Below are 57,671 nucleotides of genomic sequence, written 5' to 3'. Positions count from 1 at the left end.
TGGTTTTCTTAACCGTATCGCGTATCCGGTGGTGCCACCGCATGTTGAATACAGCCTCACGCCGCTGGGCGAGCAGGTGAGCGAAAAGGTTGCTGCACTGGCGGACTGGATTGAGTTGAATTTGCCCGAGGTGTTGGCGGTGCGGGATGAACGTGCGGCATAACTGCCGGATGCGCGGCCTACGGTGTATGACTTGTAGGGCGGATAAGATGCGCCAGCATCGCATCCGCCAATAAATGCCGGATGCGATTGATGATTTATAGGCCGAAAAAGAAGTGTTTTACTTACTCAAATCCACCTGATAAATCGCAAACCCGATATCATCGGTCGCGACTTTATTCATCGGATACTGCCCTTTCTCTTTAATAAACGCTGCGGCTTTATCTGACGGGGAAGTTTCGAAACGGATATCCAGTTTCTTATCGGCAGCTATCGGTGCTAAACGCCAGTTGTTATCTGCCGCCGGGTGAATTTCCCCCGCACGTTTCGACTCATCAGCAATCCACGCTGCCAGCACCGAGCGGTTCTCATCCGGTGAAGCAAAAGCGATATGGCTGTCGCCCGTACCGGCAAATTTGCCGCCGTAAGCGCGATAGTTATTGGTGGCAACGAGGAACATGGCGTTCGGATCAATCGGCTTGCCATTAAAGGTCAGGTTCTTAATCCTTTCCGCATTGGCATTAATCATCTGGCACTCGCCGTCATAACGGGCGGGCTGGGTAACATCAATCTGATAATTCACACCATCAATAACATCAAAGTTATAGGTGCGGAAACCGTCCCAGTTGATGAGTGACTGTGGTTTCGTGCTGTTGGGATCAATCTGGTTAAACTGTCCGGCGGAGCACTCCAGCCACTCTTTCACCTCTTTACCGCTGGCTTTCACCACAATCAGCGTATTGGGATAGAGATAAAGATCGGCGGCATTACGGAAGGTCAACTGGCCTTTTTCCACCTCCACATAGCTTGCCGGGTCATTTTTGCGACCACCAACTTTAAACGGTGCGGCAGCTGAAAGCACCGGCAGTTTTGCCAGATCCGGATCGCCCTGAATGTAATGTTCGACATACGCTTTTTGCGCGTTGTTCACTACTTGCACGGTCGGATCGTCCTGCACCAGCGCCAGATAGCTATACATGTTGTCGGCAGATTTACCGATTGGCTTGCTGACGAACTGGCGTGTGGCATCGTGATCGGCTTTGAGTGTTTCTACCAGCTTGCTGTCTTCCGCCGCGAGGGATTTTTTATTGGCGATGTCGTAAATCGGCCGTGCTTCCGCTTTCGCCTGCGTCACCTGCCATTTACCGCTGTCATTACTGAGTTGTAAGTCGACCACCCCAAGATGATCGCCCCACATGCCCGGCATTACCGCCGGAACACCATTCAGCGTGCCTTTGGTGATATCAGCCCCTTCGATATCAGCAAAATCTTTACCCGGGAAAACGGCGTGAGCATGGCCAAACATAATGGCGTTAACGCCCGGAATTTCACTGAGGTAATAAACTGAGTTTTCCGCCATCACTTTATACGGATCGGCAGACAGCCCGGAATGTGCCAGAACGACAACAACATCGGCACCTTTCTCGCGCATTTCAGGCACGTATTTGCGCACGGTTTCGGTAATATCATTCACCGTCACTTTCCCGGATAAATTAGCTTTATCCCAGCCCATGATTTGTGGCGGCACGACGCCAATATAGCCAATCTTCAGCGTCTGTTTTTTTCCGTCTTTATCGACCACTTCGGTGTCTTTAATTAAATACGGTGTAAACATTGGCTGTTTGGTTCTGGCGTCAATGACGTTGGCATTTACATAAGGGAATTTCGCTCCTGCCAGCGCATTTTTCAGGTAATCCAGACCGTAGTTAAACTCGTGGTTGCCAAGCGTTCCGACGGTATAGTCCAGCGTATTTAATGCCTTATAGACCGGGTGAATATCACCTGCTTTTAATCCTTTCGCCGACATGTAATCGGCCAGCGGACTCCCCTGAATCAAATCGCCGTTATCGACCAGTACGCTGTTTTTAACTTCATTGCGGGCATCGTTAATCAGGCTTGCCGTACGTACCAGTCCGAATTTTTCCGTGGCGGTGTCTTTGTAATAATCGAAATCCATCATGTTGCTATGCAGATCAGTGGTTTCCATGATACGCAGATCGACCGTCGCTGCATTCACACTGGCGGCAATCAGCGTGGCCAGGAGCGTTGCGCTAAACTTAATCATCAGGGACATCCTTTTATCATCGGGAATACGAAAGAAAAGGGAGAATAAACGTCTTACTTATAGAACAGTGAAGAATGCCACAATTTTACGCTTTGAAAATGATGACACTATCACAGTTGGCGCATTCATTAACGATAGGGTATAAGTAAAACAATAAGTTAACACCGCTCACAGAGACGAGGTGGAGAAATGTTAGATCAAGTATGCCAGCTTGCACGGAATGCAGGCGATGCCATTATGCAGGTCTACGACGGGACGAAACCGATGGACGTCGTCAGCAAAGCGGACAATTCTCCGGTAACGGCAGCGGATATTGCCGCACACACCGTTATCATGGACGGTTTACGTACGCTGACACCGGATATTCCGGTCCTTTCTGAAGAAGATCCTCCCGGTTGGGAAGCCCGTCAGCACTGGCAGCGTTACTGGCTGGTAGACCCGCTGGATGGTACGAAAGAGTTTATTAAACGTAATGGCGAATTCACCGTTAACATTGCACTCATTGACCATGGCAAACCGATTTTAGGTGTGGTGTATGCGCCGGTAATGAACGTAATGTACAGCGCGGCAGAAGGCAAAGCGTGGAAAGAAGAGTGCGGCGTGCGCAAGCAGATTCAGGTCCGCGATGCGCGCCCGCCGCTGGTGGTGATCAGCCGTTCCCATGCGGATGCGGAGCTGAAAGAGTATCTGCAACAGCTTGGCGAACATCAGACCACGTCCATCGGCTCTTCGCTGAAATTCTGCCTGGTGGCGGAAGGACAGGCGCAGCTGTACCCGCGTTTCGGGCCAACGAATATTTGGGATACCGCCGCTGGTCATGCTGTGGCTGCGGCTGCCGGAGCGCACGTTCACGACTGGCAGGGTAAACCGCTGGATTACACTCCGCGCGAGTCGTTCCTGAATCCTGGGTTCAGAGTGTCTATTTATTAATTAATTTATGCAGCAGGTCCATCACTTGCTGCACCTCTTCCTGAGTAAGCGCCCCGTCTTTGGCCCATTGCACGCGACCGTCTTTATCCAGCACCACTACAGCGGAACTTTTTTCATCCAGCTGCCAGGCACCGCGTGCGACGCCATTGCTATCAACAATAAACTGCGACCAGGGATAAAGCTTTTTATTACTCTCCAGACTGCTGCGCACAAACATGCCGGAACCCGGAATTGCGTCGTCGGTGTTAACAATGGTGGTGGTCTGGTAACGATCGTGCGGTAACTTCGCTGATTTAATCGCTTCAATCAGCGTCGCGTTTTTCTCTTTTGCAGAGGTGCGACCAGCAATATGTTGCAGTACTCGCACTTTTCCCACTAACTGCGCGCTGTTCCAGGTTTTGTAGCTAAACTGATCTTTATCAAGCACCAACTCGCCACGATCGGTGATGCCAATCGGCGGCACTCGCTGACCGGTTTCGAACTGATGTGCGGAAGCCATCATCGGCAACAGCAGGCAGGTGAGTGCCAGAATCTTGCGTAGGGTCATGGTGTTTCCTTCTTATGATATGCAGGTGATCCGACCACTTGGGTCTGAGTTTTAATCATATGTGCTATTTATCGAATTTCCCGCAAGTGTGATGCCAGTTTGCGGTCAAGCGCACAAATCATATGAAAAATGAATGCTTATACTGAAGACCGCGCTTCGGTAAAAAGATAATTCTGAATAATTGTAACCTTTAGGTAAAAAAAGTTATACGCGGTGGAAACATTGCCCGGATAGTCTATAGTCACTAGGCATTAAAATTTGCGCCTCATAATAGTTGGGCCGATTGTGGCACCGCACAGGCGTAATACTCAGCAGGAGATAACAATGAAAATTTTCCAACGGTACAACCCACTTCAGGTGGCGAAGTACGTAAAGATCCTGTTCCGTGGACGGTTATACATCAAGGACGTTGGCGCTTTTGAATTTGATAAGGGTAAGATTCTTATCCCAAAAGTGAAGGATAAGCTGCATTTGTCAGTGATGTCCGAAGTTAACCGTCAGGTTATGCGTCTGCAAACAGAGATGGCTTAACCAAAGTGCTATGCAGTAATAAGACGGCTCCTGATTCAGGAGCCGTTGATGTTTCTGGGGGTTACGCGACGCTTTCTTCTTTATCTTTAGCGTCAGGCAGTTTTGGCGAAAGGGCGGTGGCCTTGCTGTCGATCCGGGTCACCAGCAGCTGGTCGATGCGGTAGTTATCGATATCCACCACTTCAAATTTGTAGCCGGCGAATTTCACCGAATCGGTGCGTTTCGGGATCTTACGCAGCATAAACATCATAAAGCCTCCGATGGTTTCGTAGTTGCCCGACTGCGGGAACTCGTCAATATCCAGCACGCGCATGACGTCGTCAATTGGGGTGCCGCCGTCAATCAGCCATGAGTTCTCATCACGGGCGACAATCTGCTCTTCCAGCCCCTGACCGACCAGATCGCCCATCAGCGTGGTCATCACGTCGTTGAGGGTGATGATCCCCACCACCAGCGCGTACTCGTTCATGATCACCGCGAAGTCTTCACCTGCGGTTTTAAAACTTTCCAACGCCTCTGAAAGGGTTAACGTATCCGGCACAATCAGCGTGTTGCGAATTTGTACGCCGCTGTTCAGTACCAGGCTTTGGTTAGCCAGCACGCGGTTCAGCAGGTCTTTAGAATCGACATAACCGATGATGTGGTCAATATCTTCATTACAGACGAGGAACTTAGAGTGCGGATGTTCCGCCACCTTATTCTTCAGACTTTGCTCATCTTCGTGGAGATCAAACCAAATCACGTTTTCACGCGGTGTCATTGAAGACGGAACGGTACGGGATTCCAGCTCAAAGACGTTTTCAATCAGCTCGTGTTCCTGTTTACGTAACACGCCCGCCAGCGCACCGGCTTCCACTACCGCGTAGATGTCATCAGAAGTGATGTCATCTTTACGTACCATTGGCAGTTTGAAAATACGGAAGATCATGTTCGCCAGGCCGTTGAAGAACCACACCAGCGGGGTGCAAACGTACAGGCAGAAGCGCATCGGGTTGATGATACGCAAAGCGACAGCTTCTGGCGCAATCATACCGATGCGTTTCGGGGTTAAATCCGCAAACAGGATAAACATGCCAGTCACTAACGAGAAAGAGAGAATAAAGCTCAGTTGCTCAGAGAGCTCTGCCGACATATAGCGGGAGAACAGGCTGTGAAAAGCTGGAGAAAATGCCGCATCACCGACGATACCGCCGAGAATCGCCACTGCGTTCAGACCGATTTGGACCACGGTAAAGAACATGCCGGGATTTTCCTGCATATTCAGAACGCGTTGGGCATTTATATTGCCTTCATCAGCCAGCAGTTTAAGTTTGATTTTGCGTGAGGCGGCAAGTGAGATCTCGGACATCGAGAAGAACGCACTTACAGCGATCAAGCAGAGTATGACTAAAATACTGTTTAACATATCTTATCCGACCTTTCAGGCCAGATCCTCGGAAGGGGAAGTTGATTAATTTGTGTGAAATACACATTGAAAGCCGATTCGAAGAAAGTGAACCGGCATTTTCAGTGGCTAGTATAGCGTAAGGTACTGTAAAGCCGCCAGAGGGTTAAAATTCAGGCTGCTGATAAATGCAAAACTGCCTGATGCGCTATGCCGATCAGGCCTACGCAGTCCATGCAATATATTGAATTTGGACGATTTTGTAGGCCTGGTAAGGCGTTTACGCCGCATCCGGCATAGACAAATAGCACTTTATCGACAATCTACATTTGTACCCGTAACGCTATGCTTCCGGCGGCAGACAGACGCCAATTCCGCCAATTCCACAGTAACCATACGGGTTTTTATGCAGATATTGCTGGTGGTCATCTTCGGCATAATAAAACGGTGTGGCGTTAGCGATTTCCGTGGTGATGCGACGATCGTCATCGGCGGCAAGCATCGCCGCCTGAAAACGTTCCAGACTGGCGCGAGCTGCGGCATCCTGTTCTGGGGTCAGCGGATAAATCGCTGAACGATACTGCGTGCCGTGGTCATTGCCCTGACGCATTCCCTGGGCGGGATCGTGATTCTCCCAAAATACCTGTAGCAACTGCTCATAGCTGATGACGGAAGGATCGTAAACAATGCGTACCGCTTCGGCATGACCCGTATCACCGGAGCACACTTCCCGATAAGTCGGATTTGGCGTATAGCCGCCGGTATAGCCTGCGGCGGTGCTGTAAACGCCGGGTAACTGCCAGAACAGACGCTCCACACCCCAGAAACAACCCATCGCAAAAATGGCAATCTCCATTCCGTCAGGTACATTGGTCATTGAGTGACCGTTGACCGCATGCAGCGTGGCTACGGGCATCGGGGTGTTACGTCCAGGCAGGGCATCGGCGGGGGAAACCAGATGCTTTTTATCAAATAAACTCATGGTGTCGCTCTCCCGAAAATCGGTCATTGGGGTTAAGGTTGTAACAAGAGGCGTATTTGCACACAATAACCACCGTGAATAGGTCTAAAGTAAAACATAAGAAATATTTGGGGTTTAGTCTGCTTTTTAATCCATATTACTGGATTTTTGTTAAGCCGTTTAACGGCGTTCCAGGGGCAGGAAAAAAGGATATTCAGGAGAAAATGTGCGCTATATCCGACAGTTATGCTGTGTAAGCTTACTCTGCTTAAGCGGATCTGCCGTCGCCGCGAACGTCCGTCTACAGGTCGAGGGGTTATCGGGACAGCTGGAAAAGAACGTTCGTGCGCAGCTTTCTACGATTGAAAGTGATGAAGTGACGCCAGACCGTCGCTTTCGCGCACGCGTCGATGATGCCATCCGCGAAGGTCTGAAAGCGCTGGGTTATTACCAGCCGACCATTGAATTTGATCTCCGTCCACCGCCAAAGAAAGGGCGGCAGGTATTGATCGCCAAAGTCACGCCAGGCGTGCCGGTGTTAATTGGCGGCACCGATGTGGTATTGCGCGGCGGCGCGCGGACCGATAAAGACTATTTGAAATTGCTCGATACTCGCCCGGCTATTGGCACGGTACTGAACCAGGGCGATTATGAAAATTTCAAAAAGTCCTTAACCAGCATTGCGTTGCGTAAAGGTTATTTCGATAGCGAATTTACCAAAGCGCAGCTGGGCATTGCGCTCGGCCTGCATAAAGCCTTCTGGGATATTGATTATAACAGTGGCGAACGTTACCGCTTTGGGCATGTGACCTTTGAAGGATCACAAATCCGCGATGAATACCTGCAAAATCTGGTGCCGTTTAAAGAGGGCGATGAGTACGAATCGAAAGATCTGGCGGAACTGAACCGTCGACTTTCTGCTACCGGCTGGTTTAACTCGGTCGTAGTGGCTCCACAATTTGATAAAGCGCGCGAAACGAAAGTATTACCATTGACGGGCGTGGTTTCGCCGCGAACTGAAAATACCATCGAAACCGGGGTCGGTTACTCTACGGACGTGGGACCGCGCGTGAAAGCGACGTGGAAAAAGCCGTGGATGAACTCTTATGGTCACAGTCTGACCACCAGTACCAGTATTTCCGCGCCGGAACAGACCCTCGACTTCAGCTATAAAATGCCGCTGCTGAAGAATCCACTGGAACAATATTATTTGGTGCAGGGCGGTTTTAAGCGCACTGACCTGAACGATACCGAGTCTGACTCCACTACGCTGGTGGCTTCTCGCTACTGGGATCTCTCCAGCGGCTGGCAGCGTGCCATTAACCTGCGCTGGAGTCTCGACCACTTTACTCAGGGTGAAATTACCAACACCACGATGCTGTTTTATCCAGGGGTGATGATTAGCCGCACGCGTTCTCGTGGTGGCTTGATGCCAACCTGGGGCGACTCGCAACGCTACTCTATCGACTACTCCAACACGGCCTGGGGCTCAGATGTCGATTTCTCCGTTTTCCAGGCACAAAACGTCTGGATCCGCACACTGTACGATCGCCATCGTTTTGTTACACGCGGCACGCTGGGCTGGATTGAAACCGGTGATTTCGACAAAGTACCGCCGGATCTGCGTTTCTTCGCCGGGGGCGATCGCAGTATTCGCGGCTACAAATACAAATCTATCGCCCCGAAATACGCCAACGGTGACCTGAAAGGGGCCTCGAAGTTGATAACCGGATCGCTGGAGTACCAGTACAACGTGACCGGAAAATGGTGGGGCGCGGTGTTTGTCGATAGTGGCGAAGCGGTAAGCGATATTCGCCGCAGCGACTTTAAGACCGGTACCGGGGTCGGCGTGCGCTGGGAATCGCCGGTCGGGCCAATCAAACTCGATTTTGCCGTACCGGTCGCGGATAAAGACGAACACGGGTTACAGTTTTACATCGGTCTGGGGCCAGAATTATGAGTTTATGGAAAAAAATCAGCCTCGGCGTGGTTATCGTTATCTTACTGTTGCTGGGATCGGTGGCGTTTCTGGTGGGCACCACCAGTGGCCTGCATCTGGTATTTAAAGCGGCGGATCGCTGGGTACCAGGACTGGATATTGGCAAGGTCACCGGCGGCTGGCGCGATCTCACCTTGTCTGACGTTCGTTATGAGCAGCCAGGCGTGGCGGTAAAAGCGGGCAATCTGCATCTGGCGGTCGGGCTTGAGTGCCTGTGGAACAGTAGCGTTTGTATTAATGACCTGGCGCTGAAAGACATTCAGGTCAACATCGACAGTAAAAAAATGCCTCCTTCTGAACAGGTTGAAGAAGAGGAAGATAGCGGTCCGCTGGATCTCTCCACGCCGTATCCCATCACCCTGACACGGGTGGCGCTGGATAACGTCAACATCAAGATTGATGACACCACGGTATCGGTGATGGACTTCACCTCCGGCCTGAACTGGCAGGAGAAAACCCTGACCCTGAAACCGACGTCGCTGAAAGGCCTGCTGATTGCTCTGCCGAAAGTGGCGGAAGTGGCGCAGGAAGAGGTCGTCGAACCGAAGATTGAAAATCCGCAGCCGGATGAAAAGCCGCTCGGCGAAACGCTGAAAGATCTCTTTTCTCGCCCGGTATTGCCGGAAATGACCGACGTGCATTTGCCGCTTAACCTGAACATTGAAGAGTTTAAAGGCGAGCAGTTACGCGTGACGGGCGACACGGACATCACCGTGCGCACCATGCTGCTGAAAGTGAGCAGCATTGACGGCAATACTAAACTGGACGCCCTGGATATCGATTCCAACCAGGGGATCGTCAACGCCAGCGGCACGGCGCAGCTGTCAGACAACTGGCCGGTGGATATCACCCTCAACAGCACACTGAACGTGGAGCCGTTGAAAGGTGAAAAAGTGAAGCTAAAAGTGGGCGGCGCGCTGCGCGAACAGCTGGAGATTGGCGTTAATCTTTCCGGTCCGGTGGATATGGATTTACGCGCCCAGACGCGACTGGCGGAAGCCGGATTGCCGCTCAACGTGGAAGTGAACAGCAAACAGATTTACTGGCCGTTCACTGGTGAGAAGCAGTATCAGGCGGATGATCTGAAACTGAAACTTACCGGCAAAATGACCGATTACACGCTCTCTATGCGTACGGCAGTGAAGGGACTGGAGATCCCGCCAGCCACCATTACCCTTGATGCCAAAGGTAATGAACAGCAGGTCAATCTCGACAAACTCACCGTCGCGGCGCTGGAAGGGAAAACTGAACTCAAGGCGTTGCTCGACTGGCAGCAGGCCATTAGTTGGCGCGGTGAGCTAACGCTTAACGGCATTAACACCGCCAAAGAGATCCCAGAGTGGCCGTCGAAACTCAATGGCTTGATTAAAACCCGCGGTAGCCTGTACGGCGGCACCTGGCAGATGGAGGTGCCAGAACTGAAGCTGACCGGTAACGTCAAACAGAACAAAGTGAATGTTGACGGCACGCTGAAAGGCAACAGTTATATGCAGTGGATGATCCCAGGGCTGCATCTGGAACTGGGGCCAAACAGTGCCGAAGTGAAAGGCGAGCTGGGGGTAAAAGATCTCAATCTTGATGCCACCATCAACGCGCCGGGGCTGGATAACGCGCTGCCGGGGCTTGGCGGTACAGCGAAAGGGCTGGTGAAAGTACGCGGCACGGTGGAAGCGCCACAACTACTGGCAGATATCACCGCGCGCGGCCTGCGCTGGCAGGAACTTTCCGTGGCGCAGGTTCGCGTGGAAGGCGATATCAAATCCACCGATCAGATTGCGGGTAAACTCGACGTACGCGTTGAGCAAATTTCGCAGCCGGATGTCAATATCAACCTCGTCACCCTGAATGCCAAAGGCAGCGAAAAGCAGCACGAGCTACAGTTGCGGATTCAGGGCGAGCCTGTCTCCGGGCAGCTTAATCTGGCAGGAAGTTTTGATCGCAAAGAAGAACGCTGGAAGGGAACTCTTAGCAATACCCGCTTCCAGACGCCGGTCGGCCCGTGGTCGCTGACCCGCGATATTGCGCTGGATTACCGCAATAAGGAGCAAAAAATCAGCATCGGGCCACACTGCTGGCTTAACCCGAATGCGGAACTGTGCGTGCCGCAAACTATCGATGCGGGGGCCGAAGGGCGTGCGGTGGTGAATCTCAACCGCTTCGACCTCGCCATGCTGAAACCGTTTATGCCAGAAACCACTCAGGCCAGCGGTATCTTCACGGGTAAAGCGGATGTTGCCTGGGACACCACGAAAGAGGGGCTGCCGCAGGGCAGTATCACCCTTTCGGGGCGTAACGTGCAGGTAACGCAAACCGTCAACGATGCGGCGCTGCCGGTGGCGTTTCAGACACTGAATCTGACGGCGGAATTGCGTAACAACCGTGCCGAATTGGGCTGGACCATCCGCCTGACCAATAACGGCCAGTTTGATGGACAGGTGCAGGTGACCGATCCGCAAGGCCGCCGTAATCTTGGTGGCAACGTCAATATCCGTAACTTCAACCTTGCGATGATAAACCCCATCTTTACCCGTGGGGAAAAAGCAGCGGGGATGGTGAGTGCCAACTTGCGTCTGGGTGGTGATGTGCAAAGCCCGCAGTTGTTTGGTCAGCTTCAGGTTACGGGTGTGGATATCGACGGCAACTTTATGCCGTTTGATATGCAGCCGAGCCAGCTTGCGGTCAACTTTAACGGTATGCGCTCGACGCTTGCCGGTACAGTACGGACCCAGCAGGGTGAAATCTACCTGAACGGTGATGCCGACTGGAGCCAAATTGAAAACTGGCGGGCACGAGTAACGGCGAAAGGCAGTAAAGTGCGGATCACCGTGCCGCCGATGGTACGAATGGATGTATCGCCAGATGTTGTATTCGAGGCTACACCAAACCTGTTTACCCTCGATGGTCGCGTGGATGTCCCGTGGGCGCGCATCGTGGTGCACGATCTGCCGGAAAGCGCAGTAGGCGTCTCCAGCGATGTGGTGATGCTTAACGATAACCTGCAACCGGAAGAGCCGAAAACGGCGTCGATTCCGATTAACAGTAACCTGATTGTCCACGTTGGCAACAATGTGCGCATTGACGCCTTTGGCCTGAAAGCGCGGCTGACGGGCGATCTTAACGTCGTACAGGACAAACAAGGGCTGGGCCTGAACGGGCAGATCAACATCCCTGAAGGGCGCTTCCATGCCTATGGTCAGGATCTGATTGTGCGTAAGGGTGAGTTACTGTTCTCTGGTCCGCCGGATCAACCGTATCTTAATATTGAAGCTATTCGTAACCCGGATGCTACAGAAGACGACGTAATCGCCGGAGTTCGCGTCACTGGTCTGGCGGACGAACCGAAAGCGGAGATCTTCTCTGACCCGGCGATGTCGCAACAAGCTGCATTGTCTTATTTGCTACGTGGACAAGGGCTGGAGAGCGATCAGAGCGACAGTGCGGCAATGACCTCGATGCTGATTGGTCTGGGGGTTGCGCAAAGTGGCCAGATTGTGGGTAAAATCGGCGAGACGTTTGGCGTAAGCAATTTAGCGCTCGACACCCAGGGAGTAGGCGACTCCTCCCAGGTAGTGGTCAGCGGCTATGTATTGCCAGGTCTGCAAGTGAAATATGGCGTGGGTATATTTGACTCTATAGCAACACTCACGTTACGTTATCGCCTGATGCCTAAGCTATATCTGGAAGCCGTGTCTGGTGTAGACCAGGCACTGGATTTGCTCTATCAGTTCGAGTTTTAGCAATGCGAATATTTGTCTACGGCAGTTTACGCCACAAACAAGGCAACAGTCACTGGATGACCAATGCCCAGTTACTGGGCGATTTCAGTATCGATAACTACCAGTTGTATAGCCTGGGCCACTATCCAGGCGCAGTTCCGGGGAACGGAACAGTACACGGTGAAGTTTATCGTATTGACAACGCCACGCTGGCCGAACTTGATGCCTTGCGCACCAGGGGCGGTGAATACGCGCGCCAGTTGATTCAGACGCCGTACGGGAGTGCATGGATGTACGTTTATCAACGACCCGTCGATGGATTAAAGCTAATTGAAAGCGGCGACTGGTTAGACAGGGATAAGTAATAATAAAAGCACGCCACCTTCGGGTGGCGTTGTTTTATGCGATGTATCTCGCGATTTTTTTTTGTAACTTTTCCATCTTTTGCTTTTCTCTCCGAGCCGCTTTCCATATCTGCAATCGCATAAAAAACTCTGCTGGCGTTCACAAATGTGCAGGGGTAAAACGTTTCCTGTAGCACCGTGAGTTATACTTTGTATAACTTAAGGAGGTGCAGATGCGTATTACCATAAAAAGATGGGGGAACAGTGCAGGTATGGTCATTCCCAATATCGTAATGAAAGAACTTAACTTACAGCCGGGGCAGAGCGTGGAAGCGCAGGTGAGCAACAACCAACTGATTCTGACACCCATCTCCAGGCGCTACTCGCTTGATGAACTGCTGGCACAGTGTGACATGAACGCCGCGGAACTTAGCGAGCAGGATGTCTGGGGTAAATCCACCCCTGCGGGTGACGAAATATGGTAAAGAAAAGTGAATTTGAACGGGGAGACATTGTGCTGGTTGGCTTTGATCCAGCAAGCGGCCATGAACAGCAAGGTGCTGGTCGACCTGCGCTTGTGCTCTCCGTTCAAGCCTTTAATCAACTGGGAATGACGCTGGTGGCCCCCATTACGCAGGGCGGAAATTTTGCCCGTTATGCCGGATTTAGCGTTCCTTTACATTGCGAAGAAGGCGATGTGCACGGCGTGGTGCTGGTGAATCAGGTGCGGATGATGGATCTACGCGCCCGGCTGGCAAAGCGTATTGGTCTGGCTGCGGATGAGGTGGTGGAAGAGGCGTTATTACGCTTGCAGGCGGTGGTGGAATAAGGTGTGTTTATTTATCGCGGGCATAAAAAAACCCTTACTAACCGAAGCCCGGTGTTCAGGGTTATTGCGCTATAAGAACTTATTTATTCTTTGCGCGCTCGAAGGAGGCAACGATTTCAGCTTTAGCGGCTTCTGCGTTTTCCCAACCTTCAACTTTCACCCACTTGCCTTTTTCGAGGTCTTTGTAGTGCTCGAAGAAGTGAGCGATCTGCGCTTTCAGCAGCTCTGGCAGATCGTTAACGTCTTTAATGTGATCGTATTCTTTGCTCAGCTTGGTGTGCGGAACAGCAATCAGTTTCGCATCTTCACCGGCTTCGTCGGTCATTTTCAGAACGCCAACCGGACGGCAACGGATCACAGAACCCGGCTGCAGCGGGTACGGAGTCGGGACCAGTACGTCAACCGGGTCACCGTCCAGAGACAGAGTGTGGTTGATATAGCCGTAGTTGCACGGATAGAACATCGCGGTGGACATGAAGCGGTCAACGAACAGTGCGCCGCTCTCTTTGTCGATTTCGTATTTGATCGGATCTGCGTTAGCCGGGATCTCAATAACAACGTAGATGTCTTCCGGCAGATCTTTACCCGCAGGGACGTTGAGTAAGCTCATGTCTGTTTCCTTTAAAAATATGTGGCAAACAAGTGCCGAGTATTATAGCCAACTCGCGCCGAATGTCTTCGCTTGTTTTCGTCTTCATTTTCCTTTTTCGCCAGTTTTAAGACGGTATACAGAGCAGGAAAATCCATAACCGTAGCCGCATTTTTCATAGTGAGATGAAAGCGATTACAAACTTGTGATTAACGTTTTATTTACTTTTATGAAGTGTGATGTAACGCAATCCGTTACATAACGAATTGTCTATAGTTTTTCCGCGAACATCTTTTCACCAATAATAATTACCCCGACGAGGACAACCCTATGTGGAAACGCTTACTTGTAGTCTCTGCAGTCTCGGCAGCCATGTCGTCTATGGCGTTGGCCGCTCCATTAACCGTAGGATTTTCGCAGGTCGGATCGGAATCCGGCTGGCGCGCTGCAGAAACCAATGTGGCGAAAAGTGAGGCCGAAAAACGCGGAATTACGCTGAAAATTGCCGATGGTCAGCAAAAGCAGGAAAACCAGATTAAAGCGGTACGTTCCTTCGTCGCGCAAGGGGTGGATGCGATCTTTATCGCTCCGGTGGTCGCGACAGGTTGGGAACCGGTATTAAAAGAGGCGAAAGATGCCGAAATCCCGGTCTTCTTGCTCGACCGTTCCATCGATGTGAAAGACAAATCTCTCTATATGACCACCGTTACTGCCGACAACATCCTCGAAGGTAAGTTGATCGGTGACTGGCTGGTAAAAGAAGTGAATGGCAAACCATGCAACGTGGTGGAGCTGCAGGGCACCGTTGGGGCCAGCGTCGCCATTGACCGCAAGAAAGGCTTTGCCGAAGCCATTAAGAATGCGCCAAATATCAAAATTATCCGCTCGCAGTCAGGTGACTTTACCCGCAGTAAAGGCAAAGAAGTCATGGAAAGCTTTATCAAAGCGGAAAACAACGGCAAAAACATCTGCATGGTTTACGCCCATAACGATGACATGGTGATTGGCGCAATTCAGGCAATTAAAGAAGCGGGCCTGAAACCGGGCAAAGATATCCTCACGGGTTCCATTGACGGTGTACCGGACATCTACAAAGCGATGATTGATGGCGAAGCGAACGCCAGTGTTGAACTGACGCCGAATATGGCGGGACCCGCTTTTGACGCGCTGGAGAAATACAAAAAAGACGGCACCATGCCTGAAAAGCTGACGTTAACCAAATCCACCCTTTACCTGCCTGATACCGCAAAAGAAGAGTTAGAGAAGAAGAAAAATATGGGGTATTGAGGGTTGCTATGCCTGATGCCGATTCGTAGGCCGGATAAGGCGCTCGCGCCGCATCCGGCGGTGGTGCGCTGAAGCCTGATGCGACGCTTACCGCGTCTTATCATGCCTACGAGTTCGGTGCTCTGTGTAGGCCGGATAAGGCGTTCACGCCGCATCCGGCAGTGGTGCAACACCGGACTTAACACCGTGCACAATCTGTCCCCTCGCCCCTTCGGGGAGAGGGTTAGGGTGAGGGGGACAAACGGCGCAGCTCTTAACATCAGGCACGATCTATTCCCAGACTTTTAGAGCGTGGCTAAGGGGGAAACCATGACGACCGACCAACACCAGGAAATCCTCCGCACCGAAGGATTAAGTAAATTTTTCCCCGGCGTCAAAGCGTTAGACAACGTTGATTTCAGCCTGCGCCGTGGCGAAATCATGGCGCTGCTCGGTGAAAACGGGGCGGGAAAATCGACGCTAATCAAAGCATTAACCGGTGTATACCACGCCGATCGCGGCACCATCTGGCTGGAAGGCCAGGCTATCTCACCGAAAAATACCGCCCATGCACAACAACTCGGCATCGGAACCGTTTATCAGGAAGTCAACCTGCTACCCAATATGTCGGTCGCTGATAATCTATTCATAGGTCGCGAACCCAAACGTTTCGGCTTTCTACGCCGCAAAGAGATGGAAAAGCGTGCCACCGAACTGATGACATCTTACGGTTTCTCCCTCGACGTGCGTGAACCGCTTAACCGCTTTTCAGTCGCGATGCAGCAAATCGTCGCCATTTGCCGGGCTATCGATCTCTCTGCCAAAGTGCTGATCCTCGATGAACCCACCGCCAGTCTCGACACTCAGGAAGTAGAATTACTGTTTGGCCTGATGCGTCAGTTGCGCGATCGCGGCGTCAGCCTGATCTTTGTCACTCACTTTCTCGATCAGGTCTATCAGGTCAGCGATCGGATCACCGTCTTACGCAACGGCAGTTTCGTAGGCTGTCGGGAAACGCGCGAGCTACCGCAGATCGAACTGGTAAAAATGATGCTGGGGCGCGAGCTGGATACCCACGCGCTACAGCGTGCCGGGCGAACATTGTTGAGCGACAAACCCGTTGCCGCGTTCAAAAATTACGGCAAAAAAGGAACGATCGCACCGTTTGATCTCGAAGTGCGCCCCGGCGAGATCGTCGGCCTGGCAGGCTTGCTGGGATCAGGACGTACCGAAACCGCCGAAGTGATCTTCGGTATCAAACCTGCTGACAGCGGCACGGCGTTGATCAAAGGCAAACCGCAAACCCTGCGATCGCCACATCAGGCTTCGGTACTGGGCATCGGCTTCTGCCCGGAAGACAGGAAAACCGATGGCATCATCGCTGCCGCCTCGGTGCGGGAAAATATCATCCTCGCTCTCCAGGCCCAGCGCGGCTGGCTACGACCCATTTCCCGTAAAGAACAGCAAGAAATTGCCGAACGCTTTATCCGCCAGCTTGGCATTCGCACACCTTCAACTGAACAACCGATTGAATTTCTCTCCGGCGGCAATCAGCAAAAAGTATTGCTTTCACGTTGGCTACTGACTCGTCCGCAATTTCTGATCCTCGATGAGCCAACCCGTGGCATTGATGTTGGTGCCCACGCCGAGATCATCCGCCTGATTGAAACGCTATGCGCCGATGGTCTGGCGCTGCTGGTGATCTCCTCCGAACTGGAAGAACTGGTGGGCTATGCCGACCGGGTGATCATCATGCGCGATCGCAAACAGGTGGCGGAGATCCCGCTGGCAGAGCTTTCCGTTCCGGCGATCATGAACGCCATTGCGGCGTAAGGAGAACAGTGTGATGCCTCAATCTCTCCCGGACACTACGCCGCCGAAAAGGCGCTTTCGCTGGCCAACGGGAATGTCGCAGCTGGTAGCACTATTGCTGGTGCTGCTGGTCGACAGCCTGGTAGCCCCGCATTTCTGGCAGGTAGTGCTTCAGGATGGGCGTTTGTTCGGTAGCCCCATAGACATTCTTAACCGTGCAGCACCCGTTGCGTTACTGGCGATTGGTATGACGCTGGTGATCGCCACCGGTGGGATTGATCTCTCCGTAGGGGCGGTGATGGCTATCGCCGGAGCCACAACGGCTGCGATGACGGTCGCGGGATTCAGCCTGCCGATTGTTTTGTTAAGCGCCCTGGGCACCGGCATCCTGGCGGGATTGTGGAACGGCATACTGGTAGCGATCCTCAAAATTCAGCCGTTTGTCGCCACCCTGATCCTGATGGTCGCCGGGCGCGGCGTGGCGCAACTGATCACCGCCGGGCAGATCGTCACGTTTAACTCGCCGGATCTCTCATGGTTTGGCAGCGGATCGCTGTTGTTCCTGCCAACGCCGGTCATTATCGCGGTGCTGACGCTTCTCCTGTTCTGGCTGTTGACCCGCAAAACGGCGCTGGGGATGTTTATCGAAGCCGTTGGTATCAACATTCGGGCGGCAAAAAATGCCGGGGTAAACACGCGGATCATCGTCATGCTCACCTACGTGTTGAGCGGGCTGTGTGCGGCGATTGCGGGCATTATCGTGGCGGCGGATATTCGCGGTGCCGATGCCAATAACGCCGGGTTATGGCTGGAGCTGGACGCCATTCTTGCGGTGGTGATTGGCGGCGGATCGCTGATGGGCGGGCGCTTTAACCTGCTGCTCTCAGTCGTGGGGGCGCTGATTATTCAGGGGATGAACACCGGAATTTTACTTTCTGGCTTTCCGCCGGAGATGAACCAGGTCGTAAAAGCGGTGGTGGTGCTTTGTGTGCTGATTGTTCAGTCGCAACGCTTTATCAGTCTGATTAAAGGAGTACGTAGCCATGATAAAACGTAATTTGCCACTGATGATCACCATCGGCGTCTTTGTGCTGGGCTATTTCTACTGCCTGACGCAGTTTCCCGGTTTTGCTTCCACAAGAGTGATCTGCAATATCCTGACCGATAACGCCTTTCTTGGGATAATCGCCGTTGGCATGACCTTTGTGATCCTCTCTGGCGGTATCGATCTCTCCGTCGGTTCGGTGATCGCCTTTACTGGCGTGTTTCTGGCAAAAGTGGTTGGCGATTTCGGCCTCTCGCCGCTGCTGGCGTTTCCGCTAGTGCTGGTGATGGGCTGTGCCTTCGGCGCATTTATGGGGCTTCTGATCGACGCCCTGAAGATCCCGGCATTTATCATTACGCTTGCGGGGATGTTCTTTTTGCGCGGCGTCAGCTATCTCGTTTCGGAAGAGTCGATTCCGATAAACCATCCCATTTATGACACGCTCTCAAGCCTTGCGTGGAAAATCCCCGGCGGCGGTCGCCTTAGTGCGATGGGGCTGTTGATGCTGGCGGTGGTGGTTATCGGTATTTTCCTTGCGCATCGTACCCGTTTTGGCAATCAGGTATACGCCATTGGCGGCAACGCAACGTCGGCAAACCTGATGGGGATTTCTACCCGCAGCACCACTATTCGCATTTATATGCTCTCCACCGGACTGGCAACGCTGGCGGGGATTGTCTTCTCGATTTATACCCAGGCCGGATATGCGCTGGCGGGCGTAGGTGTGGAACTGGATGCTATCGCCTCAGTGGTAATTGGCGGTACGCTTTTGAGCGGTGGCGTTGGAACGGTATTAGGGACGCTTTTTGGCGTGGCGATTCAGGGGCTAATTCAGACTTATATCAACTTTGACGGTACGCTGAGTTCCTGGTGGACGAAAATCGCCATCGGCATTTTGCTGTTCATTTTTATTGCCTTACAGCGTGGATTAACGGTGCTGTGGGAGAATCGTCAGAGTTCGCCAGTGACAAGAGTCAATATTGCGCAGCGATAAAAACGCCTCTCCGTGTGGAGAGGCGCAGGAGATTACGCGTCCGGGAATTCACGGATAAAGCGTTCGACATCTTCAACCATATGGTCGTTGCCGACAAAGAACGAACGGCGCTGGTGCAGAGTTTCCGGGATGATATCCAGAATACGCTCTTTGCCATCGCTCGCTTTACCGCCCGCTTGTTCCGCCAGGAATGCCATCGGGTTGCACTCATACAGCAAACGCAGTTTGCCGTCCGGGTGGCTGGCGGTGCTTGGGTAGAGATAAATACCGCCTTTCAGCAGGTTACGGTGGAAATCCGCGACCAGTGAACCGATATAACGTGAGGTATACGGGCGGTTGGTGGATTTATCTTCTTCCTGGCAGAATTTAATGTACTTCTTCACCCCGTTCGGAAACTTAATGTAGTTTCCTTCGTTGATGGAGTAGGTTTTGCCTTTCTCCGGGAAGCGCATCCGTTCCTGGCACAGGCAGAAAACGCCCAGCGAAGGATCGTAAGTAAAGGCGTGAACACCGCATCCGGTGGTGTAAACCAGCATGGTAGAGGAGCCGTATACCACGTAACCTGCCGCAACCTGTTTGTTACCAGGCTGGAGGAAATCTTCTTCCGTTACCGGCGTGCCAACAGGCGTAACGCGGCGGTAGATGGAGAAAATGGTACCGACAGAGACGTTAACATCGATGTTGGACGAGCCATCCAGGGGGTCCATCAGCACCACGTATTTTGCGTGTTCACAGCCTTCAAAGACGACAATCTCATCTTCTTCTTCAGAGGCAATGCCCGCAACGATATCGCGTGCTTTCAGTGCGGCTTTCAGTTTTTCATTAGCGAACAAGTCGAGTTTCTGCTGAACCTCGCCCTGCACGTTCTCAGCACCGCTGGCACCCAGGATATCAACCAGTCCTGCTTTGTTGATATCGCGATGGATAATCTTGGCGCCCAGTTTTATTGCCGACAGCAAAGCAGTGAGCTCACCGGTAGCATGAGAAAACTCGTGCTGCTTTTCGACAATAAATTCACCTAACGTTTTCATAAAACTTTCCCTGCAATGTTTATGGAGTAAAGCGACCGCAACAATCTTAACAAATAATCTCAATGTTGCGCTCAGGTGAATCGCGCCAGCAAATTGCGGATTATCCTGAAATGCGTTTCTCACTTGCCCGACATATGCGTAAAATGAGCGGCAGATTAAAAAAGGATAGTGACGTATGCGCATTCATATTTTAGGAATTTGTGGCACATTTATGGGCGGTCTGGCGATGCTGGCGCGCCAGTTAGGCCATGAAGTAACGGGTTCGGACGCCAATGTGTATCCGCCGATGAGCACCTTACTTGAGAAGCAAGGCATTGAGCTGATTCAGGGTTACGATGCCAGCCAGCTCGATCCGCAGCCGGATCTGGTGATTATTGGCAACGCCATGACCCGTGGAAATCCGTGTGTGGAAGCGGTACTGGAAAAAAACATCCCTTATATGTCAGGTCCACAGTGGCTGCACGATTTTGTGCTGCGCGACCGCTGGGTGCTGGCCGTTGCCGGTACACACGGCAAAACTACCACCGCGGGAATGGCGACCTGGATTCTGGAACAGTGCGGTTACAAACCGGGATTTGTGATCGGCGGTGTGCCGGGGAACTTTGAGGTTTCGGCGCGTCTGGGCGAAAGCGACTTCTTTGTTATCGAAGCGGATGAGTATGACTGCGCCTTCTTCGACAAACGCTCTAAATTTGTCCATTACTGCCCGCGTACGCTGATCCTCAACAACCTTGAGTTCGATCACGCCGATATCTTTGACGACCTGAAAGCGATCCAGAAACAGTTCCACCATCTGGTGCGTATCGTTCCGGGGCAGGGCCGTATTATCTGGCCGGAAAATGACATCAACCTGAAACAGACCATGGCGATGGGCTGCTGGAGCGAGCAGGAGCTGGTGGGTGAGCAGGGTCACTGGCAGGCGAAAAAGCTGACCACTGACGCTTCTGAATGGGAAGTCTTGCTGGATGGCGAAAAAGTGGGCGAAGTGAAATGGTCGCTGGTGGGCGAACATAATATGCACAATGGCCTGATGGCGATTGCGGCGGCTCGCCATGTTGGTGTAGCGCCTGCAGATGCCGCTAACGCGCTGGGTTCGTTTATTAACGCTCGTCGCCGTCTGGAGTTGCGTGGTGAAGCGAATGGTGTGACGGTATATGACGATTTTGCTCATCACCCGACGGCGATTCTGGCAACGCTTGCGGCGCTGCGCGGCAAAGTTGGCGGTACGGCGCGCATTATTGCTGTGCTGGAGCCGCGCTCGAATACCATGAAAATGGGGATCTGCAAAGACGATCTGGCACCTTCATTAGGTCGTGCCGATGAAGTCTTCCTGCTGCAACCGGCGCATATTCCGTGGCAGGTGGCAGAAGTGGCAGAAGCCTGCGTTCAGCCTGCACACTGGAGTGGCGATGTGGATACACTGGCAGATATGGTGGTGAAAACCGCTCAGCCTGGCGACCATATTCTGGTGATGAGCAACGGCGGTTTTGGTGGGATCCATCAGAAACTGCTGGATGGTCTGGCGAAGAAAGCGGAAGCCGCGCAGTAATTCGGCCTTAGCCTGAGATAGCATTGCCGGATAAGGCGTTTACGCCGCATCCGGCAAACCATACTCACATCAACAACGAAAATTACCCTTCATTCTCCGCCAGTTCGCGCAGATACTGGAAAATCTGGCGTGCGGATTTCGGCGGCTTATTCCCTTCTTTCTCTTTCTTCGCGTTACGGATCAGAGTACGCAGCTGCTGACGATCGGCATCGGGCCACAGATTCAATACTTCAGCGATGGCGTCATCACCTTGATCGATCAGACGATCGCGCAGGTTTTCCAGTTTATGGAACAGTACCACCTGCTGGTTGTGACGGTTTTTCAGCTTATCCAGCGCCTGACGAATAGGCTCTACGTCGCGCTGGCGCAGCATCTTACCGATGAGCTGCAACTGGCGGCGGCGACCTTCCATCTTAATACGCTGGGCGAGCTCAATAGCCGCGCGCAGATCCGCATCTAACGGGATCTTATCCAGCGCGTTTTTCCCCAGATCAACAATTTCCGCGCCAAGGCGTTTTAGCTCCTCGGCATCACGTTTAATTTCACTTTTACTGACCCAGATAATTTCATCGTCTTCGTCTTCGATGTCATCACCGGGAACGTCGTCGAGCCAGTCTTCGGGCTGCTTAGTCATCTCAGGCTCCTTAAAAAAAGAGGCTAATGTTACCAGTTAAGATGCGCACTGAAAAACGGTTCTCTGTTAGACTTCAGAGAAACTCTCTACATTATGGCACTTGCAATGAAAGTAATCTCTCAAGTTGAAGCGCAGCGCAAGATTCTGGAAGAAGCAGTTTCCACTGCGCTGGAGTTGGCCTCAGGCAAATCGGACGGTGCGGAAGTTGCCGTCAGCAAGACCACCGGCATTAGCGTAAGCACGCGTTATGGTGAAGTGGAGAATGTTGAATTCAATAGCGATGGCGCGCTGGGGATCACTGTTTATCACCAGAACCGCAAAGGTAGCGCATCATCCACCGATTTAAGCCCGCAGGCCATTGCCCGTACTGTACAGGCGGCGCTGGATATTGCCCGTTATACCTCGCCAGATCCCTGTGCCGGCGTGGCAGACAAAGAGCTGCTGGCCTTTGACGCACCAGATCTCGACTTGTTCCACCCTGCGGAAGTTTCCCCGGATGAAGCCATTGAACTGGCGGCCCGCGCAGAACAGGCAGCATTACAGGCGGATAAACGTATCACCAATACCGAAGGTGGCAGCTTTAACAGCCACTACGGTGTCAAAGTTTTTGGCAACAGCCACGGCATGTTGCAGGGTTACTGCTCAACGCGTCATTCGCTCTCCAGCTGTGTAATTGCCGAAGAAAATGGCGATATGGAGCGTGATTACGCCTACACCATTGGCCGCGCGATGAGCGATCTGCAAACGCCAGAGTGGGTCGGGGCCGACTGTGCTCGCCGTACTTTATCGCGCCTGTCACCGCGTAAACTCTCCACCATGAAAGCGCCAGTCATTTTTGCCAATGAAGTGGCAACCGGGCTTTTTGGCCATCTGGTGGGGGCGATAGCGGGTGGCTCGGTTTACCGTAAATCTACCTTTCTGCTGGATTCGCTGGGTAAACAAATTCTGCCGGACTGGCTGACCATTGAAGAGCATCCGCATCTGCTGAAAGGGCTGGCGTCGACGCCATTCGACAGCGAAGGTGTGCGCACCGAGCGTCGCGATATTATTAAAGATGGCATCCTGACTCAGTGGCTGCTGACCAGCTACTCGGCGCGGAAACTGGGGCTGAAAAGCACCGGACATGCGGGCGGTATTCACAACTGGCGGATTGCCGGACAAGGGCTAAGCTTCGAACAAATGCTCAAAGAGATGGGCACCGGGCTGGTGGTGACGGAGCTGATGGGCCAGGGCGTGAGTGCCATTACCGGTGATTATTCCCGTGGTGCAGCGGGCTTCTGGGTAGAGAATGGCGAAATTCAGTATCCCGTTAGTGAAATCACCATCGCAGGTAATTTAAAAGATATGTGGCGCAATATTGTCACCGTCGGTAACGATATTGAAACACGCAGTAATATACAGTGTGGTTCTGTGCTGTTGCCGGAGATGAAAATCGCCGGGCAGTAAAAAACTGGCGCGACCTGCCGCGCTATAAACTAAAAAATTACACAAAATCATTCGCACTGCATCGAGACGGAAAGTGAATGAGGGCCGGGGAGCGTACTCGCAGTACGTGACCCGGGCGAATGAGCGTAGCCGTCGATGAGGCAGTGTGAAGGATGAAGTGTAAATAAAAAAGGAAGTGAGCAATGCGTAAAAGCCTGTTAGCTATTCTTGCAGTCTCCTCGTTGGTATTCAGTTCTGCGTCGTTTGCCGCTGATCTTGAAGACAATATGGAAACCCTCAACGACAATTTAAAAGTGATCGAAAAAGCGGATAACGCGGCGCAAGTCAAAGACGCGTTAACGATGATGCGCGCCGCAGCGCTGGATGCGCAAAAAGCAACGCCGCCGAAGCTCGAAGATAAATCACCGGACAGCCCGGAAATGAAAGATTTCCGCCACGGTTTCGACATTCTGGTCGGTCAGATTGACGACGCGCTGAAGCTGGCAAATGAAGGTAAAGTAAAAGAAGCGCAGACTGCTGCAGAGCAACTGAAAACGACCCGCAACGCCTATCACCAGAAGTATCGTTAATTCCTCATTTCCCTGTTGCCTGCACTCAGGTAACAGGGAACTTATCATCGCAAATGATGCACCACCTGATTGCTGCTGCCGCGCCAGATCAGGGAAGGGTCTTTTAAATCCTGCACAAATTTGCCGTCGACCAGCACGTTAATCAAATCAACAACCTGCATTTGCGCAGCGTTGAGTTCGTCGAGTTTATAGCCTGTCCACACCCAGATGTCTTTACCCGGACACTCGGCGCGGATGCGTTTTACCAGTTTCAGAATATCCGGCACGTTTTGCGGATGCAGCGGATCGCCGCCGGAGAGGGAAATCCCCTGGCGTTTGATACGAGTGTCATTCAGATCTTTAATGATCTTGTCTTCCATTGCTTTGGTAAATGGCTGACCAGAATTTACCCGCCATGTGCTTTTGTTATAGCAACCGGGGCATTCATGAACACACCCGGAGACAAACAGGGTGCAGCGAGTGCCGGGGCCGTTGACGATGTCGACAGGATAGTACTGATGATAATTCATTATTTCGCCTGGCTTATCAGTCCGCGTGTAGGCTGCATCCGGTAATCAATGCCTGATGCGACGCTGTCGCGTCTTATCAGGCCTACAGCCGTTGCCAAATGTAGGCCGGATAAGGCGTTTACGCCGCATCCAGCATTTGCTTAGCGCAGAGTGAAGATTAACCTATCTGCCCATTCCCCAAATGTTTAACGCGGCGCTTAACTTCTTCCTGCTTACCAGCGTTAAACGGACGTGCATCCGGGCTACCTAAATATCCGCACACGCGGCGAGTTACCGACACACGGGAGGCGTCATGGTTACCACATTTCGGGCAAGTGAAGCCTTTGCTGGTGCACTCGAACTCACCGGTAAAGCCACACTCGTAGCACTCATCAATCGGTGTATTGGTGCCGTAATACGGTACATGCTGATAGCTGTAATCCCAGACATCTTCCAGCGCCTTCAGGTTGTGCTGAATGTTTGGATACTCGCCGTAGCAAATGAAACCACCGTTCGCCAGCGGCGGGTAAGGCGCTTCAAAGTCGATCTTGTCGTACGGGTTCACCTTCTTCTCCACATCGAGGTGGAAACTGTTGGTGTAGTAACCTTTATCGGTCACGCCCGGCACCACGCCAAACTCAGCAGTATCGAGACGGCAGAAGCGGTCGCACAGGTTTTCACTCGGCGTGCTGTAGAGACTGAAACCATAACCCGTTTCTTCTTTCCACTGATCCACTGCCTGACGCAGACGTTCAACAATGGCGATACCTTTCGCGCGAAGCTGCTCGTTGTCGTAAACATGCTCGCCGCCGAACAGCGCGTTAATGGTTTCGTGGATGCCGATGTAACCCAGCGAAATAGACGCACGACCGTTTTTGAAGATTTCAGAAACATCATCGTCAGCATTCAGACGTACGCCACAAGCACCTTCCATATAGAGGATCGGGGCGACGCGCGCTTTCACGCCTTCGAGACGAGCGATACGGGTCATCAGTGCCTTACGTGCCAGCACCAGACGTTCATCCAGCAGCTTCCAGAAGGTGGCTTCATCGCCTTTTGCTTCCAGAGCAATACGCGGCAGGTTCAGGCTGATCACGCCGAGGTTGTTACGACCATCGTGGATCTGCTCGCCGTTTTCATTTTCCCACACGCCGAGGAAGCTGCGGCAGCCCATCGGGGTTTTAAACGAACCGGTGACTTTCACTACCTGATCGTAGTTCAGGATATCCGGATACATGCGCTTGCTTGCGCACTCCAGCGCCAGCTGTTTGATGTCGTAGTTCGGATCGCCTTTTTTATGGTTCAGACCATCGCGAATCGCAAACACCAGTTTCGGGAACACCGCAGTTTTACGGTTTTTACCGAGGCCTGCGATACGGTTACGCAGGATCGATTCCTGAATCAGGCGCGATTCCCAGCTGGTGCCCAGACCAAAACCAAAGGTTACAAACGGCGTCTGACCGTTGGCGGTGTGCAGGGTGTTTACTTCGTACTCCAGCGACTGGAAGGCATCGTAGCACTCTTTGATGGTACGAGAGTTTGCGTAGCCTTCGGCGTCCGGGATGTTCCACTCTTCTGCGGTCTTGCGATGTTTGTTGTAGCTGGCGGTAACAAACGGCGCCAGCACTTCATCGATACGGTTAATGGTGGTGCCGCCATAAATATGGCTGGCGACCTGAGCAATAATCTGCGCAGTTACCGCGGTTGCCGTAGAGATCGACTTCGGCGGTTCAATCTCGGCGTTCCCCATTTTAAAGCCCTGGGTCAGCATGCCTTTCAGGTCGATCAACATGCAGTTGAACATCGGGAAGAACGGCGAGTAATCGAGATCGTGATAGTGAATATCGCCACGCTCATGTGCCTGCACCACGTCACGCGGCAGCAGGTGCTGGCGTGCATAGTGTTTAGCCACGATCCCGGCCAGCAGGTCGCGCTGGGTTGGAATCACCTTGCTGTCTTTGTTGGCGTTTTCGTTGAGTAACGAGGCGTTGGTCTGCTCGACCAGACCACGGATCTCCTGGTTCAGGCGACCGCGTTTTTCACGTTCAATGTCGCGATCGTGACGGTACTCGATGTAAGCACGAGCCAGTTGTTTGTATGGACCCGACATCAGCTGGTTTTCAACTGCGGTCTGGATCTCGTTGATATCCACCTGGTTGCGGCCCTGCATCTGCTCGCTGACAACCGCGGCAACAGTGGCGCAATAATCGGCATCATCGACTTCCGCTGCTTTAGCTGCACGCAGAATCGCTTCTTTGATGCGCTCTGATTTAAACGGCACTTTGCAGCCGTCTCGTTTCATCACATGCGGTGTCATGATCGCTCCATATTTTTAAGAACAGGTTATCCACAGAAATTGGGAAAGGCGTTTTCCGGTTTTTTCGTTTCGTTTTCCGGTGCTTTCCGCAATCGCCATCCGCTTATCCACAACGCCGCACCTTTTTCGTGGGGAGCTGTAGTAGCAATTATAGTCGATTAATACAACATATTGGGTTGGGACGCATTTTAAAGTCTATATATAGTGCTTTGCATCAAGGATGTTTGAACTTTTTTTGATGTAGCTCAAAGTAAAAAGCAGAGCGTACGGATGACGGGCGCTACAGCGTTATGTAAATTTTTTAATGAATTTGCTGGTTGAAAAATCAACAAAAACAACATGCTGACAGACAAAACCCCGGAATGACAGGCATTCCCGGGGCTTAGCGGATACTTACTTCTGTAACCACCAGACAGCCTCAAAAGGCCGTAAAGTCATGGCACAGGGTTGTGGTGAGGCTTCTTCGTAGTTATGCATCACAAGCTGCCAGTTGCCGCGCATTTGCCCTGGCTGCCAGGGTTGGATCTCACGGCTAAGGTTGGCAATGACCAGCAAGGTTTGCCCCTTCCATTCACGGCGATAGCACCACAATACAGGGCTGTTTGGCAGCAGATCCTGGTAATTGCCCCATGTCAGGATGGCTTCTTGCTTACGCAGTGCGATTAACTTTTGGTAGGTGTAAAACACCGAGGAGTCATCGGCCAGCGCGGCTTCTACGTTGATTTGTTGATAGTTATCGCCCAGGCCAATCCACGGTTCGCCAGCCGTAAACCCGGCATTATCGCCGTTGCTCCATTGCATGGGCGTGCGGCTGTTGTCACGGGATTTACTGGCGAGGATTGCCAATAACTCGTCGGCATCACGACCATCGTTGCGCAGCTCGGCAAACATATTGAGGCTCTCCACGTCGCGATAGTCAGTAATGCGCGTGAAATGCGGGTTGGTCATGCCAATCTCTTCGCCCTGGTAGATATACGGCGTTCCCTGCATGCCATGCAGCACCATCGCCAGCATTTTTGCCGCAGGCACGCGGTATTCACCTTCATCACCAAAGCGAGAAATAATGCGCGGCTGATCGTGGTTACACCAGAACAAGGCATTCCATGCCACGTTGTGCATTCCTTGTTGCCAGTGGCGGAACAATGTTTTCAACGCCACAAAGTCAGGTTTAGCCAGCGTCCATTTTTCACCACCGGGATAATCGACCTTCAGGTGATGAAAATTAAAGGTCATCGACAATTCACTGCCTGTCAGTGCCGCGTATCGCTGGCAATGCTCAAGGCTGGTGGAGGACATTTCACCTACGGTCATTAACCCGCGTGGCGTAAACACATCGCGGTTCATCTCGTGCAAAAACTCGTGTGCTCGTGGCCCGTCGGTGTAAAAGCGACGCCCGTCGCCATCCAGGTCTTCAGGGAAACGCGGGTCTTTGGAGATCAGATTCACCACATCCAGGCGCAACCCGTCGACCCCACGATCGGCCCAGAATTCACAGACTTTTTTCAGCTCTGCGCGTACCGCTGGATTCTCCCAGTTGAGATCCGCCTGTTCTGGTGCAAAGAGATGCAAATAGTACTGTTCGCTTTCCGCATGCCAGCGCCACGCACTACCGCCAAATTTTGAACGCCAGTTGTTCGGTGGCGTTTCTGGTTCGCCATCGCGCCAGATATAAAACTGGCGGTAAGGGCTTTCTTTGTTCAGCGCCTCGCGAAACCAGGCATGTTGGGTAGAGGTATGGTTAAACACCATATCGAGAATGATACGAATCCCGCGCGATTTTGCCTGCGTCACCAGTTCGTCAAAATCGTCCAGCGTGCCGTAGGTGGGATCAATCGCCGTATAGTTCGCTACGTCGTAACCGTTATCGACCTGGGGAGAGATATAAAAGGGGGTTAGCCAGATGGCATCAACGCCCAGTTTATGCAGATAGTCCAGGCGTTGGATAACGCCACGTAAATCGCCGGTGCCGCTACCCGTGGTGTCCTGAAAACTCTTTGGATAAATCTGGTAGATAACGCCGTTTTGCCACCAGTGGGGAAGATTAGTCATTACGTTATTCCTGCAAATGCGAGGGGGCGCAATTGCGCCCCGAAGAAAATTAAACAATATCCAGCGTGCCCAGGCGGTATTTCCGCTGATAGATAAACGAGGTGAGTACAATCGGGATGATGATGGCGATAACCATTGCCAGCGCAAATACCTGCCAGTAGCTCGGTTGAATCGAGAGAATTCCCGGCAGGCCGCCTACGCCGATACCATTCGCCATAACGCCGTTCAGGCCGCATAGTAATCCTGCCAGACCAGAACCAATCATCGCGCACAGCATCGGGAAGCGATATTTCAGGTTGATGCCGTACATTGCAGGCTCAGTGACCCCAAGCCAGGCGGAGATAGCGGCAGGCACGGAGATCTCGCGTTCATTGTGCTTGCGGCTGGAAATGATAATGCCTATCACGGCGGAGCCCTGAGCGATATTCGACAGCGCAATCAGCGGCCACACTGGCGTGCCACCCATGCTTTGAATCATCTGCAAATCAATAGCAAGGGTGGTCTGGTGTACGCCGGTGATCACCAGCGGCGCGTACAGGAAGCCAAACAATGCCGCACCAATCGGAGCAAAGCTGCCGGTCATCAGGTGACGTACCGCAAAGGCAACGCCATCGCCAATCATGCGACCAAACGGACCAATCAGCGCATGGGCGAGGAACACCGCGAGGATCAGCGAACAGACGGGCACCACCACCAGATAGAGGTAATCCGGTACGATGCGTTTAAGGCGAGTTTCAATAACGCCCAGCGCCAGCCCGGCTAACAGTGCCGGGATCACCTGAGCCTGATAGCCCACTTTGGCGATGCTGAACATGCCAAAGTCCCACACTTCCGGCAGCTGCTGCCCGAGCAGATAAGCGTTCATCAGCTGGGGGGAAACCAGTGTCACGCCAAGCACGATACCAAGGATCGGCGTGCCGCCCATTTTTTTCACCGCTGACCAGCAAATCCCGACCGGCAGGTAGAAGAAGATCGCTTCACCGATCAACCACAGAAAATCGTAGATCGTTTGCAGGGAAGGGTACATTTGCGCCAGCGTTTGACCGTTGCTCATGGGCAAATCGCCGATCACATTACGAAAACCGAGGATCAAACCGCCGCTAATCAACGCGGGCAGCAACGGGAAGAAGATCTCCGCGAAATGAGAGATCAACTGCTCATGCCATTTCATATTCTGCCGGGCGGCTTTTTTTACCTGCTCTTTATCAACCTGCGCCTGTCCGGTTGACGCTATTAGTGCTTGATAGTAATCACCCACGTTGGTGCCAATCACCACCTGAAATTGCCCGGCATTGGTGAAACAGCCTTTCACCATGGGGAGTTGCTCAATTTCTTTCGGTCTGGCATTGGCCGGTTGGTTGAGGACAAAGCGCAGGCGAGTAATACAGTGGCTCACCGTCGCAATATTGCCGCGCCCGCCGACCAGTTCAATCAACCGATCGATATCCGTTTGGTTTATTTTGCTCATCATAAAGCCCCATGGCAGATGACATTTTTGGTTGGCTGCAGAATATATTGCGCGGAAAAATTTAAAAACGGGAACGTTCCCGAAACGCAGCGAAGATCACAATTTATCGTTCAGGAAACGATCAGGACAGGGTGGCGGGGATGATGATTTGTTGCGGTTCGCTGCGCCCGGTTACCTGTGCGATCAATTGGCAGGCCGCCTGGCGTCCAGCTTCGGCGTAACCAGGATCTACGGTGACGATCTCCGGATGAAGGAATTTCATTAATGGCGTATTACCGACGCTCGCCAGTTGCAAGGTGTCGATGCGTTGCTCTTGCAGGTATTTACTTGCGCCAAGTGCCAGCGTGTCGGTTGCGCACAGTAAGGCGGTAGTTTCAGGCGTAATCACTTTTGCTACGTTCTCATAGCCTTGCTTCATAGCAAGGCCTGGCAGAGCGGCAACGGGATTCAGTTTATGCGCTTTGCAGAACGCCAGGTAGGCTTCGTGACGTCGCTTCCCGGTCGTCACGTCACTATGCGGCACGCCGAGATAACTGATATTACGATGCCCCTGGTCATACAGCCGTTGCATCAGGATCTTGATTGCCCCTTCGTCGTCATAACAGACCGAAGCAAAACCTTTTGCGTCACGCGCCAGCAGAACCAGCGATGACTGCCAGTGGGCTAACATTTCTTCTGTTATGCCAGTAAAACCGAACAGCACTACGCCGTCGATATTACGCCGTTTCAGCACCCCCAAATGTTCGGCAACTAATTGCGGGGAAAACTGACTTTCCATCATGATTGGGTCGTAACCTTGTTCATAGAACGCTGGCAGCATGGTTTGAACGGCGAGATTTTCTGACAACGAATCCAGGCGGGTAACAATGATGGCGACCACTTTATCGCTTTGCCCACGCATAGCGCGCGCAGAGCGGGAAGGGGAAAATCCATGCTGATTCATCACTGCTTCAACACGCTCGCGGGTGCGCTGGCTCACGCCGCTTTCGTTATTCAGCACCCGGGAAACTGTAGATTTCCCCACGCCGCTTAAGCGTGCGATGTCTTTGATGGTCAGCCGATTTTGCATCCTGTTGTCCTGTAACGTGTTGTTTAATTATTTGAGCCTAACTTTACCCGTGCATTCAGCAATGGGTAAAGTCTGGTTTATCGTTGGTTTAGTTGCCAGCAGGTATTATATCGCCATAGATGCTACGAATATTATTGGATTCTCCTTATTATTTGCGGCGCTTTTTTCACTTACCGGAGGTTATATGGAACCTGATCCCACGCCTCTCCCTCGACGGAGATTAAAACTTTTCCGGTAAGCCCGTCTTTTCACGGCGTTACCGGATGCGTAAGGCCGTGACGTTTTAACGTCCCTGCTCAGCTTTATTACCTTCAGGTAAGGCTTCGCCACGCCTGAAGACATTTCTGTACTGTTTCAGACAGTGCGGAGGGACTCCTTATGTTTAAAGAAATTTTTACCCGGCTCATTCGCCATTTACCTTCCCGTCTGGTTCATCGCGATCCATTGCCTGGCGCGCAGCAGACAGTGAATACGGCGGTCCCGCCGTCCTTAAGTGCGCATTGCCTGAAAATGGCGGTGATGCCCGAAGAAGAATTATGGAAAACGTTCGACACCCATCCGGAAGGGTTAAATCAGGCGGAAGTGGAATCTGCCCGCGAACAACATGGTGAAAATAAATTACCCGCACAACAACCGTCGCCGTGGTGGGTACATTTATGGGTCTGCTATCGCAACCCCTTTAATATTTTACTCACCATTCTCGGCGCTATTTCTTACGCCACGGAAGATTTATTTGCCGCGGGCGTTATCGCGCTAATGGTCGCTATTTCTACGTTGCTGAACTTTATTCAGGAAGCACGTTCCACTAAAGCGGCAGATGCCCTGAAAGCGATGGTCAGCAATACAGCGACGGTTCTGCGCGTAATTAACGACAAAGGCGAAAATGGCTGGCTGGAGATCCCGATCGACCAGCTGGTGCCCGGCGATATAATAAAACTGGCGGCGGGGGATATGATCCCGGCAGATTTACGTATCTTGCAGGCGCGGGATCTGTTCGTCGCTCAGGCGTCGTTAACCGGTGAGTCTCTGCCCGTAGAAAAAGCCGCTACCACTCGCCAGCCGGAGCACAGCAATCCGCTGGAGTGTGACACCCTGTGTTTTATGGGCACCACCGTGGTGAGCGGCACGGCACAAGCAATGGTGATTGCTACAGGTGCCAATACCTGGTTTGGTCAACTGGCGGGGCGTGTTAGTGAGCAGGAAAGCGAGCCGAATGCCTTTCAGCAAGGGATCAGCCGCGTCAGTATGCTGCTGATTCGCTTTATGCTGGTGATGGCTCCGGTGGTGCTGTTAATCAATGGTTACACCAAAGGCGACTGGTGGGAAGCGGCACTGTTTGCGCTTTCGGTCGCGGTAGGCTTAACGCCGGAAATGTTGCCGATGATTGTTACCTCGACGCTGGCGCGCGGCGCAGTAAAGCTGTCGAAACAGAAAGTGATCGTCAAACATCTGGATGCTATTCAGAACTTTGGCGCAATGGATATTCTGTGCACTGATAAAACTGGCACCCTGACACAGGACAAAATTGTGCTGGAGAATCATACCGATATCTCCGGTAAAACCAGCGAACGCGTGCTGCATAGCGCGTGGTTGAACAGTCATTATCAGACCGGACTTAAAAACCTGCTCGATACAGCGGTGCTCGAAGGTACGGATGAAGAGTCAGCGCGCTCGCTGGCCAGTCGTTGGCAAAAAATTGATGAGATTCCGTTTGATTTCGAGCGTCGCCGGATGTCGGTGGTAGTGGCAGAAAATACCGAGCACCATCAGCTGGTTTGCAAAGGTGCATTGCAGGAAATCCTCAATGTGTGTTCGCAGGTGCGTCACAATGGCGAGATTGTGCCGCTCGATGACATCATGCTGCGTAAGATTAAGCGGGTTACTGATACGCTTAATCGTCAGGGGCTGCGCGTGGTTGCGGTGGCGACGAAATACCTGCCAGCGCGTGAAGGAGATTACCAGCGGGCGGATGAATCCGACCTGATCCTCGAAGGATATATTGCTTTCCTTGATCCGCCAAAAGAGACAACCGCTCCGGCACTGAAGGCATTAAAAGCGAGTGGAATCACCGTAAAAATCCTTACTGGCGACAGTGAGTTAGTTGCAGCGAAAGTGTGCCATGAAGTGGGGCTGGACGCGGGAGAGGTGGTCATTGGTAGTGATATTGAAACGCTATCTGACGACGAACTGGCAAATCTCGCACAGCGCACCACGCTGTTTGCCCGCCTGACGCCGATGCATAAAGAACGCATTGTGACCTTACTGAAGCGCGAAGGGCATGTGGTTGGCTTTATGGGCGATGGTATTAATGATGCGCCCGCCTTACGCGCTGCGGATATCGGCATTTCTGTGGACGGCGCGGTAGATATTGCCCGTGAAGCGGCTGATATCATCCTGCTGGAAAAAAGCCTGATGGTGCTGGAAGAGGGGGTTATTGAAGGACGTCGCACTTTCGCCAACATGCTGAAATACATCAAAATGACGGCGAGCTCCAACTTCGGTAATGTGTTCAGCGTGCTGGTGGCGAGTGCTTTCTTGCCCTTCCTGCCGATGTTGCCGTTACACTTGCTTATTCAGAACCTGCTGTATGATGTGTCACAGGTGGCGATCCCGTTTGATAACGTCGACGACGAGCAAATTCAAAAGCCGCAGCGTTGGAATCCGGCGGATCTGGGGCGCTTTATGATCTTCTTCGGACCGATCAGCTCGATCTTCGATATTCTGACGTTTTGCCTGATGTGGTGGGTATTCCATGCCAACACGCCGGAAACGCAAACGCTGTTCCAGTCGGGATGGTTTGTGGTGGGCTTACTGTCGCAAACGCTGATTGTGCATATGATCCGCACCCGCCGTGTGCCGTTTATTCAGAGCTGTGCATCGTGGCCGTTAATGATCATGACCGTGATCGTGATGATTGTCGGGATCGCATTGCCGTTTTCACCGCTGGCCAGTTATCTGCAGCTGCAGGCGCTGCCGTTAAGCTATTTCCCGTGGCTGGTTGCGATTTTGGCAGGGTATATGACGTTAACCCAGTTGGTGAAAGGATTTTATAGCCGTCGTTACGGCTGGCAGTAAGCAAGTGATGAGGCTGGCCTGAAATACTCTTTCAGGTCAGTCTTTTACGAAAACACCTGAATAAAAAAATAAATTACTGCAAAAATAAAAAAACAAATAAACGTCCAGCTCAAATTATAAAGGGCGCTATAGCTGTTATTTACTGAACGAGAGAGATAGATATCTTCTTTTTTAATATGTCTGCCAGAGATGTTGCGATACTGGCGGATATAATAAACACAATAGATTAATAAAGGCGGAATTACCCATCCACCTGTAGGTTTGTCAAATATAAGAGTCAGTAGAATAGCGATAGCAAAGAAAACCAGAAAGACGATTTGTGCTTTGGATTCTGTTTTTTTTAATTCGCTTCTGATGCCGTCAGCGTGCTGTTCTTGCCAGCGCCGCAGCGTGCTAACGCTAAATTGATAGTGTTCACATAGCTCCTTATTAGACGCCCCCTCTTTTGACTGCTGTAAAATTTCAGCAATTTGTTCGTTAGTGAAACGGGGTTTAGCCATCTTCAACCCTCCGTGGTTGAATCAGATAACCCAGGCGCAATACCTGGATTATCTTTCAGTAGATATTAGCGACGAACAGCGATCGCTTCGATCTCAATCTTCACGTCTTTCGGCAGACGGGCAACTTCAACGCAAGAACGTGCCGGGAAGGTGGCATTGTGTTCGGTGAAGAAGGCTTCGTAGGTAGCATTAACGGTTGCGAAGTCGTTCAGATCTTTCACAAACACGGTGGTTTTAACGATGTCGCCCACTTTCAGGCCTGCGGCTTCGACGATCGCTTTTACGTTATCCAGCGACTGACGTGCCTGTGCAGCGACGTCTGCCGGTACTTCGCCCGTTTTCGGATTTACCGGGATTTGACCGGAGGTGATGATCATATTGCCCAGATCAACGCCCTGTACGTAAGGACCGATAGCTGCCGGTGCATTTTCCGTCGCGATAGTTTTGCTCATGATTTCTCCTTTATTACAGCGGTAAAAAGTCTGGCTCATTATAGGGAGCCAGACTTTTATTACCAACCGCAATTAATTGGCCAGCACCACATTATGGGAAAACTCTTTTTCACAGTATTTGCATTTGAGCGCGATGTCATTGGCGCGTTTTCGCACGGCAAAGCTGGAAGAAACCGGTTCGGCATGGCTGATACAGTTGCTGTTCGGGCAGACCAGCACATTGTCGATGCGCTCTGGCAGACTGGGGCGCGATTTACCCACCACTTCATAGTTGTCGATACGGTTAACCGTGGCTTGCGGCGCATACAATGCCAGTTGATCTACCTGATCTTCACTCAAAAAGGTATTTTCGATTTTGATCAGATCTTTGCGGCCCATCTCGCCAGAAGGCAAGTTCAGACCGATGGTGATGCGCTGATCCGTTTCGGTCAGCTTGAACAGACTCAACAGCTTAAAACCGATCTGGGCGGGGATATGGTCAATTACCGTGCCGCGTTTAATAGCTTCAACCTGCAATTTATTATCGTGTGTCATCTCTATTTCCCCTTACAGTACCAGATCGCGATTCAGAACCAGTGCCAGTAACGCCTGGCGAGCGAAAATCCCGTTGCCTGCCTGCTGGAAGTACCAGGCGTGTGGCGTTTTATCAACATCCGTCGCAATCTCATCAACACGCGGCAGCGGATGCAGCACTTTCATATTGGCTTTGGCGTTGTGGAGATCGCTGGCGCGAAGAACAAACTGCGCTTTCACGTTGGCGTACTCGGACGGGTCCAGACGCTCTTTTTGCACGCGGGTCATGTACAGGATGTCTACTTCCGCCATCACTTCTTCAATAGAGCTGTGCAGACTCCATGCGATCCCTTTTTCATCGAGCATATCCAGAATGTATTGCGGCATTGCCAGCGCGTCCGGCGCGATGAAGTAAAAACGGTTGCCGTCGAACTTCGCTAACGCCTGAGTCAGGGAGTGAACGGTGCGGCCATATTTCAGGTCACCAACCATTGCGACGTGGAGATTGTCCAGACGCCCCTGGGTTTCCTGAATAGTGAATAAGTCCAGCAAGGTTTGCGTCGGATGTTGGTTGGAGCCATCACCGGCATTCAGTACCGGTACATTGCCGGAAAACTCGGTGGCCAGGCGCGCCGCACCTTCCTGCGGATGACGCATCACTATCGCATCGACGTAAGTGCTGATAACCGAAATGGTATCGGCCAGCGTTTCGCCCTTTTTACCCAGTGATGTATTGGCGCTGTCGGAGAAGCCCACCACGCTGGCACCCAGGCGGTGCATAGATGTTTCGAAAGAGAGGCGGGTACGGGTAGAGGCTTCGAAGAAACAGCTGGCAATGACTTTGTGCTTCAACAGCTCTGGTTGCGGGTTTGCTTTCAGTTTCGCCGCTGTCGCCAGCACCAGATTAAGGTCATCGCGACTAAGGTCGTTTATGGAAATGATATGTTTCTGATATAGCGGATTAGCCATCTTTTATCTCCTGACGCCTGGGCAAAAAAAAGCCCCTCGATTGAGGGGCTGGGAATGGGTGATCAACGGGAAGAAAAACGGCAGGCCAGCGTCTTTTTTCAGACGCGGTAAGACAAAATGTCGAACACACTGAACCATACATCCTCCCGGCAAATTGTCCGGCATTATACTCATCGTCAGAAGCGGCGCAAGCATTTGATGCAATATTTTGTCAGCGCAAACGGTTTATTTGAATTAAAAGTCAAGGTATATGCATTTTTATTTGATGTGATTCTGCAGGGGAACTGTCGTTCGGTATCAATAATTGCAGACATTCCCTGCTTTTTTCTTTTTCACTTTCACGCAATCAGATATGCATTTTATTCCATTCATCCGACTTATAGGGCGGAGTGTGAAAGCGAACGGCTAACACTATTGCTTACTGCTCAGGGATGCGCGCTATCACTTTAATTTCAAAATCAAAGCCTGCCAGCCATGTAACACCCACCGCCGTCCAGTTTGGATAAGGTGGGGCGCTAAATATTTCATTTTTCACCGTCATGATGTCTTCAAATTGGTTTTCTGGATCGGTATGGAAGCTCGTAACATCAATGATATCGTCAAAAGTGCATCCCGCAGCTGCCAGGGTCGCATGCAAATTATCAAATGCCAGTCTGACTTGTTGCTGAAAATCGGGTTCTGGTGTTCCGTCCTCTCGACTTCCTACTTGCCCGGAAACAAACAGCAAATCGCCGGAACGAATAGCCGCAGAATAACGATGCTCAGCATATAGTGAATGTCGGCCAGCAGGGAAAACAGCGGTTCTTTCTACCATTTGGTTATCCTCAAGATTTACGACATGAACAGAAGATTTCTCTTTACCGGGAGCCGCTTTTAGCGGACGACGTGAGTAAACAAAACCCAGACATCATGGGAAATGGCTGGGCTTAATTGAGCGTAGTCGGTTATGCGCCAAACGCGCCATCAATGGTATGCATCGCGCCGGTAACAAAACTGGCTTCTGGCCCTGCTAACCATGCGACCATACCAGCGACCTCTTCCGGTTGCCCATGTCTTTTGATAGCCATAAAACTATGCAACATATCGCGCATTGGCCCGTTGGCGGGATTAGCGTCGGTATCAATTGGCCCTGGCTGGACGACGTTGATGGTGATCCCACGCGGTCCGAAATCACGGGCCAGCCCGCGCGCCATGCCTTGTAGGGCAGATTTGCTGGCGGCATAAGCAGCCATGCCTGCAACAGGCATACGATCGCCATTCACGGAGCCGATGATTAAGATGCGCCCGCCTTCGGGCATCTGCCGGGCGGCTTCAACAGAGGCATGATAAGGAGCATGAATATTGATTTTGAAAAGGCGATCAATATCGTCGGCATTTAATTCCAGGGCCTCGCCAAAGACGCCAATACCTGCATTTACCACCAGGATATCCAATGCGCCGCTCTTACGAACGACATCAATGACAGCGTCTCTGTCAGCACTATCTGTGAATACTGCTGTCGCTCCAGTCTCTTGTGCCAGGCGTTTAGCGGCATCTTTCGACCCCGCATAGGTGAATCGTACATTGGCCCCATCGGTGACGAAACGACGTACGATAGCGGCACCGATACCACGACTGCCACCGAGGATGAGAACTGTCTTACCTGTAAAAGCGCCCATAAGGACTCCTTGATTTATTATGTAACATGCATTACAAAACTGTTTTAACTTTCTGTCAACAGGTTTTGTAATGGTCACTAAAAAACAATCTCGCGTTCCAGGTCGTCCCAGACGTTTCGCTCCTGAGCAGGCAATCTCTGCGGCAAAAGTGCTTTTTCACCAAAAAGGTTTCGATGCTGTCAGTGTTGCTGAAGTTACTGATTATCTTGGTATTAACCCCCCGAGCCTCTACGCGGCTTTTGGCAGTAAAGCTGGGTTATTTAGCCGTGTACTCAATGAATACGTCGGTACGGAAGCTATTCCGCTTGCCGATATTCTTCGTGATGATCGTCCAGTAGGCGAGTGCCTGGTTGAGGTATTAAAAGAAGCGGCGCGCAGATATAGCCAAAACGGCGGCTGCGCTGGCTGTATGGTTCTTGAAGGTATTCATAGTCATGATCCACTAGCGCGTGATATTGCCGTTCAATATTATCACGCCGCAGAAACGACCATTTATGACTATATCGCCAGGCGGCATCCACAAAGCGCACAATGTGTGACTGATTTTATGAGTACCGTGATGTCAGGGCTTTCTGCGAAGGCACGGGAGGGGCACTCAATCGAACAACTCTGTGCAACAGCTGCACTGGCGGGGGAAGCGATAAAAACTCTTCTCAAGGAGTGATGCTGGCCTTGATCCGAAAGGCGGGAACGCGCCTGCCGATAAGTTGTGATAAGACAATAATTCACGCGTTAAGGCTAGCGGAATTGATCATCTTTTCGTATAACGATAGAAATGAAACGTTGTTTTAATTAAGGAGTGGAAAAGATGATCATCGGAAATATTCATAATCTTCAGCCGTGGCTACCCCAGGAGTTACGCCAGGCGATTGAGCATATCAAAGCACACGTTACGGCAGAAACGCCAAAGGGCAAGCACGATATCGAAGGCAATCGTCTGTTTTATCTTATCTCGGAAGATATGACCGAGCCGTACGAAGCCCGCCGTGCGGAGTACCATGCCCGCTATCTCGACATTCAGATTGTGTTAAAAGGTCAGGAAGGCATGACCTTCAGCACGCAACCTGCAGGCACGCCGGATACCGACTGGTTAGCTGATAAAGACATCGCATTTTTGCCGGAAGGCGTTGATGAGAAAACAGTTATCCTTAATGAAGGTGATTTTGTTGTGTTTTATCCGGGGGAAGTGCATAAACCGCTGTGCGCAGTGGGTGCACCAGCCCAGGTTCGCAAAGCAGTAGTGAAGATGCTGATGGCGTGATGACTTTTCGCCGTAAATAACTCCAGATTTACGGCGAGTTTGTGAAAAGAGCGTTTTTTGATATTTTTTTGTGAGTAAAATTTGTAATGCTTAGACGTTCTTATTAACTCAAGGAGTCCGTCATGAGCAAAATATCAGGTTGGAATTTTTCTCAAAACATTACATCAGCCGACAATTGTAAACAAAAAAATGAAGACTTAGATACCTGGTATGTGGGAATGAATGATTTTGCCCGAATTGCCGGAGGGCAGAATAGCAGAAGCAATATTCTTTCTCCCAGAGCATTTTTGGAGTTTTTGGCTAAGATATTTACCCTGGGTTATGTGGATTTTAGCAAACGCTCCAACGAAGCGGGTAGAAATATGATGGCTCATATTAAGTCCTCATCTTATATCAAAAATAATGATGGTAGTGAGATAATGAAGTTTGTTATGAATAATCCTGAAGGGGAGCGAGCGGATTTATCTAAGGTGGAAATAGAAATTACACTTGCCTCAGCTTTTAATAATGGGATTCGTGAAGGACATACAGTCATTATATTTACACAACCTGATGGTTCGACTAATCGTTATGAAGGGAAGTCCTTTGAAAGAAAAGATGAGAGTTCATTACACCTGATTACTAACAAGATTCTGGCGTGTTACCAACGCGAAGCTAACAAGGAAATAGCTCGTCTATTAAATATTCCGCAGGAGTTAAATAATTCTCAGGACTTGAATAACTCGCAGGTGAGTTGTAAAGATTCAGTTGATTCTACGATTACGGATTTATTAGAAAAACCATTGAATAATGCATTATTAGCAATAAGGAAAGAACATCTGCTATTAATGCCTTATGTATGTAATGAATCGATTTCATACTTGCTTGGTGAAAAAGGGATACTGAAAGAAATAGATGACCTTAACGCAGTAAATAATTATCTTCTTAATAATAAGAAAGCTACTGACAATGAAATTAATGACATCAAAGTTAACCTGTCTCATATTCTTATTGATTCCTTAGATGATGCAAAAGTTAACCTTACACCGGTCATCGATTCGATTCTGGAGATTTTTTTAAAATTCCCATATATTAATGATGTAAGAATACTGGACTGATGTTTTAATAAAAGAATGCAATATTTTGGTGATTCTGAAAAGATAAAGTATGCATGCTCCGTGATAAATCATATTGATTTTAGCCGCGATCAATCTAAAGATTTTAGCTGCGATCAATCTAAAATTAAAATAGCTGAGACCTTATTTTTCAATCTCGATAAAGAACACTATAAAAATAGCCGTAAATTACAGGAATTGATTTGGGATAAGTTGGTTGCATATGTCAATGATTTTAACTTAAGCAATCAAGAAAAATCACGCTTAATACTAAGGTTATTTGATGATGTTAAGTTGCTATTTAATGAAGTGCCTGTCAGCATTTTAGTAAATGATATTTTTTTTGAAGGATTTTTTCATGAAGCAACCTGATTTTGCTAAGTGGTATTTCTATCAATTACTTAAAGATTATGAGGGCGAACAGCTGTATCTTAATGAGTTAGGATATGTTTATGGTAATGAAGAAAAAACAAATGAAATTGTAAAAAACAATCCGGGTTATGTCGTTAAGATTTTTGAAGAAAAGATGGTTAATGAATTAAAAATTAGAACAAGAATGATGAAAATCCTCCGGAAGATTTACGTATAGCAATAGAAAAATATGGATGGAATAATTGAACTATTACTGCATAAAATAATGTGATGCCGGGATGTTTTTGTATTTCCCGGCATCTTTATAGCGATATCAATTATTTACTGAGCGTCGCGACCATCACCGCTTTGATGGTATGCATGCGGTTTTCCGCCTGATCAAAAACAATGCTGGCGGCAGATTCGAAGACCTCATCAGTCACTTCCATTCCGCCATGTAGGCCAAACTCTTCCGCCATTTTCTTACCAAGCGTCGTCTGGTCGTCATGAAACGCGGGCAGGCAGTGGAGGAATTTGACCTCCGGGTTACCGGTCAACTGCATCATCTTGCTGTTCACCTGATAATCACGCAGTAATGCAATCCGTTCTGCCCATTTCTCTTTTGCTTCCCCCATCGACACCCATACATCGGTATAGATAAAGTCAGCACCTTCAACTCCTTTGGCTACATCTTCCGTCAGCGTAATATTCCCGCCATTTTGCTGTGCCAGGGCGCGGCATTCCGTAACCAGCGCAGCTTCCGGCCAGCATGCCTGTGGCGCGACCAGACGCAAATCCAGACCGGTAAGCGCCGCAGCTTCGAGCATCGAATTGCCCATGTTGTTACGTGCGTCACCTGCATAGACCAGCGTCATTTCGTTGAATGCTTTACCGGGTAAATGCTCCTGCATGGTGAGGAGATCCGCCAGCAACTGCGTGGGGTGAAACTCATTGGTCAGGCCGTTCCATACCGGCACGCCAGCGTATTCCGCCAGTGTTTCGACAATCTCCTGACCATAGCCGCGATACTGAATACCGTCATACATGCGACCCAGCACGCGGGCAGTGTCTTTAATCGACTCTTTATGACCAATCTGACTGCCGCTTGGGCCGAGATAAGTAACGCGAGCACCCTGGTCATATGCGGCAACTTCGAAAGAGCATCGGGTACGGGTCGAGTCTTTTTCGAAGATGAGCGCGATGTTTTTACCAGTGAGTTTGGCTTCTTCTTTGCCGCTTTTCTTATCGGCTTTCAGCTTCGCGGCTAACTGCAGCAGGCTGTTGAGTTCAGCTGGCGTGAAATCGAGTAATTTCAGGAAATGCTTATGATAAAACCCGGACATAGATCCCTCCTGTGGCTAACGCCTTAATGAATTAAAATTCAATTTATATGGATGATTATTCATTTGCAAGTCTAAAGCATAAATCTTTGTCACAAAGGTGGAGGCAATGTCAGTGGTGTGTGACAATAAGAGTATCGGCAGGACATTAAGAGGAATGAGCCATGGCAAACCCGGAACAACTGGAAGAACAGCGTGAAGAAACACGTTTGATTATTGAAGAATTACTGGAAGATGGCAGCGATCCGGACGCGCTGTACACCATCGAACACCATCTTTCCGCAGACGATCTGGAAACCCTGGAAAAAGCAGCAGTTGAAGCGTTTAAACTCGGTTACGAAGTGACCGATCCAGAAGAGCTGGAAGTTGAAGATGGTGATATCGTGATTTGCTGCGACATCCTCAGCGAGTGCGCGTTGAATGCCGATCTGATCGATGCCCAGGTTGAACAACTGATGACGCTGGCGGAGAAATTTGACGTTGAGTACGACGGTTGGGGCACTTACTTTGAAGATCCCAATGGCGAAGACGGCGACGATGAAGATTTTGTCGATGAAGACGATGACGGGGTTCGCCACTAATTAATTGATTAAAATGCCCGATAGCACACACTAGCGGGCATTTTTTTAGAGTTCGCGTAGCATCCGCACTTCACAATCTACATGGCCCGTGCAGCCAAGTGCATAGTCGATATGTTGAAAACCTAAATGTTCATACAAACCAATCGCTTCTTTCAAAAAAGCGGTCGTTTCCAGATAGCAGCGTTTGAAGCCCATCTCTCGTGCCTGCTCCATCGCCATTAAGGCCAGTTTTTTCGCCAGCCCTTTACCGCGAATAGCCGGAAGAAAATACATCTTCTGCAGTTCGCAAATGTCCGACTCACTCCCGGTTAATGGCGCAATCCCACCGCCGCCGACCACTTCACCATCGTACTCAACCACCCAATATGCATGACCCGGCTGACTATACACTTGATACAACTCGTCCAGGTTCGGATCGGCGACGGTGTAGCCTTTATCAGCGGTAAGACCGTATTCGGCGGATACCTGACGAATGACGCGGGCGATGGCGGGATTATCCTGCTGCGTCAGGCGACGCATTACAGGTGATTGCGGCGCAATGTTATTCATAGTTTAACCCAATAAAAATAAAGTAATTATACATTTGTTTAATACCACTCTCTTCTTACGTGCGCAAGCGACTTATAAAGTAATAAAGTTTTTGCCAGCCTATTACTGATAAGAGTATTGTAACGTGGCAGAACATTTTACTGTCTGTATATATAAATTATATCAATGGATTTTTTAATTCAGGGAATCTTTATGGCTCAAGTTATTAATGAAATGGATGTTCCGTCCCATTCGTTTGTTTTTCATGGTACAGGTGAGAGATATTTTCTTATTTGTGTGGTGAATGTGTTGTTAACGATTATAACGCTAGGTATCTATTTGCCATGGGCATTAATGAAATGTAAGCGTTATCTCTATGCTAATATGGAAGTTAACGGACAACGATTTTCTTATGGAATTACTGGTGGGAATGTTTTTGTTAGTTGTCTTGTTTTTGTTTTTTGCTATTTCGCAATCTTAATGACAGTGTCAGCAGATATGCCACTTGTTGGCTGTGTTTTGACTTTGTTACTGTTGGTTTTGCTTATATTTATGGCAGCAAAAGGACTGCGTTATCAGGCCTTGATGACCAGTCTCAACGGCGTAAGATTTAGTTTTAATTGCTCTATGAAAGGGTTCTGGTGGGTAACCTTTTTCTTGCCGATTTTAATGGCCATTGGGATGGGGACTGTTTTCTTTATCTCGACAAAGATGCTACATGCCAATAGTTCAAGTAGTGTTATTATATCTGTGGTTCTGATGGCAATAGTTGGTATTGTTTCCATTGGTATTTTTAATGGTACTTTATATAGCCTGGTAATGAGTTTTCTCTGGAGCAATACCAGTTTCGGTATACATCGTTTCAAGGTGAAATTAGATACTACGTATTGTATAAAATATGCCATTCTCGCATTTTTAGCTTTATTACCTTTTCTCGCTGTTGCTGGTTATATTATCTTCGATCAAATATTAAATGCGTATGATAGTTCTGTGTATGCAAATGATGATATTGAGAATTTACAGCAATTTATGGAAATGCAACGTAAAATGATAATCGCGCAGTTAATCTATTATTTTGGGATTGCTGTTAGCACCAGTTATTTAACGGTGTCGTTGCGAAATCATTTTATGAGCAACCTGTCACTGAATGATGGGCGTATTCGTTTTCGCTCAACTTTAACGTACCACGGTATGCTTTATCGCATGTGTGCGTTGGTGGTGATATCCGGGATTACGGGCGGTCTGGCTTATCCACTGCTGAAAATATGGATGATTGACTGGCAGGCAAAAAATACGTATTTGCTGGGCGATTTGGATGACCTTCCTTTAATCAATAAAGAAGAACAACCAGATAAAGGCTTCTTAGCCAGGATTTCACGGGGAATTATGCCTTCTTTACCATTTCTGTAAGAGATAAAAAAGGCCGGAGCATGCTCCGGCCTTCGTTTTCATTACTGTGTTTTGATTACAGCGCGGCGATAACAGCCTGCTGTTCAATCAGCTTCGCTTTCGCTTCTGCATAGCCTTCCAGCTTTTCACGCTCTTTCGCGATGACCGCTTCCGGTGCGCGGGCGACAAAGCCTTCATTCGCCAGCTTGTTCTCGATACGGCTGATTTCACCTTCAATCTTCGCCACTTCTTTCGCCAGACGCGCCAGCTCATCTTCTTTGTTGATGAGGCCAGCCATCGGGATCAGCAGCTCTGCACCGTCGATGATCTTAGTAACGGAAACCGGACCTTTGTCATCGGCAGGCAGCACGGTGATACTTTCCAGACGCGCCAGCGTTTGCAGGAAGCCACGGTTTTCATTTACGCGACGTTCTGCATCCGCGCTGCAACCACGCAGTAGCAGCTCCAGCGGTTTGCCCGGCGCGATGTTCATTTCTGCACGGATGTTACGTACCGCAACGATCGCCTGCTTCAGCCACTCGGTGTCGGCCAGTGCGGCTTCATCAACCTGAGATGCATCGTACTGCGGGAACGGCTGCAGCATGATGGTGTCGGCAGTGATACCGCAAAGTACTTTCACACGCTGCCAGATGGTTTCGGTGATGAACGGAATGATCGGATGCGCGAGGCGCAGCAGACCTTCCAGTACAGTCACCAGCGTATGGCGAGTACCGCGCAGTTCTGCTTCGGTGCCACCGTTCATTACCGGCTTGGTCAGCTCGAGATACCAGTCACAGAACTGGTTCCAGGTGAACTCATACAGAATGCCTGCGGCGATATCGAAGCGGAAGCTGTCCAGCGCTTCGCGGTACGCTTTGATGGTCTGGTTGAACTCCGCCAGAATCCAGCGGTCCGCCAGCGACAGCGTCATTTCGCCGCCGTTGAAGCCGCAATCCTGACCTTCTGTGTTCATCAGCACAAAGCGGCTGGCGTTCCACAGCTTGTTACAGAAGTTACGGTAACCTTCCAGGCGCTTCATATCCCAGTTGATGTCACGACCGGTAGACGCCAGTGCCGCCAGGGTGAAGCGCAGCGCGTCAGTACCGTGCGGTTCAATACCGTTCGGGAACTGCTTCTCGGTGCGCTTACGGATTTTGTCCGCCAGCTGTGGCTGCATCATATTGCCGGTGCGTTTTTCCAGCAGTTCTGGCAGCGAAATACCGTCAACCATATCCAGTGGGTCAATAACGTTACCCTTGGATTTGGACATCTTCTGGCCTTCGTCGTCACGAATCAGGCCGGTCATGTAAACGGTGTGGAACGGCACCTGCGGTTTGCCATTTTCATCTTTGATGAAGTGCATGGTCATCATGATCATGCGGGCAATCCAGAAGAAGATGATGTCGAAGCCGGATACCATCACGCTGGTTGGGTGGAACTGACGCAGGGCGTCGGTGTTTTCCGGCCAGCCTAGGGTAGAGAAGGTCCACAGTGCAGAAGAGAACCAGGTGTCGAGAACGTCTTCGTCCTGACGCAGGGCAACGTCGGCACCGAGGTTATTTTCTTTACGCACTTCGTCTTCGTTGCGGCCAACATAAACGTTACCCGCTTCGTCATACCATGCCGGGATACGGTGACCCCACCACAACTGACGAGAGATACACCAGTCCTGAATATCGCGCATCCAGGAGAAGTACATGTTTTCGTACTGCTTCGGTACGAACTGAATGTCGCCGTTCTCAACCGCTTCAACTGCCGGTTTCGCCAGGACATCGGCACGCACGTACCACTGGTCGGTCAGCATTGGTTCGATGACCACGCCGCCACGGTCGCCGTAAGGAACGGTCAGGTCATGTGGTTTAATTTCTTCCAGCAGGCCGAGTGCGTCAACCGCAGCAACGACCGCTTTACGTGCAGCAAAACGCTCCAGTTTCTGGAATTCTGCCGGGATCTCGCTGGAATAAACGTCAGATTCGTTACCTTTGGTATCGAACACCTGGGCACTTTCACGGATATCGCCGTCAAAGGTCAGGATGTTGATCATCGGCAGGGCGTGACGTTTACCGACTTCATAGTCGTTAAAGTCGTGCGCCGGGGTGATCTTCACGCAGCCGGTGCCTTTTTCCATGTCGGCGTGTTCGTCGCCAACGATCGGAATACGACGGTTAACCAGCGGCAGAATGACATATTTGCCAATCAGATCTTTGTAACGCGGATCTTCCGGGTTAACGGCTACGCCAGTATCGCCCAGCAGGGTTTCCGGACGGGTAGTCGCAACCACCAGATAATCTTTACCGTCTGCGGTTTTCGCGCCGTCAGCCAGCGGATAGCGGATGTGCCACATCGAACCTTTCGATTCGCGGTTTTCCACTTCCAGGTCAGAGATAGCGGTGCGCAGTTTCGGGTCCCAGTTTACCAGGCGTTTGCCACGGTAAATCAGGTCTTCTTTATACAGACGAACGAAAACTTCTTTCACCGCATTGGACAGGCCTTCGTCCATGGTGAAGCGTTCACGCTCCCAGTCCACGGAGTTGCCGAGACGGCGCATCTGACGGGTAATGGTGCCGCCAGATTCCGCTTTCCATTCCCAGATTTTGTCGATGAAAGCTTCGCGGCCGTAGTCGTGACGGGTTTTACCTTCTTCTGCGGCAATCTTGCGCTCAACGACCATCTGGGTAGCGATCCCGGCGTGGTCAGTACCGACCTGCCACAGGGTGTTTTTGCCCTGCATGCGCTGATAGCGGATCATGGTATCCATGATGGTTTGCTGGAAGGCGTGACCCATATGCAAACTGCCGGTGACGTTCGGCGGCGGGATCATGATGCAGAAACTTTCCTGGCTTTCATCGCCATTAGGCTTAAAGTAGCCCTGCTTTTCCCAGTGCTCGTAAAGCGGCTGTTCGATATCTTGTGGGTTATATGTCTTTTCCATTATTTCCAGGTTGCCGTATTCAGGTTGAAACCAGCCACGCGGTAGGCTTTATAGCGTTCGCGCGCCAGTTGTTTCAGAGAATCTTCATAAGGAACGAAGTCTACCACTTCTGTGAAAGCGGTGGCAAAATCTGCAAAGCTTGTTCGCAGACTAATCAATATATCGCGCGGGCTGCTGCTGCGTTTTTGCGGCCAGGCGATCTCCACCGGCGCACCGCCGCGCGGTCCTTCTCCCGCTAAATTATGCGGAACAAAGCTTTCTGCCGGACGCGCCCACAGGGCTTCATCCAGCCGGTAAGCCTGCTTTTCATCTTCACAGGCGATGAGTACGCGCTTACCACTGCGCCAACGTTCTGCGGCAATTTCACACACCAGTTGCTCAACGGCGCTTAAGCCATCGACGGTGGTGTCATTGTCCAGAAGGTAGAACGTCGCGTTTTTCATAAATGGGGCTTCTTGTGGTGGATTTAAATATTGCTGCATTCCTCACCCTAAAAGATGAGCAATGAATTTCTATTGCGCTCGATCGGTTCCCTCTCCCTTAGGGAGAGGGTTAGGGTGAGGGTAAAACGCAAACTTACTCTTCGCCGTTAAACCCGGCGCGGTTTAACAGGAACTGTGCCAGCAACGCTACCGGACGACCGGTTGCGCCTTTCGCTTTACCAGAACGCCAGGCGGTACCGGCGATATCCAGGTGCGCCCAGTTGTACTTACGGGTAAAGCGTGACAGGAAGCAACCTGCGGTAATCGCCCCACCAGGACGACCGCCAATGTTCGCCATATCGGCAAAATTGGACTCCAGTTGTTCCTGATACTCGTCACCCAGCGGTAAGCGCCATGCGCGGTCACCGGATTGTTCAGACGCGGCAATCAGTTCATGGGCCAGCGGATTGTGGTTCGCCATCAGACCAGTAATGTGATGACCCAGCGCGATCACGCAGGCACCGGTCAGCGTCGCCACGTCAATCACCGCTTCCGGCTCAAAACGCTCAACGTAAGTTAACACGTCGCACAGTACCAGGCGGCCTTCAGCGTCGGTGTTGAGCACTTCAACGGTTTGACCAGACATGGTGGTTAACACATCGCCCGGACGATAGGCGCGACCGCCTGGCATGTTTTCACAACCTGCCAGCACGCCGATAACATTAATCGGCAGTTGTAGCTCCGCGACCATACGCATCACGCCGTAAACCGCCGCCGCGCCGCACATATCGTACTTCATCTCATCCATGCCTTCTGAAGGCTTGATCGAGATACCGCCGGAGTCGAAGGTTAAACCTTTACCCACCAGCACGATTGGGCGTGCATCTTCCGACGCGTTGCCTTTGTACTCAATCACCGACATCAGCGATTCGTTTTGCGAACCCTGACCGACCGCCAGATAAGAGTGCATCCCCAGCTCTTTCATCTGCTGTTCGCCGATAACGCGGGTAATGACATTCTTGCTGTAGCTGTCAGCCAGCTGGCGCGCTTGTGAAGCGAGGTAAGCGGCGTTACAGATATTCGGCGGCATATTGCCGAGATCTTTTGCTGCTTTAATCCCGGCGGCAATCGCCAGACCGTGCTGGATCGCGCGCTCACCGCTGGTCAGTTCACGGCGGGTCGGCACGTTGAACACCATCTTACGCAGCGGACGACGCGGTTCGCTCTTGTTCGTTTTCAGCTGATCGAAACTGTAGAGCGTCTCTTTTGCCGTCTCGACAGCCTGACGCACTTTCCAGTAGTTGTTACGGCCTTTAACGTGCAGTTCAGTCAGAAAGCAGACCGCTTCCATTGAGCCAGTATCATTCAGCGTATTAATGGTTTTCTGAATAACCTGCTTGTACTGACGCTCATCCAGCTCACGTTCTTTGCCGCAACCAATAAGGAGAATTCGCTCGGAAAGTACATTCGGAACATGGTGCAGCAACAATGTCTGCCCCGGTTTTCCTTCCAGTTCGCCCCGACGTAGCAGGGCGCTGATGTACCCATCGCTGATTTTATCGAGCTGTTCTGCAATCGGAGAAAGGCGACGTGGTTCGAAGACGCCCACGACGATGCAGGCACTCCGCTGTTTCTCCGGGCTACCGCTTTTTACACTAAACTCCATGCACTACGCTCCTGAATCTTAAAGACAACGGCGGTGGCTACAGATAGAATTGCAAGCTTTCGTAACTCATGTCCGCTGTTGCGATGACTTCGTGTTAATCTTAACGTTATTACGGCATTGGCACGTCAGAACAAAATCTGAGAGGTGAATCCGTTGAGTATAATTATCTTAGCGACGATTTCGACGACTCAAGAGAATAAATGACGTTTAAGCCATGAAACAAGCTAAAATCCTGCAAAAGACGAGTTTTTACGGGCGTATTTAAAGTGATAATCATAAGATATCTGGTGCGGGAGACGCTCAAAAGCCAGCTGGCGATACTCTTCATCTTGCTTTTGATCTTCTTCTGTCAAAAGTTAGTGAGGATCCTCGGCGCAGCGGTTGACGGCGATATTCCGGCGAATCTGGTGCTCTCCCTTCTCGGGTTGGGCGTGCCGGAAATGGCGCAGCTTATCCTGCCATTAAGCCTGTTCCTCGGGCTGCTGATGACGCTGGGCAAACTGTATACCGAAAGTGAAATTACGGTAATGCATGCCTGCGGCCTGAGCAAAGCGGTTCTGGTGAAAGCGGCAATGATCCTTGCGGTATTCACGGCAATCGTCGCGGCGGTTAACGTGATGTGGGCGGGACCGTGGTCATCGCGTCATCAGGATGAAGTGTTAGCAGAAGCGAAAGCGAACCCTGGCATGGCGGCGCTGGCGCAAGGGCAATTCCAGCAAGCGACTAATGGCAGTTCGGTGCTGTTCATCGAAAGCGTTGACGGCAGCGATTTCAAAGATGTGTTCCTCGCGCAAATTCGACCAAAAGGTAATGCACGTCCTTCTGTGGTGGTGGCCGATTCCGGACATTTAACCCAGCTGCGCGACGGCTCCCAGGTCGTCACTCTCAACCAGGGAACGCGCTTCGAAGGCACTGCACTGTTACGTGATTTCCGCATTACGGATTTCCAGGATTATCAGGCGATCATTGGTCACCAGGCGGTGGCGCTCGACCCGAACGATACCGACCAGATGGACATGCGTACATTGTGGAACACTGACACCGATCGTGCCCGCGCAGAACTGAACTGGCGTATCACGTTGGTATTCACCGTGTTTATGATGGCACTTATGGTCGTACCGCTGAGCGTGGTTAACCCACGTCAGGGACGCGTACTGTCGATGCTGCCAGCCATGCTGCTGTATCTACTTTTCTTCCTGATCCAGACCTCCCTGAAATCGAACGGTGGTAAAGGTAAGCTGGACCCGACGCTGTGGATGTGGACCGTTAACCTGATTTATCTGGCTTTGGCGATTGTTCTCAACCTTTGGGACACCGTGCCGGTCCGCCGCCTGCGCGCCAGTTTTTCGCGTAAAGGAGCGGTGTGATGCAACCTTTTGGCGTACTTGACCGCTATATCGGTAAAACTATTTTCACCACCATCATGATGACGCTGTTCATGCTGGTGTCGCTGTCGGGCATTATCAAGTTTGTCGATCAGCTGAAAAAAGCCGGGCAGGGGAGTTACGACGCGTTAGGCGCAGGAATGTATACCTTGCTGAGCGTGCCGAAAGATGTGCAAATCTTCTTCCCGATGGCGGCTCTGCTTGGGGCGTTGCTTGGTCTTGGGATGCTGGCGCAGCGCAGCGAACTGGTGGTGATGCAGGCTTCTGGTTTTACCCGTATGCAGGTGGCGCTGTCGGTGATGAAAACCGCCATTCCGCTGGTCTTGCTGACGATGGCGATTGGCGAATGGGTCGCGCCGCAGGGCGAACAGATGGCGCGTAACTACCGTGCGCAGGCGATGTACGGCGGCTCGTTGCTCTCTACTCAGCAAGGCTTATGGGCGAAAGATGGCAACAACTTCGTCTACATTGAGCGGGTTAAAGGTGACGAAGAGTTAGGTGGCATCAGTATTTATGCCTTTAACGAGAATCGTCGTCTGCAATCCGTACGCTATGCCGCTACCGCGAAGTTTGACCCGGAACATAAAGTCTGGCGTCTGTCGCAGGTTGATGAATCTGATCTGACCAATCCGAAACAGATTACCGGTTCGCAGACGGTGAGCGGCACCTGGAAAACCAACCTCACGCCAGACAAACTGGGCGTGGTGGCGCTGGACCCGGATGCACTCTCTATCAGCGGTTTGCACAACTATGTGAAGTATCTGAAGTCGAGCGGTCAGGATGCCGGACGTTATCAGCTCAACATGTGGAGCAAAATCTTCCAGCCGCTATCTGTGGCGGTGATGATGCTGATGGCGCTGTCGTTCATCTTTGGCCCACTGCGTAGCGTACCGATGGGCGTGCGTGTGGTCACCGGTATCAGTTTCGGTTTTGTCTTCTACGTACTGGACCAGATCTTCGGTCCGCTGACGTTGGTTTATGGTATCCCGCCGATCATCGGCGCACTGTTGCCAAGCGCCAGCTTCTTCTTAATCAGCCTGTGGCTGTTAATGAGAAAATCGTAACCGAATGAACGAATAAAGGGAGCGAAAGCTCCCTTTATTATTGTTAGCAAAGTGTGCTTCGTTCATTCCTGAAAAATTATGAAAATCCAATATATTGCAGTGGTGTAGGCATGATAAGACGCGCCAGCGTCGCATCAGGCAAAGACAAATCGCACCTGGCTTACCTTTTTCTCCCCCCCAGCAAACTCCCCAACATTCCACGCACAATCTGATTCGTCACCTGGCGAGCGGCGCTTTTGGCCATTGTTTGCACCACACCATCTTTCTTCCCGCCGCGTGGTCCGGTAGTGCCAAACAAAATATCCTTCAATCCACCGAGAATACCGTCATCCACCGCCACCTCTTTCCCTTTCGCGGGAGGATTATTTTGCTGCTCGGTACTGGCCTGAAAGCCTTTTTGCAACATCTCATAGGCGGATTCCCGGTCCACGTCATCCTCGTACTTGCCATACACCGGGGAGTGATTAATCAGGCCGTTACGCTCATCTTCCGTCACCGGCCCCATTCGCGAACAGGGGGCAATCACCATCGCCCGTTCCACCACTGAAGGACTTCCTTTCGCATCGAGAAACGAGATTAACGCCTCGCCGGTGCCCAGTTCCTGAATCGCCTTTTCGGTATCAAACACCGAATTGGCCCGCATGGTTTGCGCCGCAGCTTTTACTGCTTTCTGATCTTTGGGCGTAAAAGCCCGCAAAGCGTGTTGAACGCGATTACCTAGCTGCCCGAGCACATTATCCGGAATATCTGACGGGTTTTGCGAAACGAACCAGACGCCCACGCCTTTTGAGCGAATAAGCCTTATCACCTGCTCAATCTTATCCAGCAGTACCTGTGGCGCATCGTTAAACAGCAGATGTGCTTCGTCGAAGAAAAACACCAGTTTTGGTTTCTCCAGATCGCCCGCTTCAGGCAATTGTTCATACAATTCTGAAAGCATCCACAGCAGGCTGGCGGCGTACAGTTTCGGCATCTGATAAAGCTTCTCGGCGCTGAGGATATTGATAACGCCTTTACCGTTGGCATCGGTACGCATCCAGTCTTTGATATCCAGCATCGGCTCACCAAAAAAGTGCGCCGCGCCTTGCTGTTCCAGCGATAACAGCCCGCGCTGGATGGCACCAACCGATGCGCTACTGATATTACCGTACTGATTCTGGAAAGATTTGGCGTTATCGCCGATGTACTGGGTAATCGCCCGCAGATCTTTAAAGTCGAGCAGCAACAATCCCTGATCGTCAGCAATACGGAAGATGATATTCAGCACGCCAGATTGCACATCGTTGAGATTCAACAGCCGCGCCAGCAACAGCGGCCCCAGATCCGAAACCGTCGCCCGCACCGGATGGCCTTTCTCGCCAAAGATATCCCACACCACCACCGGATTAGCATGCGGTTGCCAGTCATTGACGCCGATATTTTTAAGCCTTGCGAGTAGTTTTTCCGATGCCGTTCCTGCCTGCGCGATGCCGGTCAGATCGCCTTTCACATCGGCCATAAACACCGGAACACCGATTTCCGATAGAGACTCCGCCAGTTTTTGCAGCGTGACAGTTTTACCCGTCCCCGTTGCGCCAGTAATCAGCCCGTGACGGTTAGCCATTCCCGGCAGTAAAAACAGTTCTGTGTCCGGCGTGCGGGCAATTAACAGGGGTTCGCTCATGAGATATCCTCCAGTTTCCTGCCTGGAGTATAGGCAACGGCTGTGCACTCTTCACCGCTAAATTCAGCAGATTGCGAGACGCCTTCCAAAGAGATTTAAGTGCCGGGCGACAGGCACCCGGCAAAGGGATCAGAAGTCGGCTTTCAGAACCACGCGATAACGCGCCTTACCGTCGCGCACATGCTGGATGGCGTCGTTAATTTTCGACATCGGGAACAGTTCGGTGGTCGGCGCAACCTTGCTGCGGGCGGCAAAACGCATCAGCTTACGCAGCTCATAAGGTGTGCCGGTTGCTGAACCAGAGACGCTGCGGTCGCCCGCAATTAACGTAAAGGCCGGAACAGACAGCGGCGTGAGAACCGCACCGACCGTATGGAAATTACCGCCATAGGTCAGCGCCTCAAAATAAGGCTGCCAGTCGAGGCTGACGTTGACGGTGTTGATAATGAGATCAAACTGCCCCGCCAGTGCTTTCAGTGCCTGCGGATCGCGGCTATTCACCACTTTATCGGCACCCATCGCCAGCACTTCCTGCTCTTTCGCCGGATTAGAACTAAAGGCTGTCACCTCGCATCCCATTGCGTGCAGAAGTTTTATAGCGATATGCCCCAGCCCGCCAATACCAATTACCCCAACGCGGCTGGTGGCAGTGATATGGTGCATCAACAGTGGTTTAAAGACCGTGATACCGCCGCACAACAGCGGCCCGGCAGACTCGATATCAATATTTTCTGGCAGTGGAATCACCCATTGCCAGTCCGCACGCAACTTCTCGGCAAAACCGCCGCGATTCATAATTGTTGGCACCGCACCTTGCTCGCAGTTGATCTGATTACCGCTAATACAGGCATCGCAATGCCCGCAGCTGCGTGCCGTCCAGCCAATCCCGACACGCTGACCGACCTGCAAACCTTTATCCTGTGCGGCGCTCCCGAGCGCCACCACGCGACCAATCACCTCATGCCCGGCAACCAGCGGATACTGTGAAAATCCCCATTTGTTGTCGATCATCGACAGATCGGAATGGCAGATCCCGCAGTAATCCACCTGCACTTCAACATCTTGTGGCTTCAGTTCACCGGGATCGTACTCATAAACTTCCAGTTCGCCGCCCGCTTCTTTTGCGGCATAGCATTTTATCATCGACATTTTTTGATCCTTCTCTGGTGTTGTCTGGGAAGTGTAGAGCATGGCAGGGCGGGGTGCCTGGAGTGTGACAAAGGTTACACATCGCTGTATGCAATGCTGAAAATTTCAGCACTTAGCGAAGTGGGAGCAAGCTGGCGCTTGCATGGTGGCGTGCGCCAGGTATAATCCACAACGTTTTCCGCATACCTCTTCAGTGCCGAAGTGGCGAAATCGGTAGACGCAGTTGATTCAAAATCAACCGTAGAAATACGTGCCGGTTCGAGTCCGGCCTTCGGCACCAAAAGTATGTAAATAGACCTCAGTTGAGGTCTATTTTTATGCCTGAAATCCAGTGTTTATCTACCTTTCCCGCTATATTAACTCTCTCAAGGTCAACCGATATCAACGTACATCTACCAACATATGTTGGTACAGATGATGGTATTTCCGGTTCGATAATGCTTGTACCAACAGGGAGGGAATACGCATGGCATTAACAGATATCAAAGTCAGAGCAGCCAAGCCAACGGATAAGCAATATAAGCTGACTGATGGTGGCGGTATGCATCTGCTTGTCCATCCAAATGGTTCTAAGTACTGGCGTTTGCAGTACCGTTATGAGGGAAAGCAAAAAATGCTGGCACTTGGGGTTTATCCTGAAATCACACTAGCGGATGCCAGAGTACGTCGTGACGAGGCGCGTAAGCTGCTTGCGAATGGCGTCGATCCGGGAGACAAAAAGAAAAATGATAAGGTTGAACAGAGTAAAGCACGAACCTTTAAAGAAGTCGCGATTGAGTGGCATGGCACCAATAAAAAGTGGTCTGAAGATCACGCCCATCGTGTGCTAAAAAGTCTGGAAGATAATCTTTTTGCAGCGCTTGGTGAACGTAATATCGCTGAGTTAAAAACTCGAGATTTATTAGCACCCATTAAGGCCGTAGAAATGTCTGGACGTCTTGAAGTGGCCGCTCGTCTTCAGCAGCGCACTACAGCCATCATGCGCTATGCAGTGCAAAGTGGGTTAATTGATTATAACCCGGCACAAGAGATGGCTGGGGCGGTTGCTTCCTGTAATCGACAACATCGTCCCGCGCTTGAATTAAAGCGCATCCCTGAGTTGCTTACAAAAATAGATAGCTATACTGGTAGGCCGCTAACCCGATGGGCGACAGAACTCTCTTTGCTGATCTTTATTCGGTCCAGTGAGCTGCGTTTTGCTCGTTGGTCAGAGATCGATTTCGAAGCGTCTATATGGACTATCCCACCGGAGCGGGAGCCTATTCCTGGAGTGAAACATTCCCATAGAGGCTCAAAAATGCGTACAACGCATCTAGTGCCTCTTTCAACGCAAGCTCTTGCAATTTTAAAGCAGATAAAACAGTTTTGTGGGGCCCATGACTTGATATTTATTGGTGATCACGATTCGCACAAACCCATGAGTGAGAATACGGTAAATAGTGCGTTACGGGTCATGGGGTATGATACAAAAGTAGAGGTTTGTGGTCATGGCTTTCGAACAATGGCCTGTAGTTCATTGGTCGAATCAGGTTTGTGGTCTCGTGATGCTGTTGAACGTCAGATGAGCCACATGGAGCGAAATTCAGTGAGGGCCGCGTATATCCATAAAGCAGAGCATCTGGAAGAACGCCGCTTGATGCTACAATGGTGGGCCGATTTTCTGGATGCAAACAGAGAAAAATTTATCAGTCCATTTGAATATGCAAAGATTAATAATCCATTAAAACAGTAATCATCCCGGGCAAATGCCCGGGAACTTACTAGACTGGCCCCATGAATCTCCAGACAACCAATATCACTTAAATAAGTGATAGTCTTAATACTAGTTTTTAGACTAGTCATTGGAGAGCAGATGATTGATGTCTTAGGACCGGAGAAACGCAGACGG

51 protein-coding genes, 1 tRNA gene and 1 pseudogene (1 of these 53 running past the window's edge) are annotated in these 57,671 nt (G+C 51.0%); 27 read left to right on the top strand and 26 right to left on the bottom strand.

From position 1 onward, the window contains the following. A protein-coding gene (locus ACJHXA_RS12525; protein WP_000084622.1) for a winged helix-turn-helix transcriptional regulator crosses the window boundary here: on the top strand, positions 1-163 show its 3' end. Its footprint begins 218 nt before the window's first position; the window shows 163 of its 381 coding nt (coding positions 219-381); its start codon lies beyond the left edge, outside the window; its stop codon occupies positions 161-163. Between the two features lie 117 nt (positions 164-280). On the opposite strand, the gene cpdB is transcribed toward ACJHXA_RS12525, so the two are convergent. Further along, on the bottom strand, positions 281-2,224 hold the full coding sequence (gene cpdB / locus ACJHXA_RS12520; RefSeq protein ID WP_000589439.1) for a 2',3'-cyclic-nucleotide 2'-phosphodiesterase: 1,944 nt from the start codon (positions 2,222-2,224) through the stop codon (positions 281-283). Positions 2,225-2,413: 189 nt separating this feature from the next. On the opposite strand from cpdB, the gene cysQ reads away from it, so the two are divergent. After that, on the top strand, positions 2,414-3,154 hold the full coding sequence (gene cysQ, locus ACJHXA_RS12515) for a 3'(2'),5'-bisphosphate nucleotidase CysQ (protein WP_000886895.1): 741 nt from the start codon (positions 2,414-2,416) through the stop codon (positions 3,152-3,154). On the opposite strand, the gene ACJHXA_RS12510 is transcribed toward cysQ, so the two are convergent. After that, positions 3,144-3,701 carry a YtfJ family protein gene (locus ACJHXA_RS12510; protein WP_000175289.1) on the bottom strand — a complete coding sequence of 186 codons (558 nt, stop codon included), beginning with the start codon at positions 3,699-3,701 and terminating at the stop codon, positions 3,144-3,146. The two genes, cysQ and ACJHXA_RS12510, sit on opposite strands and share 11 nt — an antisense overlap. Before the next feature lie 324 nt (positions 3,702-4,025). Between ACJHXA_RS12510 and ACJHXA_RS12505 the strand changes: the two genes are divergently transcribed. Then, the gene (locus ACJHXA_RS12505; protein WP_000689228.1) at positions 4,026-4,232 is read left to right on the top strand and encodes a DUF1107 domain-containing protein; all 207 of its coding nucleotides are present in this window, start codon (positions 4,026-4,028) and stop codon (positions 4,230-4,232) included. Positions 4,233-4,293: 61 nt separating this feature from the next. On the opposite strand, the gene ACJHXA_RS12500 is transcribed toward ACJHXA_RS12505, so the two are convergent. Continuing rightward, positions 4,294-5,637 carry a hemolysin family protein gene (locus ACJHXA_RS12500; RefSeq protein ID WP_000935046.1) on the bottom strand — a complete coding sequence of 448 codons (1,344 nt, stop codon included), beginning with the start codon at positions 5,635-5,637 and terminating at the stop codon, positions 4,294-4,296. A 322-nt stretch (positions 5,638-5,959) separates the two neighbouring features. After that, positions 5,960-6,598: a peptide-methionine (S)-S-oxide reductase MsrA gene (gene msrA / locus ACJHXA_RS12495; protein WP_001305659.1), complete on the bottom strand. Its 639-nt coding sequence runs from the start codon at positions 6,596-6,598 to the stop codon at positions 5,960-5,962. A 205-nt stretch (positions 6,599-6,803) separates the two neighbouring features. On the opposite strand from msrA, the gene tamA reads away from it, so the two are divergent. The 5 genes from tamA to chpB all read left to right on the top strand — a co-directional run bounded on the left by tamA (position 6,804) and on the right by chpB (position 13,465). Further along, a complete protein-coding gene (tamA, locus tag ACJHXA_RS12490; RefSeq protein WP_001269327.1) occupies positions 6,804-8,537 on the top strand; it encodes an autotransporter assembly complex protein TamA in 1,734 nt (577 codons plus the stop codon). After that, on the top strand, positions 8,534-12,313 hold the full coding sequence (gene tamB, locus ACJHXA_RS12485) for an autotransporter assembly complex protein TamB (RefSeq protein WP_000060901.1): 3,780 nt from the start codon (positions 8,534-8,536) through the stop codon (positions 12,311-12,313). Before tamA ends, tamB begins: the two co-directional genes overlap by 4 nt. Before the next feature lie 2 nt (positions 12,314-12,315). After that, positions 12,316-12,657, top strand: coding sequence for a gamma-glutamylcyclotransferase (locus ACJHXA_RS12480; protein WP_001219160.1), 342 nt, complete (start codon positions 12,316-12,318; stop codon positions 12,655-12,657). Between the two features lie 212 nt (positions 12,658-12,869). Next, complete coding sequence (chpS, locus tag ACJHXA_RS12475) at positions 12,870-13,121, top strand: type II toxin-antitoxin system antitoxin ChpS (RefSeq protein WP_001223208.1); 252 nt, start codon at positions 12,870-12,872, stop codon at positions 13,119-13,121. After that, positions 13,115-13,465, top strand: coding sequence for an endoribonuclease toxin ChpB (gene chpB / locus ACJHXA_RS12470; protein WP_000239579.1), 351 nt, complete (start codon positions 13,115-13,117; stop codon positions 13,463-13,465). The genes chpS and chpB overlap by 7 nt, the downstream gene beginning before the upstream one ends. A 79-nt stretch (positions 13,466-13,544) precedes the next feature. Here the strand turns inward: chpB and ppa are convergent, their stop codons facing one another. After that, on the bottom strand, positions 13,545-14,075 hold the full coding sequence (gene ppa, locus ACJHXA_RS12465; protein ID WP_000055072.1) for an inorganic diphosphatase: 531 nt from the start codon (positions 14,073-14,075) through the stop codon (positions 13,545-13,547). Positions 14,076-14,384: 309 nt separating this feature from the next. Here ppa and ytfQ point away from each other — a divergent pair, with 309 nt between their 5' ends. From ytfQ to yjfF, 4 genes are all read left to right on the top strand, one after another. Further along, positions 14,385-15,341, top strand: coding sequence for a galactofuranose ABC transporter substrate-binding protein YtfQ (ytfQ, locus tag ACJHXA_RS12460; protein ID WP_000265933.1), 957 nt, complete (start codon positions 14,385-14,387; stop codon positions 15,339-15,341). Positions 15,342-15,650: 309 nt separating this feature from the next. Continuing rightward, entirely contained in the window at positions 15,651-17,153 is a 1,503-nt protein-coding gene (ytfR, locus tag ACJHXA_RS12455; protein WP_000205793.1) for a galactofuranose ABC transporter, ATP-binding protein YtfR, read from the top strand. A 13-nt stretch (positions 17,154-17,166) separates the two neighbouring features. Continuing rightward, a complete protein-coding gene (ytfT, locus tag ACJHXA_RS12450) occupies positions 17,167-18,189 on the top strand; it encodes a galactofuranose ABC transporter, ATP-binding protein YtfT (RefSeq protein ID WP_001339490.1) in 1,023 nt (340 codons plus the stop codon). Beyond that, positions 18,176-19,171, top strand: a complete 996-nt coding sequence (yjfF, locus tag ACJHXA_RS12445) for a galactofuranose ABC transporter, permease protein YjfF (protein ID WP_000595986.1) — start codon at positions 18,176-18,178, stop codon at positions 19,169-19,171. Before ytfT ends, yjfF begins: the two co-directional genes overlap by 14 nt. 32 nt (positions 19,172-19,203) lie before the next feature. On the opposite strand, the gene fbp is transcribed toward yjfF, so the two are convergent. Further along, on the bottom strand, positions 19,204-20,202 hold the full coding sequence (gene fbp / locus ACJHXA_RS12440) for a class 1 fructose-bisphosphatase (protein ID WP_000853753.1): 999 nt from the start codon (positions 20,200-20,202) through the stop codon (positions 19,204-19,206). A gap of 175 nt (positions 20,203-20,377) precedes the next feature. Here fbp and mpl point away from each other — a divergent pair, with 175 nt between their 5' ends. Beyond that, positions 20,378-21,751, top strand: a complete 1,374-nt coding sequence (gene mpl / locus ACJHXA_RS12435; protein WP_001219792.1) for a UDP-N-acetylmuramate:L-alanyl-gamma-D-glutamyl-meso-diaminopimelate ligase — start codon at positions 20,378-20,380, stop codon at positions 21,749-21,751. Positions 21,752-21,833: 82 nt separating this feature from the next. Here the strand turns inward: mpl and yjgA are convergent, their stop codons facing one another. Next, positions 21,834-22,385, bottom strand: a complete 552-nt coding sequence (gene yjgA / locus ACJHXA_RS12430) for a ribosome biogenesis factor YjgA (protein WP_000166270.1) — start codon at positions 22,383-22,385, stop codon at positions 21,834-21,836. Positions 22,386-22,478: 93 nt separating this feature from the next. Here yjgA and pmbA point away from each other — a divergent pair, with 93 nt between their 5' ends. Continuing rightward, on the top strand, positions 22,479-23,831 hold the full coding sequence (pmbA, locus tag ACJHXA_RS12425; RefSeq protein WP_001162171.1) for a metalloprotease PmbA: 1,353 nt from the start codon (positions 22,479-22,481) through the stop codon (positions 23,829-23,831). 182 nt (positions 23,832-24,013) lie between these two features. Continuing rightward, positions 24,014-24,400, top strand: a complete 387-nt coding sequence (gene cybC, locus ACJHXA_RS12420) for a cytochrome b562 (RefSeq protein ID WP_001533990.1) — start codon at positions 24,014-24,016, stop codon at positions 24,398-24,400. A 44-nt stretch (positions 24,401-24,444) separates the two neighbouring features. Here the strand turns inward: cybC and nrdG are convergent, their stop codons facing one another. The 5 genes from nrdG to treR all read right to left on the bottom strand — a co-directional run bounded on the left by nrdG (position 24,445) and on the right by treR (position 31,791). Continuing rightward, positions 24,445-24,909 (bottom strand): anaerobic ribonucleoside-triphosphate reductase-activating protein, encoded by a 465-nt coding sequence (gene nrdG, locus ACJHXA_RS12415; protein ID WP_001106222.1) that lies wholly within the window; start codon positions 24,907-24,909, stop codon positions 24,445-24,447. 157 nt (positions 24,910-25,066) lie between these two features. After that, the gene (gene nrdD / locus ACJHXA_RS12410) at positions 25,067-27,205 is read right to left on the bottom strand and encodes an anaerobic ribonucleoside-triphosphate reductase (RefSeq protein WP_000187778.1); all 2,139 of its coding nucleotides are present in this window, start codon (positions 27,203-27,205) and stop codon (positions 25,067-25,069) included. A gap of 393 nt (positions 27,206-27,598) precedes the next feature. Then, entirely contained in the window at positions 27,599-29,254 is a 1,656-nt protein-coding gene (gene treC / locus ACJHXA_RS12405) for an alpha,alpha-phosphotrehalase (protein ID WP_001298928.1), read from the bottom strand. A gap of 49 nt (positions 29,255-29,303) precedes the next feature. Next, on the bottom strand, positions 29,304-30,725 hold the full coding sequence (gene treB, locus ACJHXA_RS12400; RefSeq protein WP_001297258.1) for a PTS trehalose transporter subunit IIBC: 1,422 nt from the start codon (positions 30,723-30,725) through the stop codon (positions 29,304-29,306). 118 nt (positions 30,726-30,843) lie between these two features. Next, on the bottom strand, positions 30,844-31,791 hold the full coding sequence (treR, locus tag ACJHXA_RS12395; protein WP_001181332.1) for a trehalose operon repressor TreR: 948 nt from the start codon (positions 31,789-31,791) through the stop codon (positions 30,844-30,846). Between the two features lie 184 nt (positions 31,792-31,975). On the opposite strand from treR, the gene mgtL reads away from it, so the two are divergent. Together mgtL and mgtA are read left to right on the top strand one after the other, a co-directional pair. Beyond that, positions 31,976-32,029, top strand: a complete 54-nt coding sequence (mgtL, locus tag ACJHXA_RS12390; protein ID WP_001387276.1) for a mgtA regulatory leader peptide MgtL — start codon at positions 31,976-31,978, stop codon at positions 32,027-32,029. A gap of 140 nt (positions 32,030-32,169) precedes the next feature. Continuing rightward, a complete protein-coding gene (gene mgtA / locus ACJHXA_RS12385; protein ID WP_000471866.1) occupies positions 32,170-34,866 on the top strand; it encodes a magnesium-translocating P-type ATPase in 2,697 nt (898 codons plus the stop codon). Positions 34,867-34,910: 44 nt separating this feature from the next. On the opposite strand, the gene ACJHXA_RS12380 is transcribed toward mgtA, so the two are convergent. From ACJHXA_RS12380 to bdcA, 7 genes are all read right to left on the bottom strand, one after another. Beyond that, positions 34,911-35,366 carry a transposase gene (locus ACJHXA_RS12380; RefSeq protein WP_001118337.1) on the bottom strand — a complete coding sequence of 152 codons (456 nt, stop codon included), beginning with the start codon at positions 35,364-35,366 and terminating at the stop codon, positions 34,911-34,913. A gap of 65 nt (positions 35,367-35,431) precedes the next feature. Continuing rightward, positions 35,432-35,818: a 2-iminobutanoate/2-iminopropanoate deaminase gene (ridA, locus tag ACJHXA_RS12375; protein ID WP_000047539.1), complete on the bottom strand. Its 387-nt coding sequence runs from the start codon at positions 35,816-35,818 to the stop codon at positions 35,432-35,434. 72 nt (positions 35,819-35,890) lie between these two features. Further along, positions 35,891-36,352, bottom strand: coding sequence for an aspartate carbamoyltransferase regulatory subunit (gene pyrI / locus ACJHXA_RS12370; protein ID WP_000148581.1), 462 nt, complete (start codon positions 36,350-36,352; stop codon positions 35,891-35,893). Positions 36,353-36,364: 12 nt separating this feature from the next. After that, positions 36,365-37,300 carry an aspartate carbamoyltransferase gene (pyrB, locus tag ACJHXA_RS12365; RefSeq protein ID WP_000013046.1) on the bottom strand — a complete coding sequence of 312 codons (936 nt, stop codon included), beginning with the start codon at positions 37,298-37,300 and terminating at the stop codon, positions 36,365-36,367. A gap of 3 nt (positions 37,301-37,303) precedes the next feature. Continuing rightward, positions 37,304-37,438, bottom strand: a complete 135-nt coding sequence (gene pyrL, locus ACJHXA_RS12360) for a pyr operon leader peptide (RefSeq protein ID WP_001296693.1) — start codon at positions 37,436-37,438, stop codon at positions 37,304-37,306. Between the two features lie 280 nt (positions 37,439-37,718). After that, positions 37,719-38,114 carry a RidA family protein gene (locus ACJHXA_RS12355; RefSeq protein ID WP_000230281.1) on the bottom strand — a complete coding sequence of 132 codons (396 nt, stop codon included), beginning with the start codon at positions 38,112-38,114 and terminating at the stop codon, positions 37,719-37,721. Positions 38,115-38,244: 130 nt separating this feature from the next. Next, a complete protein-coding gene (gene bdcA / locus ACJHXA_RS12350; protein ID WP_000500725.1) occupies positions 38,245-38,958 on the bottom strand; it encodes an SDR family oxidoreductase in 714 nt (237 codons plus the stop codon). Between the two features lie 70 nt (positions 38,959-39,028). Between bdcA and ACJHXA_RS12345 the strand changes: the two genes are divergently transcribed. From ACJHXA_RS12345 to ACJHXA_RS12335, 3 genes and pseudogenes are all read left to right on the top strand, one after another. Beyond that, the gene (locus ACJHXA_RS12345) at positions 39,029-39,622 is read left to right on the top strand and encodes a TetR/AcrR family transcriptional regulator (RefSeq protein WP_000256656.1); all 594 of its coding nucleotides are present in this window, start codon (positions 39,029-39,031) and stop codon (positions 39,620-39,622) included. 144 nt (positions 39,623-39,766) lie between these two features. Continuing rightward, on the top strand, positions 39,767-40,219 hold the full coding sequence (tabA, locus tag ACJHXA_RS12340; RefSeq protein ID WP_000583470.1) for a toxin-antitoxin biofilm protein TabA: 453 nt from the start codon (positions 39,767-39,769) through the stop codon (positions 40,217-40,219). Between the two features lie 122 nt (positions 40,220-40,341). Continuing rightward, positions 40,342-41,931: pseudogene (locus ACJHXA_RS12335) on the top strand (DNA-binding protein). Between the two features lie 71 nt (positions 41,932-42,002). Here ACJHXA_RS12335 and argF read toward each other — a convergent pair. Then, entirely contained in the window at positions 42,003-43,007 is a 1,005-nt protein-coding gene (gene argF, locus ACJHXA_RS12330; protein ID WP_000012907.1) for an ornithine carbamoyltransferase, read from the bottom strand. A gap of 161 nt (positions 43,008-43,168) precedes the next feature. On the opposite strand from argF, the gene rraB reads away from it, so the two are divergent. Further along, positions 43,169-43,585 carry a ribonuclease E inhibitor RraB gene (gene rraB / locus ACJHXA_RS12325; protein WP_000002953.1) on the top strand — a complete coding sequence of 139 codons (417 nt, stop codon included), beginning with the start codon at positions 43,169-43,171 and terminating at the stop codon, positions 43,583-43,585. A gap of 45 nt (positions 43,586-43,630) precedes the next feature. Here rraB and ACJHXA_RS12320 read toward each other — a convergent pair whose 3' ends face one another. Beyond that, a complete protein-coding gene (locus ACJHXA_RS12320) occupies positions 43,631-44,134 on the bottom strand; it encodes a GNAT family N-acetyltransferase (RefSeq protein ID WP_001059422.1) in 504 nt (167 codons plus the stop codon). 192 nt (positions 44,135-44,326) lie between these two features. On the opposite strand from ACJHXA_RS12320, the gene ACJHXA_RS12315 reads away from it, so the two are divergent. Continuing rightward, entirely contained in the window at positions 44,327-45,523 is a 1,197-nt protein-coding gene (locus ACJHXA_RS12315; protein WP_000079641.1) for a YjgN family protein, read from the top strand. Positions 45,524-45,578: 55 nt separating this feature from the next. Here the strand turns inward: ACJHXA_RS12315 and valS are convergent, their stop codons facing one another. The 3 genes from valS to pepA all read right to left on the bottom strand — a co-directional run bounded on the left by valS (position 45,579) and on the right by pepA (position 50,522). Beyond that, a complete protein-coding gene (gene valS, locus ACJHXA_RS12310; protein ID WP_000416382.1) occupies positions 45,579-48,434 on the bottom strand; it encodes a valine--tRNA ligase in 2,856 nt (951 codons plus the stop codon). After that, positions 48,434-48,877 (bottom strand): DNA polymerase III subunit chi, encoded by a 444-nt coding sequence (gene holC / locus ACJHXA_RS12305; protein WP_000786399.1) that lies wholly within the window; start codon positions 48,875-48,877, stop codon positions 48,434-48,436. The genes valS and holC overlap by 1 nt, the downstream gene beginning before the upstream one ends. A 133-nt stretch (positions 48,878-49,010) precedes the next feature. Further along, entirely contained in the window at positions 49,011-50,522 is a 1,512-nt protein-coding gene (gene pepA / locus ACJHXA_RS12300; RefSeq protein WP_000397144.1) for a leucyl aminopeptidase, read from the bottom strand. Between the two features lie 153 nt (positions 50,523-50,675). Between pepA and ytgA the strand changes: the two genes are divergently transcribed. The 3 genes from ytgA (at position 50,676) to lptG (ending at position 52,971) form a co-directional block, all read left to right on the top strand. Next, positions 50,676-50,726 (top strand): protein YtgA, encoded by a 51-nt coding sequence (gene ytgA, locus ACJHXA_RS12295; RefSeq protein WP_211180521.1) that lies wholly within the window; start codon positions 50,676-50,678, stop codon positions 50,724-50,726. 62 nt (positions 50,727-50,788) lie between these two features. Then, positions 50,789-51,889, top strand: a complete 1,101-nt coding sequence (lptF, locus tag ACJHXA_RS12290) for an LPS export ABC transporter permease LptF (RefSeq protein ID WP_000584114.1) — start codon at positions 50,789-50,791, stop codon at positions 51,887-51,889. After that, entirely contained in the window at positions 51,889-52,971 is a 1,083-nt protein-coding gene (lptG, locus tag ACJHXA_RS12285; protein ID WP_001295681.1) for an LPS export ABC transporter permease LptG, read from the top strand. The genes lptF and lptG overlap by 1 nt, the downstream gene beginning before the upstream one ends. 160 nt (positions 52,972-53,131) lie before the next feature. Here lptG and ACJHXA_RS12280 read toward each other — a convergent pair whose 3' ends face one another. Then, complete coding sequence (locus ACJHXA_RS12280; RefSeq protein ID WP_001369951.1) at positions 53,132-54,634, bottom strand: helicase HerA-like C-terminal domain-containing protein; 1,503 nt, start codon at positions 54,632-54,634, stop codon at positions 53,132-53,134. 129 nt (positions 54,635-54,763) lie between these two features. After that, positions 54,764-55,783, bottom strand: a complete 1,020-nt coding sequence (ahr, locus tag ACJHXA_RS12275; RefSeq protein WP_103262171.1) for an NADPH-dependent aldehyde reductase Ahr — start codon at positions 55,781-55,783, stop codon at positions 54,764-54,766. Between the two features lie 195 nt (positions 55,784-55,978). Here ahr and ACJHXA_RS12270 point away from each other — a divergent pair. Together ACJHXA_RS12270 and ACJHXA_RS12265 are read left to right on the top strand one after the other, a co-directional pair. Further along, positions 55,979-56,063, top strand: a tRNA-Leu gene (locus ACJHXA_RS12270). Positions 56,064-56,249: 186 nt separating this feature from the next. Beyond that, positions 56,250-57,515 (top strand): tyrosine-type recombinase/integrase, encoded by a 1,266-nt coding sequence (locus ACJHXA_RS12265; protein WP_001218930.1) that lies wholly within the window; start codon positions 56,250-56,252, stop codon positions 57,513-57,515. The last annotated feature ends 156 nt before the right edge of the window (positions 57,516-57,671 follow it).

Source organism: Escherichia sp. WS33, from assembly GCF_046486385.1.
Classification (GTDB): domain Bacteria; phylum Pseudomonadota; class Gammaproteobacteria; order Enterobacterales; family Enterobacteriaceae; genus ECMA0423.
This window is presented reverse-complemented; position numbering and strand designations above follow the sequence as displayed.

Excerpts from the sequence above, each read along its gene's own strand:
- cpdB (WP_000589439.1), bottom strand. The coding sequence starts at position 2,224 with ATGATTAAGTTTAGCGCAACGCTCCTGGCCACGCTGATTGCCGCCAGT.
- cysQ (WP_000886895.1), top strand. The coding sequence starts at position 2,414 with ATGTTAGATCAAGTATGCCAGCTTGCACGGAATGCAGGCGATGCCATT.
- ACJHXA_RS12510 (WP_000175289.1), bottom strand. The coding sequence starts at position 3,701 with ATGACCCTACGCAAGATTCTGGCACTCACCTGCCTGCTGTTGCCGATG.
- ACJHXA_RS12505 (WP_000689228.1), top strand. The coding sequence starts at position 4,026 with ATGAAAATTTTCCAACGGTACAACCCACTTCAGGTGGCGAAGTACGTA.
- ACJHXA_RS12500 (WP_000935046.1), bottom strand. The coding sequence starts at position 5,637 with ATGTTAAACAGTATTTTAGTCATACTCTGCTTGATCGCTGTAAGTGCG.
- msrA (WP_001305659.1), bottom strand. The coding sequence starts at position 6,598 with ATGAGTTTATTTGATAAAAAGCATCTGGTTTCCCCCGCCGATGCCCTG.
- tamB (WP_000060901.1), top strand. The coding sequence starts at position 8,534 with ATGAGTTTATGGAAAAAAATCAGCCTCGGCGTGGTTATCGTTATCTTA.
- ACJHXA_RS12480 (WP_001219160.1), top strand. The coding sequence starts at position 12,316 with ATGCGAATATTTGTCTACGGCAGTTTACGCCACAAACAAGGCAACAGT.
- chpS (WP_001223208.1), top strand. The coding sequence starts at position 12,870 with ATGCGTATTACCATAAAAAGATGGGGGAACAGTGCAGGTATGGTCATT.
- chpB (WP_000239579.1), top strand. The coding sequence starts at position 13,115 with ATGGTAAAGAAAAGTGAATTTGAACGGGGAGACATTGTGCTGGTTGGC.
- ppa (WP_000055072.1), bottom strand. The coding sequence starts at position 14,075 with ATGAGCTTACTCAACGTCCCTGCGGGTAAAGATCTGCCGGAAGACATC.
- ytfQ (WP_000265933.1), top strand. The coding sequence starts at position 14,385 with ATGTGGAAACGCTTACTTGTAGTCTCTGCAGTCTCGGCAGCCATGTCG.
- ytfR (WP_000205793.1), top strand. The coding sequence starts at position 15,651 with ATGACGACCGACCAACACCAGGAAATCCTCCGCACCGAAGGATTAAGT.
- ytfT (WP_001339490.1), top strand. The coding sequence starts at position 17,167 with ATGCCTCAATCTCTCCCGGACACTACGCCGCCGAAAAGGCGCTTTCGC.
- yjfF (WP_000595986.1), top strand. The coding sequence starts at position 18,176 with ATGATAAAACGTAATTTGCCACTGATGATCACCATCGGCGTCTTTGTG.
- fbp (WP_000853753.1), bottom strand. The coding sequence starts at position 20,202 with ATGAAAACGTTAGGTGAATTTATTGTCGAAAAGCAGCACGAGTTTTCT.
- mpl (WP_001219792.1), top strand. The coding sequence starts at position 20,378 with ATGCGCATTCATATTTTAGGAATTTGTGGCACATTTATGGGCGGTCTG.
- yjgA (WP_000166270.1), bottom strand. The coding sequence starts at position 22,385 with ATGACTAAGCAGCCCGAAGACTGGCTCGACGACGTTCCCGGTGATGAC.
- pmbA (WP_001162171.1), top strand. The coding sequence starts at position 22,479 with ATGGCACTTGCAATGAAAGTAATCTCTCAAGTTGAAGCGCAGCGCAAG.
- cybC (WP_001533990.1), top strand. The coding sequence starts at position 24,014 with ATGCGTAAAAGCCTGTTAGCTATTCTTGCAGTCTCCTCGTTGGTATTC.
- nrdG (WP_001106222.1), bottom strand. The coding sequence starts at position 24,909 with ATGAATTATCATCAGTACTATCCTGTCGACATCGTCAACGGCCCCGGC.
- nrdD (WP_000187778.1), bottom strand. The coding sequence starts at position 27,205 with ATGACACCGCATGTGATGAAACGAGACGGCTGCAAAGTGCCGTTTAAA.
- treC (WP_001298928.1), bottom strand. The coding sequence starts at position 29,254 with ATGACTAATCTTCCCCACTGGTGGCAAAACGGCGTTATCTACCAGATT.
- treB (WP_001297258.1), bottom strand. The coding sequence starts at position 30,725 with ATGATGAGCAAAATAAACCAAACGGATATCGATCGGTTGATTGAACTG.
- treR (WP_001181332.1), bottom strand. The coding sequence starts at position 31,791 with ATGCAAAATCGGCTGACCATCAAAGACATCGCACGCTTAAGCGGCGTG.
- mgtA (WP_000471866.1), top strand. The coding sequence starts at position 32,170 with ATGTTTAAAGAAATTTTTACCCGGCTCATTCGCCATTTACCTTCCCGT.
- ACJHXA_RS12380 (WP_001118337.1), bottom strand. The coding sequence starts at position 35,366 with ATGGCTAAACCCCGTTTCACTAACGAACAAATTGCTGAAATTTTACAG.
- ridA (WP_000047539.1), bottom strand. The coding sequence starts at position 35,818 with ATGAGCAAAACTATCGCGACGGAAAATGCACCGGCAGCTATCGGTCCT.
- pyrI (WP_000148581.1), bottom strand. The coding sequence starts at position 36,352 with ATGACACACGATAATAAATTGCAGGTTGAAGCTATTAAACGCGGCACG.
- pyrB (WP_000013046.1), bottom strand. The coding sequence starts at position 37,300 with ATGGCTAATCCGCTATATCAGAAACATATCATTTCCATAAACGACCTT.
- pyrL (WP_001296693.1), bottom strand. The coding sequence starts at position 37,438 with ATGGTTCAGTGTGTTCGACATTTTGTCTTACCGCGTCTGAAAAAAGAC.
- ACJHXA_RS12355 (WP_000230281.1), bottom strand. The coding sequence starts at position 38,114 with ATGGTAGAAAGAACCGCTGTTTTCCCTGCTGGCCGACATTCACTATAT.
- bdcA (WP_000500725.1), bottom strand. The coding sequence starts at position 38,958 with ATGGGCGCTTTTACAGGTAAGACAGTTCTCATCCTCGGTGGCAGTCGT.
- ACJHXA_RS12345 (WP_000256656.1), top strand. The coding sequence starts at position 39,029 with ATGGTCACTAAAAAACAATCTCGCGTTCCAGGTCGTCCCAGACGTTTC.
- tabA (WP_000583470.1), top strand. The coding sequence starts at position 39,767 with ATGATCATCGGAAATATTCATAATCTTCAGCCGTGGCTACCCCAGGAG.
- argF (WP_000012907.1), bottom strand. The coding sequence starts at position 43,007 with ATGTCCGGGTTTTATCATAAGCATTTCCTGAAATTACTCGATTTCACG.
- rraB (WP_000002953.1), top strand. The coding sequence starts at position 43,169 with ATGGCAAACCCGGAACAACTGGAAGAACAGCGTGAAGAAACACGTTTG.
- ACJHXA_RS12320 (WP_001059422.1), bottom strand. The coding sequence starts at position 44,134 with ATGAATAACATTGCGCCGCAATCACCTGTAATGCGTCGCCTGACGCAG.
- ACJHXA_RS12315 (WP_000079641.1), top strand. The coding sequence starts at position 44,327 with ATGGCTCAAGTTATTAATGAAATGGATGTTCCGTCCCATTCGTTTGTT.
- valS (WP_000416382.1), bottom strand. The coding sequence starts at position 48,434 with ATGGAAAAGACATATAACCCACAAGATATCGAACAGCCGCTTTACGAG.
- holC (WP_000786399.1), bottom strand. The coding sequence starts at position 48,877 with ATGAAAAACGCGACGTTCTACCTTCTGGACAATGACACCACCGTCGAT.
- pepA (WP_000397144.1), bottom strand. The coding sequence starts at position 50,522 with ATGGAGTTTAGTGTAAAAAGCGGTAGCCCGGAGAAACAGCGGAGTGCC.
- lptG (WP_001295681.1), top strand. The coding sequence starts at position 51,889 with ATGCAACCTTTTGGCGTACTTGACCGCTATATCGGTAAAACTATTTTC.
- ACJHXA_RS12280 (WP_001369951.1), bottom strand. The coding sequence starts at position 54,634 with ATGAGCGAACCCCTGTTAATTGCCCGCACGCCGGACACAGAACTGTTT.
- ahr (WP_103262171.1), bottom strand. The coding sequence starts at position 55,783 with ATGTCGATGATAAAATGCTATGCCGCAAAAGAAGCGGGCGGCGAACTG.
- ACJHXA_RS12265 (WP_001218930.1), top strand. The coding sequence starts at position 56,250 with ATGGCATTAACAGATATCAAAGTCAGAGCAGCCAAGCCAACGGATAAG.